The sequence below is a fragment of the Aerococcus urinaeequi genome (genome assembly GCF_001543205.1).
Taxonomy (GTDB): Bacteria; Bacillota; Bacilli; order Lactobacillales; family Aerococcaceae; genus Aerococcus; species Aerococcus urinaeequi.
On sequence record NZ_CP014162.1, the window covers coordinates 865,070 to 922,740 of the forward strand.

Annotated in this window: 53 protein-coding genes (2 of these 53 running past the window's edge); 13 read left to right on the forward strand and 40 right to left on the reverse strand. The window is 39.5% G+C overall.

Going from position 1 to position 57,671, the window contains the following annotated elements; genetic code table 11:
• From AWM74_RS03890 to AWM74_RS03950, 13 genes are all read right to left on the reverse strand, one after another.
• Window positions 1-741 carry the 5' portion of a DUF1189 family protein gene (locus AWM74_RS03890; protein ID WP_026465166.1) on the reverse strand. It extends 108 nt beyond the left edge of the window, so only the first 741 of its 849 coding nucleotides appear in the window; it begins with the start codon at window positions 739-741; its stop codon lies off the left edge, out of view.
• Between the two features lie 63 nt (window positions 742-804).
• Window positions 805-1,662, reverse strand: coding sequence for a sugar ABC transporter permease (locus AWM74_RS03895; RefSeq protein ID WP_003143205.1), 858 nt, complete (start codon window positions 1,660-1,662; stop codon window positions 805-807).
• Between the two features lie 3 nt (window positions 1,663-1,665).
• Entirely contained in the window at window positions 1,666-2,973 is a 1,308-nt protein-coding gene (locus AWM74_RS03900; protein ID WP_026465165.1) for a carbohydrate ABC transporter permease, read from the reverse strand.
• Window positions 2,974-3,171: 198 nt separating this feature from the next.
• Window positions 3,172-4,446: an extracellular solute-binding protein gene (locus AWM74_RS03905; protein ID WP_026465164.1), complete on the reverse strand. Its 1,275-nt coding sequence runs from the start codon at window positions 4,444-4,446 to the stop codon at window positions 3,172-3,174.
• 152 nt (window positions 4,447-4,598) lie between these two features.
• Entirely contained in the window at window positions 4,599-6,416 is a 1,818-nt protein-coding gene (locus tag AWM74_RS03910; protein WP_026465163.1) for a glycoside hydrolase family 13 protein, read from the reverse strand.
• A gap of 136 nt (window positions 6,417-6,552) precedes the next feature.
• Entirely contained in the window at window positions 6,553-8,781 is a 2,229-nt protein-coding gene (locus AWM74_RS03915) for a PTS transporter subunit IIBC (protein ID WP_026465162.1), read from the reverse strand.
• Window positions 8,782-9,095: 314 nt separating this feature from the next.
• Window positions 9,096-9,932, reverse strand: coding sequence for an endonuclease/exonuclease/phosphatase family protein (locus AWM74_RS03920; protein WP_026465161.1), 837 nt, complete (start codon window positions 9,930-9,932; stop codon window positions 9,096-9,098).
• Between the two features lie 131 nt (window positions 9,933-10,063).
• A complete protein-coding gene (locus AWM74_RS03925; RefSeq protein WP_026465160.1) occupies window positions 10,064-10,555 on the reverse strand; it encodes a hypothetical protein in 492 nt (163 codons plus the stop codon).
• A complete protein-coding gene (locus AWM74_RS03930) occupies window positions 10,552-11,343 on the reverse strand; it encodes a MurR/RpiR family transcriptional regulator (protein WP_026465159.1) in 792 nt (263 codons plus the stop codon). The genes AWM74_RS03925 and AWM74_RS03930 overlap by 4 nt, the downstream gene beginning before the upstream one ends.
• Window positions 11,344-11,415: 72 nt before the next feature.
• On the reverse strand, window positions 11,416-12,759 hold the full coding sequence (locus AWM74_RS03935) for a 6-phospho-alpha-glucosidase (protein ID WP_026465158.1): 1,344 nt from the start codon (window positions 12,757-12,759) through the stop codon (window positions 11,416-11,418).
• Window positions 12,760-12,904: 145 nt separating this feature from the next.
• The gene (locus AWM74_RS03940) at window positions 12,905-14,596 is read right to left on the reverse strand and encodes an alpha-glucoside-specific PTS transporter subunit IIBC (RefSeq protein WP_026465157.1); all 1,692 of its coding nucleotides are present in this window, start codon (window positions 14,594-14,596) and stop codon (window positions 12,905-12,907) included.
• A gap of 215 nt (window positions 14,597-14,811) precedes the next feature.
• Window positions 14,812-15,291, reverse strand: a complete 480-nt coding sequence (locus tag AWM74_RS03945) for a hypothetical protein (RefSeq protein WP_026465156.1) — start codon at window positions 15,289-15,291, stop codon at window positions 14,812-14,814.
• 380 nt (window positions 15,292-15,671) lie between these two features.
• Window positions 15,672-16,592: a tRNA dihydrouridine synthase gene (locus tag AWM74_RS03950; RefSeq protein WP_051218126.1), complete on the reverse strand. Its 921-nt coding sequence runs from the start codon at window positions 16,590-16,592 to the stop codon at window positions 15,672-15,674.
• Between the two features lie 357 nt (window positions 16,593-16,949).
• Between AWM74_RS03950 and AWM74_RS03955 the strand changes: the two genes are divergently transcribed.
• The gene (locus AWM74_RS03955) at window positions 16,950-18,047 is read left to right on the forward strand and encodes a glycerol dehydrogenase (RefSeq protein WP_026465154.1); all 1,098 of its coding nucleotides are present in this window, start codon (window positions 16,950-16,952) and stop codon (window positions 18,045-18,047) included.
• An 85-nt stretch (window positions 18,048-18,132) separates the two neighbouring features.
• Here AWM74_RS03955 and AWM74_RS03960 read toward each other — a convergent pair whose 3' ends face one another.
• Window positions 18,133-18,873, reverse strand: coding sequence for an alpha/beta hydrolase (locus tag AWM74_RS03960; protein WP_026465153.1), 741 nt, complete (start codon window positions 18,871-18,873; stop codon window positions 18,133-18,135).
• 606 nt (window positions 18,874-19,479) lie between these two features.
• Between AWM74_RS03960 and uvsE the strand changes: the two genes are divergently transcribed.
• The 3 genes from uvsE to AWM74_RS03970 all read left to right on the forward strand — a co-directional run bounded on the left by uvsE (window position 19,480) and on the right by AWM74_RS03970 (window position 21,784).
• Window positions 19,480-20,610, forward strand: a complete 1,131-nt coding sequence (uvsE, locus tag AWM74_RS03965) for a UV DNA damage repair endonuclease UvsE (RefSeq protein WP_248602794.1) — start codon at window positions 19,480-19,482, stop codon at window positions 20,608-20,610.
• A complete protein-coding gene (locus tag AWM74_RS09565; RefSeq protein WP_248602793.1) occupies window positions 20,558-20,755 on the forward strand; it encodes a DUF1722 domain-containing protein in 198 nt (65 codons plus the stop codon). The genes uvsE and AWM74_RS09565 overlap by 53 nt, the downstream gene beginning before the upstream one ends.
• Window positions 20,756-21,055: 300 nt before the next feature.
• Window positions 21,056-21,784: a tryptophan-rich sensory protein gene (locus AWM74_RS03970; protein ID WP_026465152.1), complete on the forward strand. Its 729-nt coding sequence runs from the start codon at window positions 21,056-21,058 to the stop codon at window positions 21,782-21,784.
• 310 nt (window positions 21,785-22,094) lie between these two features.
• On the opposite strand, the gene AWM74_RS03975 is transcribed toward AWM74_RS03970, so the two are convergent.
• From AWM74_RS03975 to AWM74_RS04000, 6 genes are all read right to left on the reverse strand, one after another.
• Window positions 22,095-22,313, reverse strand: coding sequence for a hypothetical protein (locus tag AWM74_RS03975; RefSeq protein WP_026465151.1), 219 nt, complete (start codon window positions 22,311-22,313; stop codon window positions 22,095-22,097).
• Between the two features lie 83 nt (window positions 22,314-22,396).
• Entirely contained in the window at window positions 22,397-23,407 is a 1,011-nt protein-coding gene (tsaD, locus tag AWM74_RS03980) for a tRNA (adenosine(37)-N6)-threonylcarbamoyltransferase complex transferase subunit TsaD (RefSeq protein ID WP_026465150.1), read from the reverse strand.
• 28 nt (window positions 23,408-23,435) lie between these two features.
• A complete protein-coding gene (gene rimI, locus AWM74_RS03985) occupies window positions 23,436-23,930 on the reverse strand; it encodes a ribosomal protein S18-alanine N-acetyltransferase (protein WP_026465149.1) in 495 nt (164 codons plus the stop codon).
• A gap of 3 nt (window positions 23,931-23,933) precedes the next feature.
• Entirely contained in the window at window positions 23,934-24,557 is a 624-nt protein-coding gene (rimI, locus tag AWM74_RS03990; RefSeq protein ID WP_026465148.1) for a ribosomal protein S18-alanine N-acetyltransferase, read from the reverse strand.
• The gene (tsaB, locus tag AWM74_RS03995) at window positions 24,526-25,284 is read right to left on the reverse strand and encodes a tRNA (adenosine(37)-N6)-threonylcarbamoyltransferase complex dimerization subunit type 1 TsaB (protein ID WP_026465147.1); all 759 of its coding nucleotides are present in this window, start codon (window positions 25,282-25,284) and stop codon (window positions 24,526-24,528) included. Before tsaB ends, rimI (AWM74_RS03990) begins: the two co-directional genes overlap by 32 nt.
• A 314-nt stretch (window positions 25,285-25,598) precedes the next feature.
• Window positions 25,599-27,032, reverse strand: a complete 1,434-nt coding sequence (locus AWM74_RS04000; protein WP_026465146.1) for an MFS transporter — start codon at window positions 27,030-27,032, stop codon at window positions 25,599-25,601.
• A gap of 702 nt (window positions 27,033-27,734) precedes the next feature.
• On the opposite strand from AWM74_RS04000, the gene AWM74_RS04005 reads away from it, so the two are divergent.
• From AWM74_RS04005 to AWM74_RS04015, 3 genes are read left to right on the forward strand one after another with little or no spacing between them, the layout of a single operon-like run.
• Entirely contained in the window at window positions 27,735-28,661 is a 927-nt protein-coding gene (locus tag AWM74_RS04005; protein ID WP_026465145.1) for a VOC family protein, read from the forward strand.
• Window positions 28,662-28,675: 14 nt separating this feature from the next.
• Complete coding sequence (locus tag AWM74_RS04010; protein ID WP_026465144.1) at window positions 28,676-29,293, forward strand: alpha/beta hydrolase; 618 nt, start codon at window positions 28,676-28,678, stop codon at window positions 29,291-29,293.
• A gap of 23 nt (window positions 29,294-29,316) precedes the next feature.
• Window positions 29,317-29,589: a DUF896 domain-containing protein gene (locus tag AWM74_RS04015; protein ID WP_026465143.1), complete on the forward strand. Its 273-nt coding sequence runs from the start codon at window positions 29,317-29,319 to the stop codon at window positions 29,587-29,589.
• A 63-nt stretch (window positions 29,590-29,652) separates the two neighbouring features.
• Here the strand turns inward: AWM74_RS04015 and AWM74_RS04020 are convergent, their stop codons facing one another.
• The 7 genes from AWM74_RS04020 to ilvB form a co-directional block, all read right to left on the reverse strand.
• A complete protein-coding gene (locus tag AWM74_RS04020) occupies window positions 29,653-31,119 on the reverse strand; it encodes a glycoside hydrolase family 1 protein (RefSeq protein ID WP_026465142.1) in 1,467 nt (488 codons plus the stop codon).
• A 30-nt stretch (window positions 31,120-31,149) separates the two neighbouring features.
• The gene (locus AWM74_RS04025; RefSeq protein ID WP_026465141.1) at window positions 31,150-33,051 is read right to left on the reverse strand and encodes a beta-glucoside-specific PTS transporter subunit IIABC; all 1,902 of its coding nucleotides are present in this window, start codon (window positions 33,049-33,051) and stop codon (window positions 31,150-31,152) included.
• A gap of 205 nt (window positions 33,052-33,256) precedes the next feature.
• Window positions 33,257-34,051 carry a PRD domain-containing protein gene (locus AWM74_RS04030; RefSeq protein WP_236702849.1) on the reverse strand — a complete coding sequence of 265 codons (795 nt, stop codon included), beginning with the start codon at window positions 34,049-34,051 and terminating at the stop codon, window positions 33,257-33,259.
• Between the two features lie 649 nt (window positions 34,052-34,700).
• The gene (gene ilvA, locus AWM74_RS04035; RefSeq protein WP_026465139.1) at window positions 34,701-35,960 is read right to left on the reverse strand and encodes a threonine ammonia-lyase IlvA; all 1,260 of its coding nucleotides are present in this window, start codon (window positions 35,958-35,960) and stop codon (window positions 34,701-34,703) included.
• Window positions 35,961-35,999: 39 nt separating this feature from the next.
• Window positions 36,000-37,010 carry a ketol-acid reductoisomerase gene (ilvC, locus tag AWM74_RS04040; protein WP_026465138.1) on the reverse strand — a complete coding sequence of 337 codons (1,011 nt, stop codon included), beginning with the start codon at window positions 37,008-37,010 and terminating at the stop codon, window positions 36,000-36,002.
• A 64-nt stretch (window positions 37,011-37,074) separates the two neighbouring features.
• Complete coding sequence (locus AWM74_RS04045) at window positions 37,075-37,329, reverse strand: ACT domain-containing protein (RefSeq protein ID WP_026465137.1); 255 nt, start codon at window positions 37,327-37,329, stop codon at window positions 37,075-37,077.
• Complete coding sequence (gene ilvB, locus AWM74_RS04050) at window positions 37,326-39,026, reverse strand: biosynthetic-type acetolactate synthase large subunit (protein WP_026465136.1); 1,701 nt, start codon at window positions 39,024-39,026, stop codon at window positions 37,326-37,328. Before ilvB ends, AWM74_RS04045 begins: the two co-directional genes overlap by 4 nt.
• 384 nt (window positions 39,027-39,410) lie before the next feature.
• On the opposite strand from ilvB, the gene AWM74_RS04055 reads away from it, so the two are divergent.
• The gene (locus AWM74_RS04055; RefSeq protein ID WP_034257883.1) at window positions 39,411-40,208 is read left to right on the forward strand and encodes an ABC transporter ATP-binding protein; all 798 of its coding nucleotides are present in this window, start codon (window positions 39,411-39,413) and stop codon (window positions 40,206-40,208) included.
• Window positions 40,209-40,320: 112 nt separating this feature from the next.
• Here AWM74_RS04055 and AWM74_RS04060 read toward each other — a convergent pair whose 3' ends face one another.
• The 9 genes from AWM74_RS04060 to AWM74_RS04100 all read right to left on the reverse strand — a co-directional run bounded on the left by AWM74_RS04060 (window position 40,321) and on the right by AWM74_RS04100 (window position 50,252).
• Window positions 40,321-41,355, reverse strand: a complete 1,035-nt coding sequence (locus tag AWM74_RS04060; protein WP_026465134.1) for a serine hydrolase — start codon at window positions 41,353-41,355, stop codon at window positions 40,321-40,323.
• Window positions 41,356-41,557: 202 nt separating this feature from the next.
• The gene (proS, locus tag AWM74_RS04065) at window positions 41,558-43,018 is read right to left on the reverse strand and encodes a proline--tRNA ligase (RefSeq protein WP_026465133.1); all 1,461 of its coding nucleotides are present in this window, start codon (window positions 43,016-43,018) and stop codon (window positions 41,558-41,560) included.
• 351 nt (window positions 43,019-43,369) lie between these two features.
• A complete protein-coding gene (locus tag AWM74_RS04070) occupies window positions 43,370-43,879 on the reverse strand; it encodes an acyl-CoA thioesterase (RefSeq protein WP_026465132.1) in 510 nt (169 codons plus the stop codon).
• 15 nt (window positions 43,880-43,894) lie between these two features.
• Window positions 43,895-44,491, reverse strand: a complete 597-nt coding sequence (locus AWM74_RS04075; RefSeq protein WP_026465131.1) for an ECF transporter S component — start codon at window positions 44,489-44,491, stop codon at window positions 43,895-43,897.
• Between the two features lie 83 nt (window positions 44,492-44,574).
• On the reverse strand, window positions 44,575-45,216 hold the full coding sequence (locus AWM74_RS04080) for an NUDIX hydrolase (RefSeq protein WP_026465130.1): 642 nt from the start codon (window positions 45,214-45,216) through the stop codon (window positions 44,575-44,577).
• A 45-nt stretch (window positions 45,217-45,261) separates the two neighbouring features.
• Window positions 45,262-45,915 (reverse strand): fructose-6-phosphate aldolase, encoded by a 654-nt coding sequence (gene fsa / locus AWM74_RS04085; RefSeq protein WP_026465129.1) that lies wholly within the window; start codon window positions 45,913-45,915, stop codon window positions 45,262-45,264.
• Between the two features lie 64 nt (window positions 45,916-45,979).
• Window positions 45,980-47,977: a transketolase gene (tkt, locus tag AWM74_RS04090; RefSeq protein ID WP_026465128.1), complete on the reverse strand. Its 1,998-nt coding sequence runs from the start codon at window positions 47,975-47,977 to the stop codon at window positions 45,980-45,982.
• A 127-nt stretch (window positions 47,978-48,104) separates the two neighbouring features.
• Window positions 48,105-48,911 carry a Cof-type HAD-IIB family hydrolase gene (locus tag AWM74_RS04095; RefSeq protein WP_026465127.1) on the reverse strand — a complete coding sequence of 269 codons (807 nt, stop codon included), beginning with the start codon at window positions 48,909-48,911 and terminating at the stop codon, window positions 48,105-48,107.
• Window positions 48,912-50,252 (reverse strand): alpha-amylase family glycosyl hydrolase, encoded by a 1,341-nt coding sequence (locus AWM74_RS04100; RefSeq protein WP_026465126.1) that lies wholly within the window; start codon window positions 50,250-50,252, stop codon window positions 48,912-48,914.
• Window positions 50,253-50,553: 301 nt separating this feature from the next.
• Here AWM74_RS04100 and AWM74_RS04105 point away from each other — a divergent pair, with 301 nt between their 5' ends.
• The 4 genes from AWM74_RS04105 to AWM74_RS04115 all read left to right on the forward strand — a co-directional run bounded on the left by AWM74_RS04105 (window position 50,554) and on the right by AWM74_RS04115 (window position 54,455).
• Window positions 50,554-52,017, forward strand: coding sequence for an NCS2 family permease (locus AWM74_RS04105; RefSeq protein WP_026465125.1), 1,464 nt, complete (start codon window positions 50,554-50,556; stop codon window positions 52,015-52,017).
• A 287-nt stretch (window positions 52,018-52,304) separates the two neighbouring features.
• Entirely contained in the window at window positions 52,305-53,429 is a 1,125-nt protein-coding gene (gene lctO / locus AWM74_RS04110; RefSeq protein WP_026465124.1) for an L-lactate oxidase, read from the forward strand.
• Between the two features lie 205 nt (window positions 53,430-53,634).
• Window positions 53,635-53,781 (forward strand): hypothetical protein, encoded by a 147-nt coding sequence (locus AWM74_RS09445; RefSeq protein WP_167343562.1) that lies wholly within the window; start codon window positions 53,635-53,637, stop codon window positions 53,779-53,781.
• 26 nt (window positions 53,782-53,807) lie between these two features.
• Window positions 53,808-54,455: a DsbA family oxidoreductase gene (locus AWM74_RS04115; protein WP_026465123.1), complete on the forward strand. Its 648-nt coding sequence runs from the start codon at window positions 53,808-53,810 to the stop codon at window positions 54,453-54,455.
• Window positions 54,456-54,539: 84 nt separating this feature from the next.
• On the opposite strand, the gene AWM74_RS04120 is transcribed toward AWM74_RS04115, so the two are convergent.
• Entirely contained in the window at window positions 54,540-55,193 is a 654-nt protein-coding gene (locus AWM74_RS04120; RefSeq protein ID WP_236702850.1) for a hypothetical protein, read from the reverse strand.
• Window positions 55,194-55,526: 333 nt separating this feature from the next.
• Between AWM74_RS04120 and AWM74_RS04125 the strand changes: the two genes are divergently transcribed.
• The gene (locus tag AWM74_RS04125; protein WP_026465121.1) at window positions 55,527-56,405 is read left to right on the forward strand and encodes a putative RNA methyltransferase; all 879 of its coding nucleotides are present in this window, start codon (window positions 55,527-55,529) and stop codon (window positions 56,403-56,405) included.
• Between the two features lie 173 nt (window positions 56,406-56,578).
• Here AWM74_RS04125 and AWM74_RS04130 read toward each other — a convergent pair whose 3' ends face one another.
• The 3 genes in view from AWM74_RS04130 to AWM74_RS04140 are tightly spaced (at most 47 nt apart) and all read right to left on the reverse strand, a layout consistent with a single transcriptional unit that may run on beyond the window.
• The gene (locus AWM74_RS04130; RefSeq protein WP_081665624.1) at window positions 56,579-56,914 is read right to left on the reverse strand and encodes an SDR family oxidoreductase; all 336 of its coding nucleotides are present in this window, start codon (window positions 56,912-56,914) and stop codon (window positions 56,579-56,581) included.
• A 43-nt stretch (window positions 56,915-56,957) separates the two neighbouring features.
• On the reverse strand, window positions 56,958-57,317 hold the full coding sequence (locus AWM74_RS04135) for a hypothetical protein (protein WP_236702851.1): 360 nt from the start codon (window positions 57,315-57,317) through the stop codon (window positions 56,958-56,960).
• A gap of 47 nt (window positions 57,318-57,364) precedes the next feature.
• Window positions 57,365-57,671: the 3' portion of an SDR family NAD(P)-dependent oxidoreductase gene (locus AWM74_RS04140; RefSeq protein ID WP_026465119.1), read on the reverse strand. 476 nt of this gene lie beyond the right edge of the window; only the last 307 of its 783 coding nucleotides appear in the window; its start codon lies off the right edge, out of view; its stop codon occupies window positions 57,365-57,367.

Consider the following 57,671-nt stretch of genomic DNA (forward strand, 5'->3'; position numbering starts at 1 on the left):
TAAAGATACATCAAAGTTGTATAAACCGTAAGCCATAGCCAAGAAGGTCGGCAGTGATAGGGCGTTTAGGATTAAATTGATGGACTCTTTATAAGTTTCAATGGACGTAACTGGGCTCCCCTTGGTCATATAGAACATGAGAGCCGCAATCCCAACCAAGAATAGGTTCATGGCTAGGAATATCAAGCTGATCACACTCGAGAAGATCAAGACCACTAAGACGCGGTTTTGGTCTAACCATTGCTGGCTCAAACTTTCCTGAATACCTGCTTGGTCAAGCCCTGTCAAGTCGAAGTCTTTGGTATAAAGGACCGTTGCCGTTGGCGCCCCAGCTTCCATTAAGACGAATTGATTCTCTTGGAAAATGAGTGCCGTTTTCCCGCTAGCTGCGAGTGTCTCTAGCTGATCGTCTGCTAATCCAAAGGCGACGGTTCCTTCAGCGCTTTCTGAAACCACTGGTTGGCCGATCAGCATTTCCCCATTTTCAAAGGTGACTTGCTGGATCTCGGCTACCACTTGGTCATCTACAAGGGCCATGGCATTGGGATAGTAGTCGGTTACGGGAAACTCGGTCATATTGGCATAGTTTAAGGTTACTGGAACTGTCATCAAACCGTTTAAAAAGAGGATGACCAGCAACATTTGCCACCATTTGAGGTCATGTCGGTTAAACCAAATTTTGCTTGGTGTCCAAATACTCTTAAAGTAATTGATGGGAAATATTGCTTTTAACACGTTCATCGCCTATCTTTCTATCTGCTAATTGCTTGCTTAATCCGTAAGTTACTTGTGAAAAATCATGTATTACCCTTTCGTACCACCAGCAGTTAAACCAGATACAAAGTTCTTTTGTAAGTAGAAGAACATGATTGAAATTGGTAAGGCGATTAAGAGCGCCCCTGCCGCGAATAGGGTTACCCGTTGTTCACGAGGATTGGTAATAAATTGTTGTAACCCGATGGCTACGGTGTAATTTTCTGGTGAACGCAAGATGAAACGGGCTAGCATGTACTCACCGAATGGGGTCATAAATGCCCATAAGGCTTGCACCGAAATCATTGGACGCACTAACGGTAAGACGATTTGTCCAAAGGTCCGTAAGTGGCCTGCCCCGTCTAATTTTGCGGATTCATCTAGGTCAATTGGCACGGTATCAAAATACCCTTTCATCAACCATGAGTTCATTGGGATTGACCCGCCGACATAGGCGAAAATCAAGAACCATAATTTGTCTAGCCCCCCAACTAGTAAGGCCATAACGTAAAAGGCGGTCAAGGCTGCTGTTGTTGGAACCATTTGAACGATGATGAAGAATTTTAGGGATTGTTTACGACCTGCGAACCGGTATCTTGAGTAGGCATATCCGGCTAAGGTAATAATCGTTACCTGTAAGGCCATGGTAATCACCGCAACGATTAAAGTATTAATATACCACTGACCGTATTGGGTTTCTGTAAACAAGCGTTCAAAGTTACTTAGGGTAAACTGACCTGAGAAGTTCAAGTTAAAGGCAATTAAGTTTCCACCCCTAAAGGCTGATGTAATGGTGATCAGTAAGGGATAGATGATGATGATTGCCATAAAGACTAAGAAGGCATAGGTAAAGAATTGGGTCCAAAAGCGGCCGCGTTTTTGCGTGTTTGCTAATTTTTTCTCAGCCATGGCTTAATCCTCCATTTCAAAAGCATTGGTGTATTTAAAGATGATCAATGAAATCACAATAACTATAGTTGAGATGATGATGGTAATCGCGGATGATACGTTATATTGTGGCGATTGCCCTGTTGTCAACTTGTAGACCCATGAAATCAAGATATCTGTAGTCCCGGCATTGTTCCCTACTGAACCAGGTCCACCTTCATTAAATAGGTAAATCATTGTGAAGTTGTTGAAGTTTCCTGTGTATTGCGTGATTAATACCGGTGCCGCAACTGACAAGATATGCGGGAAGGTAATGAATCGGAATTTTTGGATTGGTGAAGCCCCGTCGATTGAAGCGGCTTCGTACCACTCACCTGGAATAGATTGTAAAATTGACGTGGTTAATACGTAAATGTATGGGAAACCAAGCCAACCTTGGATAGAAATTAATGCCACTTTAGTCCAGAATGGGTCCGTTTTCCAGGCTAATGCCGGAATTTCTAAGAAAGGAATCAAATTGTTGATAAACGGAATGACCTGGGAGTTAATGGCCCCCGCTGACGGGTTAAACATATTGGAAAAAGTCAAAATTGAGATGAAGGCGGGTACTGCCCATGGTAACAATAGGATAACTCCAAAGAAGCGACGGAATTTGATGAATGGTTGGTTCATCAGAATCGCTAGGAAGATGCCTAGACCTACTTGCAAGGTTGTAGCAAATAGGGTCCAAATGACGGTCCATGAGAATACGGCACCGAATGTTTCTCGGTAAGTTGTTAAGGTAAAAATAGAATTAAAGGTCTCCAACCCTGTCCACTCAATGAGTTTAGCCGGTGGAATGTGCTGGAAGTCATAGTTGGTAAAAACGATTAAAATCGTTACGACTACAGGGAATACAATGGCAAATAACATTAAAATATAAGCGGGAATGGTTAATAAATAAGGGAAACCTGATTCGTAGAGGTTGTTTAAAATATCCTTAGCGGAACGGTTGACCTTGTCTGGGTTAATAGCATTTAATTTGGCCACATTCCGGGCATCCCACATTTGCACAGCGTAGAAAATAATAAAGATGACAGTTATTAATAATTCAAGTACCCCTTCAATTAAGAGGAAGAGGGAATGATCTTCACGAGGTGTTATCCCAAGCGTAACCAAACCGTTAAAGGCATCAAAGCCAAAACTGAATAAATGGAGAATATATAAGGCAAAAATGACTAAAAAGATGACGCCTTTTAGTACTTGCTTATTTAAAAATTGTCCCCCACCAGGAATGATTGAAGCCAGTGTTGCTTTATTAATCTGACTCTTTTGCTTGGAAGTGAAGTTCACTTTTTTTCTTTCTTTTGCAGTTTTAACCACTGCAACCAACTCCTTCACTAGAAAACCATGACAGGTATCATAGATTCTTTTTGTTTAATAGTTCATTACTTAAAAATTTATGCCACTTCTTATAATAAGAAGGATGGCTCAGCGATGATTACTAAACCATTAGCTAAACCATCCTCAATGTTTTTAAAGATGTGTCACTTAGTATTTTTGTGCAATGTTATCTACAATCACTTGAACAGCGTCGTCTGCTGATTGTTGTGCAGATTTGTTGCCTGATACTGCATCAAACATCATTGTTTCAGCACCTGTCCAAACTTCAGCCATTTCTGGAATATTTGGCATTGGTACAGCATCGTTATATTGTTCGATAACAGCAATCGCTAATTCATTTTCACCGGCATCCACAACTGCCTGACGGGCTTGTTGGTTAGCTGGTACTTCTGAGTTAAATTCATGTAGGCTATTCATATTTTCTTCAGTCGTTACATATTCTAACCATTGTTGTGCGGCTTCTTCATTTTCAGTGTAGCCTGAAACAATCCAGCCCTTACCACCACCGAATGTTTGGTAAGCTTCCCCATTTGGCAATGTTGGGATTGCAGCAACGCCGTAGTCAACGCCACCTTCTTGGTAAGAAGCTGCAGACCATGGTCCGCCGATTACTGCAGCTGTACTGCCAGAGATGAAGGTTTCATCTACGAAGCTACCAGCTGAAGTTGTATCTAACATACCTTCTGGCCATTTTTCGTACCATGTTTGTGCGTATTCAATCCCTTCAACAGCACCTTCAGTATTTAAACCGATGTCAGCTGTATCAGTACCATCTTGCCCGAAGATGTAGCCACCGTAACCAGCAATTAAACCGTAAGCAGAGTAGAAGTCTACCCAGTTTGCTAAGAAGCCAGTGTTTTTGCCTGATTCAGAAGAGTAGTCATATGCTGAATCTTCTGATAAGGTTTCCAATTCTTCAAATGTTGTTGGGGCAGTATCGATTAATTCTTTGTTGTAGTAAAGGACTAAGGCTTCAACTACATAAGGCATACCGTAAATTTCGTCATTAGCTGTTACTTGACGCTCGTCTGTTTCGTCATAACGACCATCATCTGGCAGTGTTACTGGTAATAAATGTCCTTGAATACCTAGGTTTCCGATCCGGTCGTAAGGGGCGATTGTCACGTCTGGCGCAATCCCTGCTGGACCATCTAATGAAAGTGAGTCTAAGGTTTCGAACATTTCACGTTCAACAACTTCAACGTCAATCCCTGTCTCTTCTTCAAAGGCTGGGGCAATTTCGTTTACGTAATCTACATAGTCAGCACCAACTGATACTTGTAAGGTGCTACCGCTTGCACTATCTGATCCGCCATCTGAACTAGCAGATTCTTCGCCACCATTCCCACATGCTGCAAGCACTAAAGCAGCTGACGCTGTTACCAAACCAAAGGCTGTTTTCTTCCACTGCAATTTACTCATTTACTTTTCCTCCTAAAATATAAATACCCATAGTGTAATCGCTTACACAGATTATTGCACATGATTATTTTCTTTGCAACCGTTTTCGTAACTCACTTATAATATTTTTTTACTTTTAATATATTGCAAGAACCCTATTTTCACTAATAGGCTTAATCTACACTAACTAAGTAAGTTCCTGGACTCACATATATGTAATCGCATTCAATTTCTGCAATATTGGTTAAGACAATTTTTGTATTTTTATCTACTACAATTTTTAGGTCTTGATTCCCTTGATTAAAATATGCCCGCAGGGTTTGCCCTTGATAATTCTTTTTAAAAGCTAATATTCGATCACTTGGCAAGTCGCGTGACCAATCTAGGCTGGCAGAGTGAATGAGATTACTATAGGTTTGTCGCATTTTTATGAGACCTTTAGTGAACTGTAACATCGCTTGATCTTGCTTATCCTTTTCCCAGACCATACATTTGCGGTTATCTGGGTCATTACCGCCATCTAAGCCGATTTCTGTCCCATAATAGATGCAAGGTGTACCCGTTTGTAAGAACATAAAAACGAGTGCTGATTGCACCTTATCTCTGTCATAGTTAGCCCTTGTCAGGATTCGGTCTGTATCGTGGGAATCCAGTAAGTTAAATTGAACCTGATTGGTTTGTGCCCGATAAAGCATTCGCTGGCTGGTTATCCTGTCTATAAATTGTCGATTAGTCATAATGTTTTCAATTGTATGATCCTTTACTACTGGTCCAAAGAAAAAGTCTTTGATTTGGTCTGTCAGCGGATAATTCATAATGGCATGGAATTCATCCCCTTCAAGGAATCGTTGAGCTGAATGCCAAATTTCACCTACAATATAGAAATCTGCCTTCAAGTTAACGCAAGTCCGATGGAAATCTTTCCAAAATTGATGGTCTACTTCATTGGCAACATCTAATCGCCAGCCATCGATATCAAAGGTTTGAATATAGTGACGAGCAACCTCTAGTAAGTATGCCTTAACTTGTGGATTGGCTGTATTTAATTTAGGCATATGTGGTTCAAAGGCAAAGGTTTGATAAGTTAATTGGTGACGGTCAAACTGTTCACCACCACTGTAATCAACTGCTTCAAAGGCTTTAACAGGGAATTCTTGAACATAAAACCAGTCGCTATAAACCGAATCAGCTTGATTGGTTAATACATCCTGCCATTGATTAGAGGTATAGCCAATATGGTTAAAAACAGCATCTAACATAACCCTCATACCGCGAGCATGAGCTTGATTAACCAGTTCCTTCAATATTTTAGGATGACCAAATGCTGGGTCAATTGTCATATAGTCATTAGTATCATATTTATGATTCGTGTCACCTTTAAAAATAGGCGTTAAATAGATACCCGTAATCCCCAAATTCTCCAAGTAGTCCAGATGATCGATAATACCTTGTAAGTCACCACCGTAGAAATCATCGTGACGCGGATGTTTTCTAGCTCCCCAGGGCAAAGTGTTTTCTGGATCATTGGTAGGATCTCCATTCGCAAACCGTTCAGGAAAAATCTGATACCAGACCGTATCCTTCACCCAAACTGGTGTTTTTACTCGGTCAATTTCATGGAAGTATGGCAGACGAAAATATGCATTTACTTGTTTCAAAATATCATGATCATCTATTGGATAAACCCCTCGATCACAATAAAATACTTGCTCGCCATCATTACCTTGAACACGAAAAGCATATGCCAAACGATTAGGCGCTAATTGCCATTCGCACTGCCAATAGTCATGTATATCACTAGTAGCCACCTTAGTCATAGCTTGACCTGTCTGATACCAAGCTTCTGAATAATGTAAATAAGTATCTCCCGCTAATAAATTTACTTTTACCACATCATCTTTCTTTGTACGCAAGCGGATATGAACAGTATCTTCCGTATATAAATAAGCAAATTCACTTTCTGGACGATGGTATAAAGCTGCTAAATCCAATAGTGTCCCTCTTTTCTCTACCCTACTTTGATTTTAATTATTTTCTATTTTAGAAAACGCTTACATTCGTTATTAGAAAAATAGCTAATGGCCTGTTAACCATTAACTATCTTCCTACTGTATGTTGATTTCTATCTTAAGAAAGAATCTCTCCTGCTTTCTGGCCCCCATCAATTTGTTGATCAGTTTCAGACAAGTCAATTCGATCAATAGCATCTGAGTTGGTTACCACTACGATAACTGTTTTTTCTTTACCTGCTTCTTCAACCGCTCGTAAGTTAATTTCACCAATCACTTGTCCAGCAGTTACTTCTTGATCTACCTTAATTGTTAGACCAAAAATTTCCGGGTCAAAATTATTTGTATCAATACCCATATGCACTAATACTTCTAGACCATTACTTGTTTGAATACCAATTGCATGATGACTTGGGAAAATCGATACAATTTTACCAGCAACAGGTGCGTAAACTTTCGCTGAGGTTGCGCCCTCTTTAGGCTCGACAGCGTAACCATCTCCCATCATTTTTTCTGAGAATACTGGGTCATTTACAACAGAAATATCCAATAATTGCCCAGATACTGGTGCAAAAATAGCTGTTTTTTGACCAGACGCCGTACCTTTTCCAGTATTATTAGCCGGTTTGTTGACCTTTGTTTTCCCTGTCACCTTGTCTGAAGGTTCCGGAACAGGTGCACCTGCCTCTAACAAGTCATTAATATCAGATTTTAAGATGTCAGATTTTGGTCCGTAAATTGCTTGTACACCAGTACCACGAACCATTAATCCCATAGCACCAGCTGCTTTCCAATACTCATCACTAGCTACTTTTTCAGTGTCCTTAACTGTCACGCGTAGTCGTGTCATGCAAGCATCTACAAAGTCGATATTTTCACGGCCACCTAATAAGTAGATAACATCTGCAATTTGTTGCTCGCTCGCATTTGAGGCAATGGCTGAAGTTTGGCCGTCAGCTGCTTTATCAGCTTGCTCAGCCCCCAATCCCTCTTCGTAGTTACCTAAACGACCAGGTGTTGCGTATTTAAATTTCTTAATCATGAAGTTTGCAATAAAGTATGTTAATACACCAAATACCAGTGTCACCAAGATGAAGTTGATCACGTCACCCATAATACCAGCTTGCGCTGATAATGGGATACGGGTCAAGAATTCAATAGTCCCGAACGAATGCACTCGTAGACTTAACACATCTGCCATAGCAAATGCCGCCCCTTGAATCACCGCATACACCACATATAAAGGCATAGCGATGAACATAAACATGTATTCCAATGGTTCAGTTACCCCAGTTAGGAAAACGGCAGCCGCAGCTGAAATAAACATTGGTTTATATTTATCTTTCTTATCTTGGTCGACATTGCGGTACATTGCGTAGGTTAACCCCATCAAGATACCTGAGGAACCAATCATTTGCCCAACTTTGAAACGAGCAGGCACCCAATTTTCTAGTACAAATTGATAATTTTGCGTGTCACCAGCATTGTTGAAGTTTGCTAAGTCAGTTGCCCAAGCTAACCATAATGGGTCTTGTCCAACTACTTGTGCACCCGCTTGCGCACCCGTTAAAATTTCATATGTACCTCCAAGTTCGGTGTAGTTAATCGGAATGGTTAACATGTGATGTAAACCAAACGGTAACAATAGACGTTCCAAAGTACCAAAGATAAATGGCGCTAAGATTGGCGCAGTATCTTGAGAAGTTGCAATCCATTGACCAAATGCGTTAATACCTGATTGAATCACTGGCCAAACAACTGCTAAACCTAAAGCAGTCACTAGTGACCATACAATCACGACAAATGGTACAAAGCGTTTCCCATTAAAGAAGGACAACACTTCTGGTAATTTACGATAGTTGTAGTATTTATTGTAAGCACTCGCCCCAATAAAACCCGAAATAATCCCTACGAATACCCCCATGTTTAAAGCTGGCGCTTCTAGAACACTAGTAAAGTAGCCATTTACAGGAATCGTTTGACCAAATACCGTGCTTGTCACAGCAGCAGGATCAGCTAACATTTCAGCTGTAACGCCAAACAAGGCACCTGTAATCCGGTTAATTAAGACAAAAGCAACAGCTGCAGCAAAGGCCCCACCAGCACGGTCCTTAGCCCATGAACCACCAATTGCAATGGCAAATAATAAATGCAGGTTACCAATAATGGCCCAACCAATTGACTCTAACACGCCACCCGTAGTGACTAAAAAACTAATATTTTCAGCGAACAAGGGAATGGTCTTACCAATTGAGATCATTAAACCTGCAGCCGGCATAACTGCAATAACAACCATCAAAGCCTTCCCAAATTGTTGCCAAAATTCAAACGTAAACAGTCTCTTCATTTTTTTCGCTCCTTTATTTACACCCTTTTTGATAACGGTTTCATAACTCAAAACAAATTATACACTGTAAAACGTTTTCATGCAACCGTTTGCATTATTTTTTTCATGATAACAAAAAAAGGACCGTGAGAATCTCCCACTCTCACGGTCCTTTAAATGTTTTATTTAATTAAAAAGTACTTCACTTCTTCATGCTACATCTAACATTTCTTAGCCTTAAATACTGTAGATAACTCAAAAAAGCGAGCTACTGAACATGCTAATGTTGTCATATTTACATACGTATTTTCAATATTTATCTTTATATTTAGCTTCTAGTCAATCGTTTCTACTCGTACACCTGAGTGGTCTGATACGGCTTGCTGACGGTCGCCATCAAAAACAACTTCAGAGGTCTTCACTTTTACATCTTTTGGTACAAAAATGTAGTCGATTCGAATTTGTTCTTTAAGCCCAGTCCAGCCACCGATTTCTTTCAATACTGTCGGTCCACCGACAGTTTCTTCTGCAATCGTATATGAGTCTGTAATAGGAATAGCCGTTGACACCATGTAGTCATAACCATCTGTACCGGCAGGATTATTAAAATCACCCATAAAATAAATTGGTAACTTAGTTCTAGTTAGGTATTTTTCAGTTTCTTGCCATTCATAATGAAATTCTTCATTATTTTTCCCGTGCCACCATGAGAAGTGACCAGAAACCGCCATAAAGCTTTCGCCATTTGGTTTAGTGATCTTAGCCGTAAGAATACGACGTGTTTTATAGTCATACCAATTATGACTTTTTGACACGTTATAGCTAGTGACGCTATCAATCGGGTATTTTGATAAAATCGCTACACCCTCTTGCATTGTGTCATGCGCTATATGAGTCATAGCCCACGACCAATAGTAGGTTTTACCTAATTCCGCTAATAATGCTACTAAACGCATGGCAAAATTATCTTCTTTAACGTTCACTTGCCCATCCATAGGGACAAAGTTCACAATATTTTTAACGTCTACTCGATGTCCAATAATTTTCTGATTAACTTCTTGTAAGCCCACTACATCGATATCCCACTCAGCAATCGATTGCGCAATAAAAGCTAATTTTTGATCTTGATCATCTTCACCATAAGAATGAGTATTTAATGTTAACAGTTTCAACTAAATTGACGCTCCTTTTTATTCATTTTGATATCAGTAACTTGTCTATTTAATTCGATTATAACTCAAACCATTTAATTCACAAAAACATAATGTGAAGTGAAGTCAAATCCTCTATTAACGCTCAGACATTAGCTACCCGTACTAATCCGCCAGATAGCAAAACGAATAAAGGCTGCAATCAATAGCATGGCCATTTCACCAGCAAAGTGGCTAATATTATGCTTCGGTGATTTGAAAAGGACTTGGAAGGCATCTCCTAGTCTCACTTTTAAAATCACAACACTAAAGGCAATTAAAATAAAAATCAAGATGGCCATTCCGGTGTTGCCAATCAATAAGAAACCAATCAAGATAAGTAATAAACTGATATAAAATTGCCCTAGACTATCTTGTGTTTGGTCAATTTGATCCCACTTAGATTTGATTAAAAAGCCCGCAAAAGGCAGGATACATACAGACATTAGTGAAATCACTGTAGAGACATTCGTGGTCAAGTTTTCTAGTAGACCCAGTCCTTGCGCGTTGCCTTGGAAAGTTAATAGGGCAACATATAAGATGGGTGCAATAACCAGTAATATAATCACAAAATGTACCATTCGACTTAAATTTTTTCTGGTCATAGGTCACGCTCCTCATTTTCTTTCTGTAATCGTTCTTGTTTTCGCACATATTCAAAATAGGCGATTGCTAATAAGTTGGTGGCTTGGTGGATAGGTAACATAGATGCAAAGGCTTCATCCTTATAATCAAAGCGTGTTGTTTTAAAATAGATTGTATAATCGGCTAAGCTAGCTAATAAACTGGTATGCATTTCACTCACCGCAATCAGGATGGCCCCTTTACTCTTAAAGATTTTCAATTCTCGTTCAATCAATGCCACATTGCCGCTAAAAGACGCCACAATCAGCACATCTCCAGGTTTAATAGATGCACTCGCAATTTTTAGCTCCAAAGGTGCTGAAATATCGATAGAAAATTTATTGTTCAATAAAATACTTCTTCTAAAATCGTTTAAAGCGTTCTTTTGCGCCCATCCAGTCCCGTATAAGAAGACATTATCCGCATCGAAAACACTTTCAACAATGGGTTCAACCTGCATATTACTGAACATCTTAAAGGTATCTTGGGTATCGGCTGCTAACTGCCCCATTGGATCAATTTCACTATCATGCCGTTGATTATCTGCTTCATTGTTGAGGTAAAACTTGAATTCCGCATAACCTGAAAAGCCAATTTTTTGGGTAAAACGGGAAATCGTCGATTTGGAAACGGCCAAAATCGTTGCTAATTCAGTGATAGACATCTTCCTAACTTTCTGACTATGCTTCATGATATAGTCAAAAATATAAATTTCATTTTCAGTTAACTTACTGTAAAAGTTGTTATAGATATTTTCTATTGGTCTCATAAATGCCTCCAAAATAATAAGAGTGGACCTCGGCCCACTCTTATTATATCAAAAGCGTTTACATTTAATAGATTAAGTTAACTCAGGCCAATATGATGTGTTTGCCTCAATTAAATCATCCAGAATTTGTTTGGCTACGCGTGCATTTGGCACGGTTCTTGATAAGGTAATAGCTTGCCATAATTTTTGATAAGAACCTTCGCTCCAAGCTTCAACCACTAATTTTTCAACGGCCACTTGTTGCTCCATTAAACCTTTTTGGAAGCGTGGAATTTCGCCCATTACCAATGGTTCAGGTCCGTTTGATGTAATGATACATGGGATTTCTACCATGGCTGTTGGATCAAAGTTCACGATTGATCCTTTGTTTGGCACAATCAACAACATTCTTTCACGCGTGTTATAAGCCAAGGCTCTCGCTAAATCGACAATATAAGAAGCGTGGTCATCTGCTTTCAATGTTGTTTTGGCACCTGAACCATAATTCACTACTTGGTTACATTCTGAGAATACTTGTTTCTCACGGTGGTCCATTACTTCATTGGCCCGCGTATAATCTGGATTAGCTACTGCTACTTCATCTTGAGGGTATAGGTAGTATTTTAGATAGGTATTTGGCAGGGTATCTTCATCCAGCCAAGACACTTCCTTTGCTTTTTCATAGGTATGCATCCAACTTTCTTCCACTTCCTCTTCAGAAGCATCAGCCAATTCTTCTGGCGTTACATAACCATGTTCATGAACCCACTCTTTTAATTTGGGCATTAAATCGTTACCTTCGTGGTCACGGATATCTGTCCACCAACCAAAGTGGTTTAGTCCATAATAGCGAACGACGAAGTCTTTACGAGATTTAAGTCCTAAAATATCCGCCATCCGGTATTCAATTCCTACAGGCATATCACAAATGTTGATAATACGGCTATTCGGACGTAATTTTCTAGTCGCTTCTGCTACGATTGCTGCTGGATTAGAGTAGTTTAACATCCAAGCATCTGGAGAGTATTCTTCCATATAATCAATCAATTCCAGTACGCCACCGATTGAACGCATACCGTAAGATATACCGCCTGGTCCACATGTTTCTTGGCCAATTACCCCATATTTTAATGGAATTTTTTCATCTTGTTCACGCATGGCATATTTACCGACACGAATGTGGGCCATCACGAAATCAATGTCTGTAAAGGCTGTAGCTGGATCAGTTGTCGCTACGAATTCAATTTCTGGTGCGCGTTCATTTAAGATAATTTCACAGGCATCGGCAATTTGTTTTTGTCGGTCCCCATCGTTATCGTAGAATTTAATTTGACGGATTGGGAAAGTATCTAAATTATCCAGTAACATCATGATGATACCTGGTGTGAAAGTTGAACCCCCACCTGCTACAAGAATCGATTGTTTCTTTAATGTCATTATGAATTCCTCCTAATGCAATTGTTTAACCGCTACTTTTCTATACCTCTATGCTAACAGAAAGTTAAGCGTTTTCATCACCCATTCAACCTTCTGTTCGCATTTCAGTATTTATGAACTTGTTCCAACTTACGGAAATTGTTCCTTATTTTTTCGCTTTACCTGTCCGCTTAGCAATTTCCACATCTACTTCATCACGAACTTGTGGAACATCTAGTCCAACGATAACTTGAATCGCTTGCCCCTTACGGACTACCCCGTGAGCACCATTTTCTTTAAACTGTTTGTCACTAGCTAATATATCTGGGTCTTTAACTGTTAATCTTAATCTCGAAGCACAGTTATTAACGTCAGTAATATTTTCTGGACCACCTAATAAATCTACATAGTTAGATGCTGTAACCGCAAAACGACCGCGACTTGGATCATTAGCTGCTTCTTCTGCATAACTTGACATAGCTTTATCGCTAGCTTTAGATTCTGAAGGATCATTGCTAGTATCATTTGGATCAAAACCAGCTGCTTCTTGTTTTTTCTTGTCTTTATAGTCTTGTTTAGAATACATTTTCACTTCTTCTTCATCATCTTCACGACCCGGTGTCTTCAAATCAAATTTGTTAATAATCAAGCTAAAGACTACAAAGTAGATAGCTGAGAAGATTAAACCAATCACTAGCCAAGTCACAATTGCCCCAAAATGATTAGACCACATTGGGATAATAAATTTAGAAACAACTGAGATTAAACCTGATCCTAAGTCTCCTGCCAGTCCAAATAGGTACATGGTTGTTCCTAGTGAGGCTGCAAGTAAGGAATGGATAAAGAATAGTTGTGGGGCGATAAATAGGAAGGTAAATTCAAATGGTTCTGTAATCCCTGCCATAATCGCCGTGAAAGCTGTTGGTAATAATAATGACAATACTTCTTGACGTTTTTCTTTTTTCGCAGTTGCATAGAAAGCTGCCGAAATACCAATCGGTGCGAAAATTTTTGACATATTATGCAGACCAAAAGCACCTTCTGGGAATTGTTCACGTAATGGGGCTGGATTTGAAGCAATCACATTTAATTGGTCTAACCAAGCACGTTCAATCCCGCCCTCAATTACGGCTGGCCCATAGGTAAATGGTTGATAGATAAAGTGATGTAACCCTGTAGGAATTAAAATACGTTCTAAGAATACGTATACGAATACTCCAAAGGCACCAGAACTTGCTAACCAACCTTGTAAGGTTGCAATACCACCTTGAATTGCTGGCCAACCCCAAGCTGTAATAAATGCTAGAGGTAACATAGTAAAGAATCCAAGAATATAAACAAATGTTGATCCTTGGAAAACCCCTAACCAGTCTGGTAATTTCGTATCAAAGTACCGGTTATGTAACCATACAACAACGGCAGCGACAAGAATGGCACCTATAATATTAGTGTCCAATGTTTTTACACTACCGATCAGTTTTAACCCACTGACACCACCTGGTTCTGCGGTATAATCTACCCCAAAGTTCGTCCCCCAAATTTCAAGAATTTTAGCCAGGAAACTTTGAAAAGTCATGTAAACAATAAATGACTCTAAACTTGCTCTACCAGCTGCTTTAGTAGCTAACCCAATTGGGAGACCAATCACAAATAATAGTTCAATTTGATTAAATACTGTCCACCCACCAGACTCTAATACTGACCAAACGTTACGCCATAAACTCCCTTCAGCTGCGATACCACCCATGATCAATTCATTTTGGAAAAGAATCGAAAAGGATAATACAATACCCGCGAACGAGAATAACAGCACCGGCACAAACATTGCGCCCCCAAACCGTTGCAATTTCGCCATCATAATTTCTTCACTCCTTTTTGTTGAATATTGCTTCCAATACTGTCATCTTAGCAGTGGATATCCACCTTTGCAAACGCTTCCATAACTTCTGGAACAATTTCTTTAACCAGCACACTGTTCCAAAGAAAGGAAATTGACCCAAAAAAAAGACCGTATAGCAATACGATCTTCTGAAGGTTAATAGTTATTGATATTTTTCCAAAAGTTAATACTTATCATAAACCTGTATACATACAAATTCTGACTATTACGGCAATAAATAGGATAAGCCATTCACCCGCTAGTTTACGGAAACTAGACGGTTCTCGTAACATGGCGAAAGCTTCGTTATATTTAATACCTAAAGGATAGCTCGAAGCCAGAATTAGGAAAATCATGAAGATGACCATACTATATTCACTCATTAAAATTAATGCAATTGTCGTCATCAATAGGCTTAGACAGAAATATTCTTTGGCATGGCGTTTAAACAACCTAGCTCTTCGCCATTTGATTTGCATTAAGATAGCTGCAACTGGGATACACAGTGTCCCTAGCATATAAATAAAAATCCAATTCGTTTGTGCAAAATAATCAATTAAGGTCAAACTAACAATTTTAGCTTGAACGAATATAAAAGCTAAATTCACTAAAGGCGTAATAAACAAGAGCAGTGTAACAACATTCATAATCCAACCCAGCACCCGTGTAGTCATCCCATACCTCCCTATTAAAATAGTGGCGTAACATATAGACACAACTATTATAACAAAAATAGGATGTGAACTTTGGCGTTTAGACAGGTAACTTCTAACGCATTTAAGCGAGTAAGTGCTAAAGCACCAACTCGCTCATAAACTGGAAGAAATATTTGTAGTAAGTTTACTTACTACAAATATTTCTGAAGTGGACTTGAGCTGGTCGAACGCACCCGACTATAGGGTGCGAGTCCCGACGCTAAGAAAGGGAACGTTGGAAGTTTAAAGCAGTAGATGGCGAAGTCAGCTACAATTTAAACTGAAACGCAGTCCTTTCTGGAGGGACGAACCCGACTACAGGATGCGAGACCCGACGCTAAGAAAGGAACAGCGAAAGACTATGCTTCTGCTAAGTATTTCTCTTCAAATTCATCTAGCAATGCGCGTGCTTCTTCCGTTGATTCAGTTTCCATTAGACCAATTCGCAAATCATTGGCACCACGGAATGAGCGGATGTAGATTTTAAAGAAACGACGTAATGGTTTATATGGACGACCGTCTTTGGCAGCATTCTCGTCGAATAAATCTAGGTGGTATCTGAATAGGTCTAACAATTCTTTTGGCGTGTGGTCACGTGCTTCTTCTTCAAAGGCGAACGGATTATGGAAAATCCCACGACCAATCATAACGCCGTCAACACCGTATTTATCCACTAATTCTTGACCGACTTGACGGTTTGGAATATCACCGTTAATGGTTAATAAGGTTTGTGGTGCGATTTCGTCACGTAGTTTTTTGATTTCTGGAATCAATTCCCAGTGAGCGTCTACTTTAGACATTTCAGTCTTGGTCCGTAAATGAATCGATAAATTGGCAATATCTTGCTTTAACAACAGACTAAGCCATTCTTTATATTCTTCCGTGTCTTGGTGGCCAAGTCTTGTTTTCACTGAAACGGGTAGGCCGCCCTCTTTGGCAGCTTGAATTAATTCAACCGCTACATCTGGACGGAGGATTAACCCTGATCCTCGACCGTGTTTAAAAACGTTAGGGGCTGGGCATCCCATGTTAATATCTAAACCAGCATAGCCCATTTCGTTCATCCCTTTAGCCATAGCCGCAAAGTGATCAGGATTGTCTCCCCAGATATGCGCTACGATAGGTTTTTCATCTTCTGTAAATAGTAATCGTGAATTTAATGAATCGCGACCTTTTGGATGTACATATGACTCTGAATTGGTAAATTCAGTAAAATAAACATCTGGTTTAGCTGCTTTTTGAACTACATGACGAAAAACAGTATCTGTTACATCTTCCATTGGCGCTAAAATAAAAAATGGTCGTGGCAATTCTTGCCAAAAGTTTTTCTTTTCTTCCACAATAAATTCCTTTCTCTTTTTCTTATATATTGAATACAAAATAAAAAAGCTATTCGCTTTTTTACTTACTTTAGAATTTTTGCTTACAGCGTTACATTATCTCAAATCTGAACCACAATTGGAAGCAAAATATCTTATATCATCATTACATTTTATTCTCTCAAAACTTAACCTAAAATAGTACCCTTTCCTTTTTATTTGTGATATAATTCACAAGTGAATAGGGATAACAATTTTCCTACTTTTATATATACGGTTTTAATTGTGAATTTTGTAACATAAACTAGGAGGTTTATTATGGTTAGGGTATTTGCAAGTCCGGCACATTATGTTCAAGGTAAAAATATTTTAACAAGTCAAGTAGCTGTAGACTACATTCAAAAGTTAGGTGATAAGGCCTTACTGCTAGCAGATGATGTTGTTTGGGAAATTGTTGGGGAAACCCTAACTGACTCATTGACAGCAGCTGGCATGACCATTATCCGTGAGCCCTTCCAAGGTGAAGCTTCTACTGCAGAGATTGATCGCGTGACAAAAATTGGCCAAAATAATGATGTAAATCTTGTTTTAGCACTAGGTGGCGGGAAAGCTATTGATGCAGGGAAAGCCATTGCAGATGACCTAAAGTCACCAGTAGCTATTTTACCAACAGTTGCTTCTACAGATGCACCAACTTCTGCGCTATCTGTTATTTACTCTGAGGAAGGCGCCTTTGAGAAATACCGATTCTACAAGAAGAATCCCGATCTAGTCCTATTAGATAGTCAAATTATTGCGCAAGCACCAGCTCGTTTCTTCGCTTCAGGAATCGCTGATGCACTGGCAACTGCAGTTGAAATGCGCCCAACGATGACCGGTAACCACGATACCATGGCTGGTGGGAAAACAACTTTAGCTGCTCAAGCAATTGGAGATAAGAGTAAGGAAGTCTTATTCGCTGACGGGATTAAAGCCTTTAAAGCCGTTGAAAAACAGGCAGTCACATCAGCAGTTGAGAATGTTATTGAAGCCAACACACTTCTTAGTGGACTTGGTTTTGAATCTGGTGGTCTTGCAGCTGCCCACGCTATCCATAATGGTTTCACAGCTTTAGAAGGTGACATTCATCACCTAACCCACGGTGAAAAAGTTGCTTATGGTACGCTAACACAACTCTTTATGGAAAATCGTCCAACTGAAGAGATTGATGCTTACATCGACCTGTATCAAGCTTTAAACTTACCTACTACCCTAAAAGAATTACACTTGGATCCTGAAGACCGTGACGCCTTGATTCGCGTGGGGGAACAGGCCACAATTGAAGGGGAAACAATTCACAACATGCCATATATCGTCACAGCTGAAGACGTTGCTGATGCCTTGATTGCTGTAGATGCATACGTAACTGGCCGCTAATAAGAATAAAAATGACCAATTCCAAAATTGAAAGCGACTGAGATATACTCAGTCGCTTTTTTTACATGTCACTTAAAAAGATGATTTAATGCCATAAGAAGTCCATGTATAGGTGGTTTTGTGCTGCCCATGTAGCTTCTGAGTGGTCACCACCTGCTTCTAAATGCATATAAGTTTCACCACCACGATCTAAGAATGCTTGCTCAAGATAACTAGCTTGATCTAAGCGACCTTCATTAACTTCTTGGTCACCAAAGGACAAGTATAATCGGGTATCTTGGTCGATAGATTGGCGTGCCAATTCAGCCACTAATTCATCAAAACAAAAACCAAAAGCTGGTGATAATGCGGCAGCTTTAGAAAAAGTCTCATTATGAACAACTCCACCATAATAAGCCATCAAGCCACCCATAGAAGAACCAGCAATTGCTGTGCCCTCACGCCCCGAAATGGTTGGATAGTTATCATCAATAAATGGTTTTAGGTCATTAACTAGCCAATCCATAAAATGATCGCCATAACCATCAATTTGACCAAAATGCGCTGTATCTACTGAATAGGGACAATATTCACGGAGACGCTCACCGTCTTCATGGCTGCACTCAATCCCTACAACAATCAGCTCTTTATTGTAGGTACCCAGAAAATCCAATAAATCCCAAGACCTTCCATAAGTCGCCATCTCATCAAAGAATAAGTTATGCCCATCAAACATGTAAAGAACAGGATAGCGTTCTTTACTTTCTGATAGACGATCTGGTAAATACAAGTGGATTTGTTTATCCACATCCTTAAATGGAAAATAAAAAGCAAATTGTTCAAACATAGCCGCACATCTCCTTATTGATACTTGCTTTAATACACCGTGTAGGAATAGATGAATGACTTCACTAAAATTCACTAAATGATATTTCTCCGCATCCGGGAAAATATAAGGCGCAATCGTTATAAAATAATCACTAGCAATTGAGCTAGGATCGACTTCTTCGGTAAATTGGCTACTAAATGATTGGAATTAACATAAAGTTTTCGTGTGCAATTGCTGTAATTCTTTGCCTGGTTGTCGGATTTTTTTCTGATAATGAAGCCATTCCTTTTAAATATTCCATTTCATTATAAGGCAAAAACACTTAAACAGGTATTGTTAATTACTTTTATTAGCTTTATACTAAACGAAACTTATCAAGTGATAAGTTTGTGATTTTTAAAAGCGAGCGATATGAAAAAATTCATAACCCTATCGAAGCATTTCAACCGAAAGCTCGTCTACAACTTGTGGCATCAGCTACTTTTTGACAAAGTATTGAAACGGTTATTCGAGAAAATGGCTACAATTGTTTCCCTAAGCGCCAGTACACTAGCAAATTAAAAAGATCACAATTAATTCAACAAGCTCACCAAACTATCAGGACATTATGAGAAAGAAGGTCATATGATGAATTCAACAATAAAGGTTGGTTACGCCTGCTTGAACCTAGACTTAGATAGAGGGTTTAAAACTTGTCGTTTTGCTAATTTAACTAATGAAAAGTGGATTGAGTTAATTAGCTGGAATTTAGAAACACTTAAGCAAATGTTGATTTATACTGCAGACCACAACATTCAAATGTTAAGGTTATCAAGTGATTTAATTCCTTTTGCAACTAAGGCTAAAGATGATGTTAATTTAGACTGGCAGGTATATTTCCAAGATGAATTCGATGCGCTAAAGAAGCTCATAAAGAATTTAGACATCCGCATATCCTTTCACCCTGGTCAATATACCGTGCTAAATTCACCAAAGGAGGATGTAGTAGAACGCGCAATTGCTGATTTGGATTATCATGCCGATTTGTTGGCGTTATTGGGCGGTGATCAAAGTAATAAAATGGTCATTCATATTGGTGGTGTGTATGGCGATAAAGAAGCCGCAATTCAACGGTTTATTCAAGTAGCTAATAGCCTTTCTAGTAAGATTCGTCGTCATTTAATCATCGAAAATGATGAACGCTTATTTAATATTGAAGATGTCTTATATATTAGTCAACTCACTCACTTACCTGTTGTATTTGATAACCTACATTTCAATATATTAAAACCTGAAAATAGCCGTAGTATGAAAACCTATATTGAATTAGCCGGTCAAACTTGGACTACTAATGATGGTAGACAGGCTATACATTATAGCCAACAAGCGCTAGATAAAAAACCGGGTGCACATACTAAAACGACCGCACTTAACCCTTTTATCCATTTCATTCAAAATGAATTAAGTGGCCCTATAGATATCATGTTAGAAGTAAAAGATAAAAATCGTTCTGCAGAAAAAATCCAATTATATCTTGACCAAGATATTGGGGCTGCCGAAAAGTTATGGGCACGTTATAAATATGCCGTTATGGCAAAGTCTTTAAATATTTATCAAGCAATTAGAGAACTTTTAAAAGATAAAGAGAACACAGATTTTGAAGCCTTTATCCATTATCTTGAAACTGCTGAAAACTTACCAGAAGACATTGGTAATGAAATAAATGCTGGACAACACATTTGGGGATACTTTAAAAAAACAAGCCACCGACACTGAGCGAGGTAAGTTTAAACGCATTCAAGAAAGACTACAAAATCAAGAAATATCGATTACACAATTTCGTCGATACTTGAAACAATTACTAAAAAAGTACCCAGATCCATATTTAGTTGACAGTATTTACTTCAAAATGAATTTCTGACTGAAACACGCTGCATATCGTAAGATTTCAAAAGTAAATTTAATGTAAACCATGGAGCAACTTTCGGCTTACGACCTACTTTGTGGCAAAGGAATCATTTTAGACCACAAGTAAAGCTAAAATAGGTCAACAATTTTTACTTTGCAGGGTCAAGCGTCCATCCAGGTGCTAGTGCATCGATTGTACTCTCTTCAGGAAAAATTGTTGCCGATGAAGTCATGCTGTATGATGGTATAAACTTCTCCTCATAATCAATTGTTGAAACATTACTATAGAAACTAAATTGAAAGGAAGATATTCATGAAAAAATATACCCAATGGCCCGTAATTTATCTCATCGCATTTGCTGTAATGATCTTTCTGAATTACTGGTCTGCCACTAATGTTGGGATTGTCGCAAACCAAGACCCTGCACTTATTCAACCTGCCGGCTACGCTTTCTCCATTTGGGGAATCATCTACATACTCACTTTTATTTGGATCATTCACTTATTCTTTAATCGTCAAAAAGCACAACAAGTAGTAGATAGATTAAGTTTTCTGCCTGTTATCAATTTCTTACTGAACGGTTTTTGGATTATTGCATTTACCCAAGAATGGTTGCTTATTTCTACAATCATTATTGCTTTATTACTCATCAACTTAGTCAGCATATATACAAGATTATCGGATATAAATAGCCGACACTGGCTTGATCGTTTACCATTCTCTATTTACTTTGCTTGGGTAACTGTTGCAACAATTGTCAATATCTTCACCTGGTTTATCGGTGCCGGCATTAATTCTTTCATTGGACTTTCCGAGTTATCTTGGACCAACATCATGCTAGTAGTAGCTAGTCTATTAATGGGTTACATCGCCTTTAGATATAAAGACATTGCCTTTCCATTAGTATTCATTTGGAGTTATGTAGCGATTGTAATAGAAAATCAGTTTAACGACATTTCTTTAGCGGTTATCCTTATCATCTGTATCATTGCACAGTTAGCTAGTGCCAGTTTATTGATGAGACAGCACTTAAGCAAATAATCACCTAAATAAAAAAGCTCCCTAAGTGCACGCTTAGAGAGCTGAGACAAAAAGTATTCGCGGTTAGCAGATGGACCTGGCTAACCTTTTTTTGTGCATCCCAACAACAAACGATATACCTAGTATAAACCGGATGCAAGTAAAGCTAGGCATGATTAAATTGTAATTGCTAGCTAGGTGGATTTACAAGTGAAATATTTCACATTTACAATATATGCCGTTTTTATCACTTTCTCTACAAGGTTTTAACGAAAAAAAGCACATTTCTGTGCTTTTCATTTAATCATCTTAGAAAAAATATAGTCGCTTCCTAAAGACTAAAGGCCCAGTATAGAAAGACCAATCCTGTTATTACAGCAATAATCAAAAGAAAGATAATGATGTCCACGAAAGTATCCTTAGGATTATCACGAATCCGATCAGGTTGTTCTTTAAACCGCTCTCTTTGTCGTTGCCTAGCAGAAAGTTGTTCTAGGCGATTTCGGTCTCCATGTTTATCTTGCGCATTCATTTTTCTTCTATTAAACATTACCCCACCGCCTTCTCTTTCTCACTCGATTATAAATTGTATTCTATTATAAAGAAAACTTACCTCGCTTCAAAATATTCTACCTATGATAAGCTCATACCTGGTTTAGCGTCTAAAGCTAAAGAAGCAAATTGCTGTGTTTGGTATAAAGACTCTGCTGCAGCACCTATCATCGCCGCATTGTCACCGCAAAGGCTTAATGGCGGGAACTGTAAGGTGACTGGACGATCTAATCCTTCAACTGCAGCGGTTAATTGGCTACGTAAACCCTTATTGGCTGCTACACCACCTGCAACTAGTAAGTGGTTTATTTCTGGATATTGGTCTAAGGCAGAAATTGTCCGACCCACTAATTGATCAAGTGCTGCTGCTTGGAATGAAGCTGCTACATTGTTCATATCAAGCGTTTCATTCTTTTGTTTGGCATTATGCATATGGTTGATTACAGCAGACTTTAAGCCTGAAAAAGAAAAATCTAATGTATCTTCACCCTTCATAGCTCGCGGATATTGATAAACATCTTCCCCTTCATGAGCCATCTGGTCAATGATTTTCCCACCTGGATAAGGCACTCCGATGACACGGCCGATTTTATCGTAAGCTTCTCCTACAGCATCATCACGCGTATCACCAATTGTTTCAAAATCATTTTCTCCGCGCATAATCACTAGTTCAGTATGACCACCGGATACAACTAATGCCAACAATGGATAATCCATTGGCGCGATCAGTTGGTTAGCGTATATATGACCAGCCATATGATTAACCCCAATTAAAGGTTTTTGATGAGCAAAAGCCAAAGTTTTGGCTGCCGTAACCCCGATTAATAACGAACCGACTAGTCCAGGTCCTTGGGTTACTGCGACAGCGTCCACATCTTCCCAAGTCGCGTTACCTTCAGTCATAGCTAGGTCGATGATTTGGGTAATTTGTTCTACATGATGACGGCTAGCGATTTCAGGTACTACACCGCCAAACCGCATATGACTTTTAATTTGACTTGCGACAACATTAGACCGCATATCTGTCCCGTTCTGGACGATGGCAGCGGATGTTTCATCACAAGAAGATTCGATTGCTAGTATTGTTGCCATAGCAAAATGGCTCCTTTCAATTTGTTTTTCAGATTTTATCCACTAAATTTCGTTGATAAATAATAGCGTCGTCTAAGTCTACAGGATAATAGTTGGGACGACTAGCAATTTGTTTGAAGGCTAGTTTTTCGTATAGTTGTCGCGCAGCTTGATTACGACTGCGGACTTCAAGGGTCACTAGTTTACCTTTATTTTGGGCAAAATAAAGCAATGCCTCTTCAAGCAACCGGTAGCTAAGCCCTTGTCTACGGTAATCAGGCAATATGGCAATATTGAAGAGCTCTACCTCATCAAAAATTAATTGAAAATGCGCTAGTCCAACAATTTCTAAGTTTGCTGGATCGCGCATAATAAAGAAATGATGGTATGGATTATTGAGACTGGCATCAATGGCATTTGCAGACCAAGATAAATCCGTTGAAAAGGCTTGGTGTAAGCTAGCATGGAGAACAGTAGCCATTTTGCCTACATCTTTAGGATCTTGAGTTTTAGCCCATTGATAGTCTAGATGGTCGATTTGCACGGGTTACACCCCTTCGACAATTTCGATTTGCTCGACATTAATTAGGGGCGCTAACCGCATTTCGAAAGCATCTTCGTCGTTGTCTGAGTAATAGTTCTCTTTAGTATCACTTTCGTAAAATCCAAAACGTTGATAAAAACGTTGTGCGCCATGGTTTGAGGCTCTGACTTCAAGGGACATAGCGTTGCGGTCCAGCTGTTTGGCACAGTCGATGGCCCGGTCCAGTAAGGCGGTCCCAATCCCGATTGATTGGTAATCTGGATTTACGACCAAGTTTGAAATATGGACATCCGTCCGGTCACGGCGACAGCCAATAAAGCCTACTAATTCTTCACCTAAGAAGGCTTGAATGTAATAGGTGTTAGGATTTTGGGTCATATCATATAAGAAGTCACGTGCCGTCCAAGAAACGACTTGATGATAAGCGCGATATTCAATATCAACCATTTGATGAATCACTGTCGTATCTTGCACAACAAAAAAGATAGATTGTCCATCTGGCAAGGCGATTGATTGTTTGTCTAATGTTAAATCAGCTACTAGAGATTTTTTCATGGTAAATAACACCTGTCGATTAAAATTTTTGAAAAATGCTTTAATTTGTTCTCTCCACGTACGTGCCTTCATCTGCCTTAGCCTCCTCAGGATTTTGAGCGACCCAGTTTTCTTCAGCTTCTGATAATTTTGCGTAATCCGGAATAAATGTCTCGACGTCCACTTGTTTCAGTGGTAGCGCGCCTAAATGTCCTGCATGTATTAAACCAAATTCATTTGGGAAAATGATTGCTCGGTCGCCAAATTGGGTTTCAATGTCTTGGCGGAAGGCTTCAATATCAGGGCTGACAAAATTCAGCGGTAAGCTTTGTAAGTCCGGATTGTCTTTTAAGTAGGTCTCAACTTGGTCTAAAAACTGGATAAATTGGCCGTGTGATGTTGTGAATAGTGGCGTAAAACGGTTGCCTTCTCTAAGGTAAACAGTCGCAAAAGCCGTCTTTCTCCTGGCATCGATGAATGGGACGATTAAAGCTGGGCCACTTATTGCTTGCACGTTGCCCGCTAACGCCATCAAGGTTGGTAAGGTAAACAAGGGAATGTTTAGCGTGTTGGCCATGGTTTTGGCTGCTGTTACCCCAATCCGCAATCCTGTATAAGAGCCCGGTCCCTCTGTAACAACAATGCCTTCAAGGTCACTTGGTTGCCAACCGATTAATTTGAACATACTGTCAATTAAGGGAAGCAACTGGGTTGAATGTTTAATTTTGGTATTGGTGGTCGTTTCTGTCACAACCTGGTCCCCATCACGTAGGGCGACACTAAGAGCTTGAGTTGATGTATCAATTGCTAAAGTTTTCATAAAACCACCTTATCTAGACTAAGTACGACATAGACCAATTCAATGATAGGACTCGCACCTTTTTTAACGTCGGGTCTCGCACCCTTTTTAGTTGAGCTCGCCAGGGCAGACAGGTGTCCGCTTCAGAATAGTTTGTTTCACACTTTGTGTGATACGGCACTATTCTTCCATCGTCTCCTGTCTAAACGCCCTGTCTCACATCCTTTTTCTTAGTATATCAAATTCTACCTTTTAAATGTAAAAACAATTGATGTTCTTATAGGTTTTGTCCTATTTGTTCATCAATTGTTTTCTTTGATATTCATATGTTCGACCTAGCCATTATCAATTGTATGGCCTAAATCTTTTTGCATTTTATGATAGTCTTCTTTTGAGATGTTAAATACTAATAAGTACGCAATAAATACCAATCCAAAGCCAAATAAAGGGAACAGGATTGACATGTTGTAGATTGCACTCACATTTGATGCGGTCCAAGTTGTTGCATTATTCAACTCTAATGAAGGTGCTGAGAATGCAATTAATAATGGTACGGCTGCAGATGAGAATGCTGTACCGATTTTACGACAAAAGATATATGAAGAATATAACGATCCGTCTGAACGGAAGCCTTGTTTCCATTCATTGTAGTCAATTGCATCTGAAATCATTGCCCATGATAATAATTGGAAACCGAATGTAAACATATTCGCTAAGGCCATTAAAGCAATCCAAATATATACATTTTCTACTGGGAATAATAACATTATGCCGTAAATGACCAAACTAGCAATCAATGGCACAATGATCACTTGGCGTTTACCAAATTTACGAACTAGTGGTGTAATCAATAAAACACCGATTGCCAAAGGAGCGATTTCAATTAAAGTAAACCAAGAGAATAATGCCCCATCGTTATATTTCACTTGTAAAGTCATCTGGTGTAATTGTGATGCAGAGTAGATAAATATCGTTTGAGCGGTACCAGCAATAATCTGTGCAATTAGGGCGCGGTTTGAGAATAATGTTTTGAACGTTTTGAAGATTGACGGTTGGTTTTTGATTTGTTCCATATCTGGCTGTACACGTTCTTCTACATTTGAATATAACAAGAAGAATGAGATTAAAGCGACAACCCCTAAACCTAACATTACTGGGAACATTAATTGCCCTTGGAATTGTGATACGACTTGACCGTCGACTACTTTATTTTGATATACGATTAACGGAATAATCGCTACTGGTAATTTGGCAACCCCAGCACCAATTGAACGTGCTGTAGAAAGCTTTGTACGACCTTCAGATGAGTCAGTTACTACTGAGTTTAAAGTACCATAAGGGATATTTACTAAAGTATAAGCAAAGTCCCAAGCCACATAAGAAATGGCACAGACAGCTAACTGCACACCATAGCCCATTGATGAGGTATCAAAGTATATAAAGGCTGAAATGATGGCTAGCAATGGACCCCCAACTAAAATGAATGGTTTATATCGGTTACCTTTATAAGGTTTAATCCGGTCAGAGAAATAGCCAACCAATGGATCATTCACAGCATCAAATACACGTGTCAGAATCATTAAGGCGGCAAAGTGTGTCGCTTCGATTCCAATGTAAGATACATAGAAAATTGTAAGGTAGTAAGTTACAACAGAATAACTTAGATTACAACCAAAGTCTCCAAAGAAGTAACCGATAATGTCACGGAAGCCAAATGGGCGCTTATCAGTTGCATCCATCGTCGCCGAATTTTCGTACGAGTTGCTCATTCTATTCCTCCTGTGTTTGCGAAATTTATCTTCTTCCCATTGTTACAAGGCTATTTTAACAAATAAATTTAAAGATTTTGTCGAATATTGCAACTTTACATAATCTTCACAAGAAACTAATATATATAATAAAGCATATGGTTTGAGAATTATTTTATCTGTTTGAACATACGCTTATGAAACTCAAAGAAAAGATTTATTGTTAAGCAATACAAACTTATTATTTGTCGAAGTTATAGAAGTTTCACATCACAGGAAAATAATGATTTTAAATACGTAATATGGCCTTTTATTATGTCTATTATTCCATGAATTGCCGCGGCTGAAACTACCTAGCATGCCTTCGTGGGGAAAGAGGATGGTTTGACGTATGTCATTCTGTTTGGTGATTACGCCTTACAGAGTGTATAGCCAGCCAAGCCCTTAGACCAAGGCTAAGGGCGGTCCCATAGCAAAGTCGAGGGCTGTTGAAATACTAAAATACAAGTAACAATCTAAGAATTCTGAAACAATGATAAGCAACGAAAGCCAGTCAAATGTTCTTGAAGTTATCATATAAACGACCTATTCCTTACTTGATTCGAATTCGAAAGGATGATATACTCAATTTGTAAATTAATTCGAATTAGAAATAACAACCTAAAAATGATTATTGATTTTTACATTGCTAATCCAAAACCCTACTTTCAAGGAGGATTTCCTTTGACTGAAATTATTGAGAAATTGCACCATATCACCGCTATTGTTGGTGCTCCTAACCAAGTTTTTAAATTTTACCGTGACATCCTGGGTCTTCGTTTAGTCAAGAAAACCCTAAATTACGACGACCCTTACACTTACCATTTATATTTCGGTAACAATGAAGCTGACGGCGGGACCATCATTACCTTCTTCCCTTGGGAAAATAACCACCTTGGTCAATTGGGTGACGGTCAAGTGGCGACCACTTCTTTTGCTATTCCAGCTGGCAGTTTAGATTTCTGGGCTAACCGCTTGGAAGCCAAAGGCATTCAATTTTCCCGCGGTAGCCGTTTTGACAATGAAACAATTCTCGTCAAAGATTTCCATAATTTAAATATTGAGCTGGTTGAAAAGGATTGGGGTAAGGCCAATACTTACGCAGTCGACGACATTACGCCTGAAACAGCTATTCAAGGTTTTGCTGGTGCGGTTTTATATAGTCACCGCCCTGACCATACGGTTGAATTGTTCGACCAAGTTTTCGGTTGGCATAAGGTGGGCGAGGACAGCCAATATATTCGTCTACAAGCACCTGGTGAACGGAAGGAATGGCTAGATATTCGAAAAACCGCTGATTCTTTTGGTAAAATGGCTATCGGTACAGTTCACCACATCGCCTTTGAAGTGGCGGACGAAGAGGCCTTAAACTATTGGCTAGAAGTGGCCCAACAACGTGGTTACCACACTAGCGATATCAAGAACCGTGACTATTTCAAATCCTTATACTTCCGCGAGCGCGGCGGCATTTTGATTGAATTAGCGACTGCTGGCCCAGGTTTTACTTGGAACGAGACGTTTGAAGAACTTGGTAGCCAATTATTCTACCCAGCCAAACATGAAGCGATTATCGACCAAATTAAAGCCAACTTGACACCCCTAGATTTCTAAAAAGGAGTTCATCTATGAGTTACGAATATATTTATCAAGCAGCAGAAAACCAAGCTGAAGCCAACACCCTACTACTTTTACACGGTACAGGCGGAACTGAGCACGATCTACTAGACATTGTCCAATTTATCGATCCCAATGCCAACATCCTATCATTGCGCGGTAACGAGCCTGAAGGACCCATGAATCGTTTCTTCAAACGCCACGGTGAAGGCAACTTAGACATCGAAAACTTGAAATACCATGCCAAAGACCTGTATAATTTCATAGGAGCCTTGGCAACGGAAAAAGGGTTCGATCCAGCTAAAGTAGTGCCAATTGGTTATTCAAATGGCGCAAATATTGCTGGCGGTGTTTTATACCTATTTGACAACCCTTTTAAGGGCGCGATCTTACTCCACCCTATGGTACCATTTAGAGATGGAACTATGCCCAACTTGACGCACACACCTGTCTTTATTGGTGCTGGTTTCAACGACCCAATCTGTGCGCCAAGCGAAAGTGAAGAACTTAAAACCAGCCTAGAATCGGCTGGTAGCCCAGTTACCCTTCATTGGGAAAACTACGGCCATTCCTTATCTATGCCTGAATTACAAGCAGCGAAAGGATGGTACGCTACCGCTGTTGGCTAATACAAAAAAAGGAATGATAATCAATGGATTCTGATCAATTATTAAAACGCATTAACGAGCTAGCTGCTAAGAAAAAAGCTGGCACGATCACTGAAGAAGAACTAGTTGAACAAAAAGAGTTGCGCCAAGTTTACTTGAAACAATTCCGTTCAGCCTTCAACGACATTATTTTAAACACGCGGGTAATCGACCCTGAGGGTACTGATGTGACACCGCAAGCCGTTCGCGACGCCAAGAAAAAACAAGCCGATAAACAAGAAACAAAGACTGAAGATTCAACAAATATAGATAAATAAAAGCTAAATATCAAAAAGATGGGTATCACCTAGCAAACCGGTGATACCCATCTTTCTATTAAATTAAGCTAAAATATTAGCACCATTTGATTGAATGACATCACGGTACCAGAAGAATGAATCTTTACGTGAACGGTCAAATGTTCCGTTCCCCTGGTCATCTGCGTCTACATAGACGAATCCGTAACGTTTAGACATTTCAGAGGTTGACGCAGATACTAGGTCAGTACAGCCCCAAGGTGTATAACCCATTAAGTCAATACCATCTTCAATGGCTTCGTGCATTTGTTGGATGTGTGACTTCAGGTAGTTGATCCGGTAGTCGTCATGAATTGAACCATCAGACTCGACTTTATCGAAGGCACCTAAACCATTTTCCACGATAAATAATGGTACTTGGTAACGGTCATATAATTTGTTTAAGGTAATCCGTAAACCAACTGGGTCGATTTGCCACCCCCAGTCAGAGGCTTCTAGATAAGGGTTTTCTTCTGAAATAGAGAAGTTACCTGCAGTTGCGCCTGCGCCTTCATCCGGATTGTGGCGCGCAATTGATGACATGTAGTAAGAGAATGACATGAAATCAACTGGATGAGCTGCTAAGATATCTTCGTCTCCCTCAGCCATTTCTACATGAATATTGTTTTCTTTGAAGAAACGTTTGGTGTATGCTGGGTATTTACCACGTACTTGAACGTCTGAGAAGAACAAGTTTTCATGGTCTTTGTGAATCGATTCCATAACATCTAATGGGTTTGGCGTTGCTGGATAAGCTTCCATACGTGCTAACATCATCCCTACCTTTAAATCTGCTTTTAATTCATGGGCAAATTTGGTTACTAAAGCAGAGGCTACAAATTGATGGTGAGCTGCTTGGTACATGTCTGATAAGTTTTGTTTACCATCTTCAAATAATAAAGCACCACCTACATATCCGGAAATCCCCATAATATTAATTTCGTTGAAGGTTAGCCAGTATTTCACCTTATTTTGGTAACGTTCTAGAACTGTTTCACCGTATTTAACGAATAAATCAATTACTTCACGGTTCTTCCAGCCACCATAATTTAAGGCAATGCCGATCGGTGTTTCATAGTGGGATAAAGTCACTAATGGTTCAATACCGTATTTCAAACATTCATCAAAAACGGCATCGTAGAAAGCTAATCCTTCTTCATTTGGCTCTTTATCATCACCATTCGGGAAGATACGTGACCAAGCAATGGATAAACGGAAAGTTTTATAGCCCATTTCAGCATACAAGGCAATATCTTCTTTGTAGCGGTGGTAGAAGTCAGAACCCCAACGTTTAGGGTATAAGCCTTCTTGATCTTCTAATGCAAAAAGTACGCGCTCACGATTCATCGGTGCAGCGAAATCCGAAATATTCTTCCGGTCTTCCGGTGCCACCGCTACCGCTGTATCAGAGGTCGCTGGCCCACGACCTCCTTCATTCCAAGCGCCCTCAAATTGATTGGCAGCTGTTGCCCCGCCCCATAAAAATCCTTGTGGAAATGCCTTGTCTGTCATATAATCCCTCTTTCTTTAATGCTTTAGTGTCTATGCAAATACTTCAATTAACTCATCTGTAAAGGAAACTGTACCTGCTTCAGTAGTTGCCACATTTGTATAAGCCGGTGTATTGGTAATGATGACAGGTGTAGTTACTTGGTAACCAGCCGCCTTAATCGCTTCAATATCAAAGGATACTAACGGGTCCCCCACTTTAACATGGTCACCTTGTGCCACGTGCGCTTCATAGAATTTACCTTCTAATTCAACAGTATCCATACCAATATGGATTAAAATTTCTACCCCATCATCTGTGATAAAACCAATCGCATGTTTCGTTGGAAAAAGAATTTGCACTAGTCCATCTGCCGGAGCTGTTACTAAACCTTCACTTGGTTCAATCGCAATCCCTTGTCCCATTGCCCCAGTAGCAAAAACTTGGTCATCTAGTGAACTTAAAGGCACGATATTACCTTGTAATGGACTATTTAAAATTTGATCTTTAGCATCTGACACACTAGCAGATACTAAGACAGGTTGGTCATCACTTGCAGTTACTTCAGTTGCACTAACTGTTTCGTCATCCCCATATAAAGTAGGTACTTTAACAAACATTTGTACTGCAAAGGCTAATACAATTGCGATTACGGTACCGATTGCTAGATGAATAACAGAATGGAATGAACCTGTCGCTGGGTCAATGTAAGCTGGATATAAGAAGATACCCATACCACCCATTGCATAACCAGTAACGTTAAAGATTGATAAGTAAACGCCGACAATACCTGAAACGATACATGAAATGATGAATGGTGTACGCATCGGTAAAGTGTAACCATAGATTGCTGGTTCAGTTACTCCAAAGACTGCTGAGATTAATGTAGGTAAAACACCTTTTTTGACTTTGTCTTCTCTTGTTTTAAGGTAAATAGCAGCAAGAACCCCAACTTGAGTGAAACATGGTAATACTGTGGCTGTCAGGATAACTGATGAGCCATTTTGTGCCATATCCAAAATTGCAATTGGTACAAGACCCCAGTGCAAACCAAACATTACCATTACTTGCCATGCTGCTCCTAGAATAAATCCATAGATAATTGGGCTAAAGTCATACACTGCTTGGAAAGCAATTCCAATCCAATCAGAAGCTGTATTCGCGATGGGTCCTACTAATAAGAAAGTTAATGGAATAGTAACTAATAATGTAACCATAGGTACTGCGAATAATTTCAAGACATCTGGTGTGACTTTTTTCATAAATTTCTCGATCTTAGAAGCCACAAAGATAGCTAGTAAGATTGGTAATACGGTATTATAGTAGCCACCCGCTGGTAAGGTAAAGTTCAAACCGAAAATATTGGTTGCTTCAGTTAATGATTCAGCTAAACCTGGATAAACTAACGCACCCGCAATCGCAACAGCTGTATAAGTATTCATTCTAAATTTCTTAGAAGCGGATACTGCTAACACCATTGGTAAGTATTGGAACAAGCCGTCTCCGATAGTGTTCATCAAGATATAAATACCTGATGTTGTATCTACACCAGTTGCCGCTAGTAGGGCTGTTACCCCTTTTAAGATACCGGCAGCCGCTAAAGCGCCTAGGAATGGTTGGAATAAACCGGAAACAATATCGATAAACCGGTCGAACAAGTTACCTTTATCGCCATCGTCATCAGCGTCTACTTCGCCACCATCAGCAAAGTTTCCTGCTTTTAATACTTCTTCATATACTTCGGGTACGTGGTTACCGATAACGACTTGGTATTGTCCACCAGCTTGCATGACTGTTACCACACCATCACGTTTCTTCAAATACTCTGTATTGGCTTTGCTTTCGTCTTTTAAATAGAAACGTAAACGCGTCACACAGTGTCTTACTTCCTTAACATTTTCCTTGCCTCCGACTTTGTCGACAATATCTTCTGCTAATTGAGTGTATTTCGCCATTTTCTCTACTCCTCTTCTTTTATAAAATCTAACTGACTATTGATATAAAAAAGACCCACAAATCTATTCCTGAAATACCTTAGGATGGGCGTATGTGTAGGGAGGTACACACACGCCTATCCTAAGCTACTAATAAAATAGAAAATGCAGGTCTTGCCGGCCGAACCGTAACGAATCCAGTATTTTTCCGTAACTAGATATTATTTTATTTTTTTCTATTAGCTGAATGGCTCACAAGATTACCAATATGTAGGATTAAATATAATAATTCCATGTCATTGACTTGCCAGCCCTTGGCTTCTAATAGGTATTCCTTAATTTTATCGGCTGCTTCTTTCTCTTTAGGATAGGAAATGAAGGCCAATTCAACCATTCGGTCATTTTTAACCGGTTGATCATTTTCTTGCTCTTGTCCCTGTCGTATTAAGTAGTATCGAATATGGGTAACAAATCGTTGAAAATATACAGAATTTTCATCGATATCAATATTCGTGGCAAACTGAACAATTCGAATAATATCATTGGTCAACTCCATCTGCTCATAAGCAGATTGGTTAGCCGTTCGGTCCAGTTGCGCGTTTACAAAATGTAGGGTGATTGCAGCGACTTCTGTTTGCGGAAAATTCGGTGACAATTTTTGTCGGACCAAGTCCACCGCTTCTTCAGCGATTGCATACTCTTTAGGGTAAATTCTTTTGATTTCCCATTGCATGGGGTTCATCAAGTTCGGATCTTGTTTTTGCTGATGAATCGCAAACAAGATATGATCGGTAAGTGTGAGGAAGAGATTGGGATTAAAGGCTACATCCATTTTTTCTTTAAATAAGGATACGATTTTATAAATCCAATAAATTTCTTCATCACTGGCATTTGTCATCACCATCAAAATGTGTTCGAGATCAACGTCTCCTTCTGGATAATAACGTTTTTCAATGTTGTTGCCATCGATTGGATCGCCAACCTTGGCTTGGAAGCCTAACCCTTTTCCAATTAAAATCATTTCACGTCCGTCATCATCACTTGAAAACACGACATTATTATTAATTCTTTTTACGATTTTAAAACAAGTTTCCCCACATCCTCTCTTGATGTATTGATGAGAACAAGTCCTTATATACAAAAAAGACCAGAGCATAAAAGTATAGCTATTAGTCCCAAGACTAATCTGCGATAACTTTGATGCCTGGTCTTGCCGGCCGAGCCGTAACTAATCCAGTATACAGAGTACTTGTTCTTTATCTAATTGCAATATTACCTCGAATTGAAAGCGTTGTCAACCTATTTCGAAAACGTTTTCTAAATATTTTAATAAACGATATATTCGGTTGACAAGAGCAGCATAGAACATTACTTACATTTTTATACCTAGATAACGTGCAAGTTCATTTGATATATATTTTTTTCATTGGCTACCTTTGAAACTCTGAGTCCGATTGCCTTCTGTCACATTTTAACAATAAAAAACACCCTCATCGCTTTGAGGGTGAAAAAGGAAAAAACAAAAATGAAAGGATGATGCAATCTATTAGAGGTCTAGATTGCCTCAAAAGCATTATAGCATGGTTCAAATAAAAATGAAAGCCTTTTTATGAAACGTTTTCAACGTTGCTATTATAGGATTTCTCTATCATTTGTGACCTAGTGCGTCATTAGACTAAAAATTCATATAATGTCGGATTTTCAGATACCGAAATGTAATTGGCATCAAAATTCTTCAACCGGTCTAATAAACCGGGTAGGGTTTCGTAGTCACCCAATAGGATCCCAACAAGGGCTGGTCCATTTGACCGGGAAATTTTCTTGGTATATTCAAACTTAGCGATATCATCGTCGGGGCCTAAAACGTCCGTTACAAATTCTCTTAATGCGCCTGGTCTTTGCGGGAAATTCACTACAAAGTATTGTTTGGTTCCAGAATAGATCAAAGCTTTCTCCTCAATTTCCGCCATGCGGTTGATGTCGTTATTCCCACCAGAAATGATGCAGACAACTGTTTTGCCAACAAGGTCTTCGGCCATATTATCTAGGGCAGATACGGTCAAGGCACCTGAAGGTTCGGCTACGATGGCTTGCTTGGTGTACAAGTCAATAATTGTCCCCGCAATCTTACCTTCTTCGACTGTTTCAATGCGGTCAATATTGTCTTTCGCGTATTGGAAGGTGATGTCCCCTACCTTACCAACTGCTGTACCATCCGCGAATTTGTTCACTTTCTCAAGTGCTGTCGGCTGACCTTGGTCAAGGGCCAGTTTCATGGACGCTGCACCGGCTGGTTCAACGCCAACAATTTTGGTTTCAGGCATGGCTTCACGGACATATGCAGAAACACCAGAGATCAATCCACCCCCACCGATAGGCACTAAGACATAGTCTGCAGTTTCCCCGTCGGCAGTTAGGCTGTGGTGGATTTCAACAGCTAGTGACCCCTGGCCAGCGATGACATTTTCATCATCGTAAGGTTCAATAAAAGTCATCTGGTGTTTAGCACCATATTCGTGCGCAGCTTGGCTACACTCATCGAAGGTATCCCCTTCAATCACAATATTCACATAGTCCCCACCAAAATATCTGACTTGATTGATTTTTTGTGCGGGTGTCGTATTCGGCATATAAATCGTCGCCATTACTTGCTTTTCGTTACAAGCAAAGGCTACCCCTTGGGCGTGGTTGCCGGCTGAGGCACAGATAACACCTTTAGCTAAATCATCTTCACTGAGTTCACTAATTGAATAGTAGGCACCTCTTAATTTAAATGAACGTACAACTTGTAAGTCCTCACGTTTCAAATAAATGTTGGCCTTATACTTCTCAGATAAATATTGATCGTATTGTAAAGGTGTCTGATTGACGACCGACTGTAATTTTTTGTAGGCACTCAGTACCTTCTCCTTATTGACGCGTTTGACCATGTAGTCTCCCTCTTTCGTTTTGACCCTTTTTGTATAGCTTTAGTTGTTTGTGTCTACAGCATTCTCTTTAACGAACGGCATCATTTCGCGTAAGCGACCACCAACTTCTTCAATTTGGTGCCCTTGCTCTTTTTCACGCATTGCATAGAAGTCTTTAAAGCCGTTATCGTAATCATCTGTGAAACGTTTAGCGAATGAACCATCTTGGATATCGTTTAAAACATCCTTCATACGTTCTTTCACATCCGGTGTAATTAAACGTGGTCCTGATACGTAGTCCCCATATTCAGCAGTATTTGAACATGATTTACGCATGTGGTCCATACCACCTTCATATAATAGGTCTACGATTAATTTCAATTCATGCATCACTTCAAAGTAAGCAATTTCTGGTTGGTAGCCAGCTTCAACTAAAGTTTCAAAACCTGCTTGGATTAAATGTGTGGTCCCACCCATTAATACAGTTTGTTCACCGAACAAGTCAGATTCAGTTTCTTCACGGAAGTCTGTTTCAATGATTCCAACACGAGTTGCCCCGATACCATCAGCCCAAGACATGGCTAAGTCGCGCGCATTACCTGTTGCATCTTGATATACCGCAAATAATGAAGGCACCGCTGAGCCTTTCGTAAATTCACGACGTACCAAGTGTCCAGGCCCCTTAGGCGCAACCATGAACACATCAATTGAAGGATCTGGTTGGATGTTTTTGAAGTGGATGTTGAAACCATGGGCGAAGGCTAAAGCATTTCCTGCTTCTAAGTTCGGCGCAATTTCATTGGCGTAAGTATCTTTTTGAATTTCATCTGGTAATAAAATCATGATGATATCCGCTTTTTTCGTCGCTTCGGCAACTGAATATACATCAAATCCATCGTTGCGCGCACGGTTTGCAGAGCTACCTTCACGGATACCGATAATGACATTTTGGCCATTATCTCGTAAGTTTTGCGCATGCGCATGTCCTTGTGAACCATAGCCGACTACAGCGATTTGTTTACCTGATAATGCATTACTGGTCATATCTTTTTCGTAGTATACTTTTGCCATATTTTTTGCCTCCATATATGTTCTGTCGAGTGTTCTTGTGTCAATTCTTTGAAAAATAGCTATCTTAGCCAAGCTCAGATGGGTCTAACTGTGTTGCACTCACCACATCCACTTGCTTCAATAATTGTCTAGTCAAAAGAGTCGCCGCTTCCAAATCTTGGAAATTAATTCCAATCGTAATATAGGAAATCGCCGGATCGTCCGTCCCTGCTAGGGTTAAAGTGTCAATGTTATAACGCGGTTTAAGGACGACTTGTGTCACCCGGTTTAAAACACCAGGTCTATTCACTACCTTTAATCGGATAAACTGAAAGATCATGACAAGCCCTCCATTTCATTATTTGCCTTACCAGATGGCACCATCGGAGTAACCCGTTCGTATTTATCAATCAAGACTTCTAATACATAAGCCCCATCATAAGCCAACATCTCATCTACCGCCGCCTGCATATCCGCTGGGTCTGTTACCTTAGCCGCCTTCACGCCTAAAGCTTCCGACAACTTCACGAAGTCTGGCAAGCTCGATCCAAATTCAGAATGTGAATAACGGTCTGAATAGAAAGCATGTTGCCACTGATGCACCATCCCAAGCACCGTATTATTTAAAATAATAAATTTCGGTTGAATGCCATAATGTTGGATGATATTCAATTCCTGGTTGGTCATTTGGAATCCTCCGTCACCGATGATCCCTACAACAGGATGTTTCTCATCCGCCGCAAATGCCGCCCCAATCGTTGCCGGCACCCCATATCCCATAGTACCTAGTCCACCTGACGTTAAGTTTTGGCCAGGGAATTGGTAAGGATAATACTGAGCAGCCCACATTTGGTGTTGGCCAACGTCGGTCACGATATATGCTTGACCGTCCGTCGCCTTCCCTAAGTAATCCAGTACCGCTTGTGGTCGAATCGCGTCTGTCATCTCAGGCACCCGAGTAGGATGTAAGGCTTGGTTAGCCGCTTGGTGAGCCAACCAGTCCGTCTTATCAGACCAGCCTGCGATAGCTCCTTGTAAAAGTGCCCCCAAAGCCGTTTTAGCATCTGCCAGCAAGGCAATATCTGGTTCCATAATCTTGCCAATCTCCGCTAGATCAATATCCACATGGATAATCTTGGCATCCGGCGCAAAATTGTCAGGATTAGAAGCCACCCGGTCGTCGAAACGGCTACCAATATTTAAGAGACAATCTGTCTCCATCAAGGCCATATTGGCTGCATACGTTCCGTGCATCCCTGCTAGCCCTAAGTTTAGGGGGTCATCACTAGCAAGTAAACCAATCCCTAGTAGGGTATGGGTTACCGGGATATTGTAGCGGTGAGCAAATTCGCGTAGTTCTTGGTGGGCTTCAGATTTCACCACACCGTTCCCTACTAACAACAAAGGTTTTTCAGCTTGAAGCAAAGCATCCTTAATCGCAGCTACCGCCTCCAAGTCTACCTCATGATCCATGTTGTAACCTGGTAAATCGAAGCTATCATCAATATCTTCTAAAGCTACTTCCTGCACGCCGATATCTTTCGGAATATCCACTAATACAGGTCCTTTACGGCCGGAATTCGCTAAGTAGAAAGCTTCTTTGATGATACGTGGAATATCTTTAGCATCTTCAACTTGATAGGCATATTTCGTGATTGGCGTCATTAAAGAGACAACGTCGGTTTCCTGAAAGGCGTCTTTCCCAATACCAGATGTCGTAACCTGGCCCGAAATGACGACTAGAGGCACCGAATCCATCTGCGCTGTCGCCACCGCAGTGACAATATTTGTCGCTCCCGGTCCACTAGTTGTCACCGCTACACCCACTCGGCCAGCCACGCGGGCGTAACCATCGGCCATGTGACCAGCACCTTGTTCGTGACGAGCTAAGACGTGATTGACATTCTGGCGGAAAAATTCATCGTATATATGTAAAGCTGCACCACCAGGATAGCCAAAAATAATGTCTGCACCTTGATCTCGCAATGCATTGACGAGCAATTCCGTTCCTATACTGGTCTTCTTCGTTCTCTCCACATGAGCACCCCATTTCTATAAAATTTCATTTCCTTGGTATTGAAAGCAATAAAAAAGGCATCCCACAAACAGTATGTGGGATGCCAAGTCCCACTCAACATCGAATAGGACTCAAATTAACAGTAGTTAATTCCAGTCCTACGTCACGATAATGACTACAATATTAAAATTCGCTACTTTGAACGATTTCATAATGAGTGAAACTCCTCTCGTCTTTTTTAATGATTCAATAACGAAAGTATACTGAGAACTCTTTAACTTGTCAATGGCTATTTTTAATTGTTTTCTCATTTATACATCTGTGATTCGCCATATTGACTTTCTTACTTGGTATGATAAGTTTAATTTAATAGAATATTCGACTACATTCAGAAAGGATACGCCATGACATCAACCACAGAAAAAACCATCATCGAACTCGACAATGTCTGCTTCAACCGCCAAGATAAGGCCATATTAAAAAACATCCAATGGACCATCAACCAGGGGCAACACTGGGCCCTACTTGGTTTGAATGGGTCTGGTAAGTCGTCCATCATCAACATTCTAACCGGCTATCATTTTCCCTCTAGCGGTCAGGTGAGGGTCCTTGACCAGTTATTTGGCGTATCCTCAATCCCTGACCTACAAAGAAGAATCGGTATAGTTTCTGCTTGGATCAACCAAGAAATCCCAAGCCACTTATCTGTATTAGACACCATTATTTCGGGTAAATTTGCCAGTCTAGGCCTTTATCAAAAAGTAACGGATTCTTTAATCCAGGAAGCTGAAGACCTCTTAGAAACCTTTAATTTCGCCGCATTTAGGAACCGCAGAATGGCGACCCTATCTCAAGGTGAACGACAAACCATTTTGATCTTACGGGCCTTAATGACCCAACCTGAATTATTAATCTTAGATGAACCAACTAGTGGACTAGATTTATTTGCCCGAGAAAGTCTCTTAGCCATGCTGGACAAATTGGCCAAAGAAAAACCAGAAGTCACCCAATTAATGGTGACCCACCATACTGAGGAAATTATCCCACTTTATCAAAAAATTTGTTTATTAAAAGATGGGGAAATTTTTGCCAAAGGTGATCGGCCCTTGATGTTAGACCCTGATAGACTGCATGATTTCTACGGCCAGCCAGTACTTTTACGTCCCTTTAAAAAAGGCCGCATCCTAGTCATGCCCAAATAATTGGCTAATAAAAAGATAGTTTCAATTCAGTATAGCTGAATTGAAACTATCTTTTATTTATTGTTAAGCTATCTAAGTCAACTATTCTTGGTCTACAAGATAGCCCGATAATCTATGCGTAATTTGCACGGTAGTATTGGTTAACACGCAGGTTTAAGTTTTCCAAGAAGCCTGTACCATCTGTTAGGCCATCTGTTAAGACAACTAAGCTATATTGCGCTTGATCATTTTCATAATAGATACCACCATCATTTAAAGCTGTACCGTAGTTACCATATTTATTCGCCATCAAACTGCTGTTCACGTATGTCGTAAATAAGCGGTCTGGTGAAGTATTCAATAGATAATCAACAATCGGTTGATAGGTATCGTCAGTAGCCAATAAGTTGTAGTAAGCAAACAATAATTCAGCAGATATGATGTTATCGTCATAGAAGGCGTCATCAATTGTGACGTCTACACTATTCGCGACATTTGTTTTGAAGGCACCTGATCCATAAACTTCGTTGTAGTATCTAATCAACATATTCGTTGCTGTATTATCTGAATACATCAAGGCGTTAGCGATTAAATCTTCGATAGTATAGGCTGCTTGACCTGTGCCACTACCTACTGCAGCAGTAATGGTACCGTCACCCTCTTCATAATCTGCGTATGTATAAGTAACCTCTGTATCCCAGTCAACATAGCCTTCTTCAATCGCATCTACATACATTACCGCTAGCGGTAATTTAATCGTAGAAGCGGCAGTTTGGAAGGTACTTTCGTTAATTGTGTGGCTTTCGTCAGTTTTAAAGTTGGTATATTGTAGCGAAACTTGGCTTTCATCTACCCCAAATTCTGCCATTGTTGCTTCAATCAATTCATCTATTGAGGCGTATTGACTAGTATCGATTAGTTCAATACCTGATGCTTGCATCAAATCCAGGTTGTATACTTCTTCATCACTTAAGGTTAATGGGGTGTTACCTAAGGAGTCACTTGCAGTAGATTCGTCTACTGTCGCTGTTAATGAATCGCTTGATGCATCCCCTTCACCCTCATCATTATATTTAAATATAGCAATTAATACCGCTATTAAAGCCACTCCTAGAACGAAAAAGGGCACTAGAGGTTTAATACTAGATTTTTTTCTTCTTTTCGACATGCATTACTCCTTATTCATTTTTAATATTCTATGGTCCTCATCCCATGCATATGAATTTTACCAAGAAAATATGATTATACTGTGACAATTTCCCACTTATTGTGAATGAATGATGTTTTATATTTTAAGAGTATGTTAATTCTATGCCTGGTTCTCATATAAAACGAGACAAGATGGTTATCCTGTCTCGTTATGGTAGTTATTAATAAGCACGTGCATACCACACAGTGTATTTAGCAGGTTTACCAGAATATAGGTCAACTGTTTTTTCTATTGGTGGGTTGAATGGGATATTACGTGAAGTAAATCCTGTGGCTTCTTTGATGGCTGCTTCTGATTCATCAGTACCATCCCAACCAGCTAAAATCCAACCTGGACGTTCGCCATTTTCTTCACAAGCTTCAAGGTGAGCGGTTAATTGATCCATTGTATCAATGTCAAAATGTTCATTCTCAGCACGGAAAGCTATCGCTTTATCGTAAAGACGTTGGTGCATGTCATCAAAGCGTGTGTTGATTTCAGCAACTAAGTCTCCGTCTAATGAGAAGGCTTCTTTACCATCCACATCACGCATTTTAATCATGACGTGGTTGTTTTCCATATCACGTGGACCAAATTCAATTCTTAATGGTACACCATGTACTTCAGACTCGTTGTATTTGTAACCTGGTGAGTTGTTTGAATCATCAAGATTTACACGTAATCCAGCCTCTAATAATGTTGCTTTGATTTCCTGTAATTTCTCAAGTACTTGTGGATTTTTCTTGATATTACCAACAGGGATTAGCGATACTTGTGTACCGGCAACACGAGGTGGTAAGACTAACCCTTTTTCATCACCGTGGATCATGATCATGGCACCGATTAAACGGGTTGATGAACCCCAAGATGTTGTATGAACGTAAGTATGTTGGTTGTCTTCGTTTAAGAATTTAATATCAAAGGCTTCCGCAAAGTTTTGGCCTAAGTAGTGAGAAGTCCCTGCTTGAATGGCTTTTGTATCTTTTGTCATCGCTTCGATTGAGAAGGTATCAACCGCACCCGCAAACCGTTCTGATGGTGTTTTTTGTCCCTCGTAAACTGGCATTGCAAATACTTCTTTTACTAAGTCAGTATAGTAGTGTAACATTTTCATCGTACGTTCGCGTGCTTCTTCTTCAGTTGCATGCGCTGTGTGACCTTCTTGCCATAAGAATTCTGATGTACGGATAAATGGTAATGTCCGTTTCTCCCAACGGAAGACGTTAGCCCATTGGTTTAATTCCATTGGTAAATCACGGTAAGAGTTGATCCAATCTGACATCGCATTACCAAATAAAGTTTCAGAAGTTGGACGTAATGCCAATGGCTCTTCTAATTTTTCCTCACCTGCTTCAGTTACCCATGGTAATTCAGGTGCGAAACCTTCTACGTGGTCAGCCTCTTTTTCAAAGAAGTGTTTTGGAATTAACATTGGGAAGTAGGCGTTACGAATACCTTCCTTCTTCAACATTTCATTGAAGGCATCTTTATATGATTCCCATAATAAAAAGCCATCAGGTTTAAAAATCATTGTCCCACGGGCAGGACCGTAATCCATCAAATCACCCTGTTGAATTGCTTGTAAATACCATTTTGAAAAATCTGTTTGTTGTAAATTTTCTGTTGCTTCTTGCTTTGCCATTTTCATGCTCCTTTTAAAAAATATTCCTGTAACTAAAAAGAGCATCCCATCCATAAAGGACGAAATGCTCGCGGTGCCACCTTTTTTAGTCAGAGATACAAAAGGTCTCCAACTCTCTCAAAGACGATAACGGCGCCACCGTACCTTTTTCAAGGCGATTTTTATAAGTAGTAGGTTCATGTAGTCAGTGGGGATATGCTTACACCTGATCATATCTCGCTTAATCCTTAACAACATTACTAGTCTACAAATCGTTTGTTTATTCGCTTAGCTTACAGCCTATATTTTGCTTGATTAGCTAGTAAAAGTCAATATCTCTAGTCTTTTTCCCATGAGAAAAGACTAGTTTCATTAATCAAGCAAGTCAACTGTTAAATGACTAACCAATTCTTTCGTTAAGATTCGTTTTTGGGCGTGACCTGATTTTCGGCCTTCATAACCGTTACATAAGTAGACTTCTTCATCTGTATGTGCAACAACTTCCGGTAAATGATAGTCAGGGTCTACATAGTCTTTCAAGACTACATAGGTTAGAAAGGCCGTTGCAGCTAGATAACGCTCACCGGTATGTTTCTCACCAATGACCTTCGCAAAAATTTCCATCGAACGTTTACCTGCTCCCGTTACATAGGTTTCAACATGGGCAATATCGCCTTCTGGCAAAGGCGCTATGAAATGAATATCGTCCATATTACCAGTCATTGTACCGTATGGCGTCAACCGACCTGCGGATACAGAAGCCACATTATCCATGATATATAATATTTGGCCACCATATAAATTCTTATAAAAATTGGTTTGATTAGGCATAATTCGATGTGATTGTACTGCCTTAGTTCGTTTACAAGTTACTTGTGTCATAAATCTGACCTCCATTTAATCATTCATTCCGGACCTTTTAAGTGATTTACTTAAAGGTAAGGATAGAATAGGCGTTATAATCCCTGAAGTGACAGCTTCTAATAACCCATTACCGCCAATGGTAACTAAGAATGTAGCAATTAAAGCAGATGTTGGGATATTTAGCGCATTCGCATAAGCTTCTGCTGAAAATAGGTAAATCGCACCTAAAACAGTAACTGTATTCACTATAGACCCGATAACACCTGTAATGATAAATTTTGTTCTATCTTTCACCTTACCATCAAGGTATATAGCAATCCATCCTGAAATAAAGCCAACTAGCATCCGCGGAATAACAGATACTAAGGGGTTTAAGAAAACTACTGACATGATATCGGGCACAATTGCTGCCTTGATCATCCGCAAAATACCCCAAGAAGCACCGAGGATAAGTCCAGTTTGTGGCCCAAATAAACTAGCACCGATAATAACTGTTACATGAATAATTGTTGCCTGGACTGGTCCAATCGGGATATAGCCTATTCCAGGAACAAAAGTTTGAATAATTAAAATCGCCAACATCAAACTAATCACAGTTAATCTGGCGGTCCGTTCTTTTTGATGATCCATAATAAACCTCAATATCTAAATTTATAATATATGTGGCGTTATCATACCACGAATCCGCCCAACAATAAAAGGCTAACATTGAGCTAGCCTTCCTTGTCATCCTGATTAAATGGAAGATGTTTACCCTTCAGTATATCCACGAAACGGGCAGTTAATTTAGCAGTCATTCCCCATAAATGTTCCCCTTGAATATTGTAAAAAAGAATTCCCCGTTGTTCAGATCGACTAAAATTATATTGTTTCCCACCTGGAATTAGGTTAAAGGGGAAATCATCCGCCACTTGCTGGTGGTGGGCTACATAATGGACGTCAGGCGCCATGGTCTTCAACTCACGCAGAGGGATGGTAAAAACATGGTCCACTTCATACTTGTTGAGGGTCAAATCATCCAAACTTTCAATGGCTAATTCACCCACATAACAACCGATAATTCGTTTGCCCATGACAATATAATCCATTTCACCAACCACGTCGATCTTATCAGGGCTTACCCCCAACTCCTCCGTCGTTTCACGGACCGCGGCTTGCTCAAACCCTTCGCCCGCTTCTACCCGACCACCAGGAAAAGCGGCATCCCCAGCTTGGGAAATGCCGTTTGCCCTGTGTTCGAATAAAATATGCCATTCCCCGTCCAATTTGGCTAGAGGGATTAAGACGGCATATGCTTTTTCAACGTCGAGAGGGCGTGGTTCGTAGGTTTGAAAGATACGTCTAACCTCATCCATCACAATCGCCCTTCCTTCAATTGATGTTGATCTTTTGATAATAAATTATTTGTCGCGGTTTTGGTAAGCTTCCCAGTCAGCTGTAAAGCCTTCGATACCTTTGTCAGTTAAGACGTGACCCCATAATTTAGGGAATAGGCTACCTGGAATCGTACCAATGTGTGCACCAGCTAACGCAGAGCCTTCAAAGTGAGCGATGTGACGGATAGATGCTGCAATGATTTCAGCTTCATAACCGTAAATATCTAATACTTCACGTAATTCTGCAATTAATTTCAATCCATCTTGACCTAAGTCATCGATACGACCGATAAATGGTGAAATATAAGTTGCACCTGCTTTAGCTGCCATTAATCCTTGAGAAACAGAGAAGATTAAAGTCACATTTGTTTTAATGCCTTCTTTAGAAAGTGTATTTACAGCTTTCAAACCAGCTTCAGTCATAGGGATTTTGACAACAACGTTGTCTGCCCATTTAGCAATCTCATGTGCTTCTTCAACCATTTCTTCGTAGGTTAAACCAGTAACCTCAGCAGAAACTGGACCATCAATTGTACCAGCGATGTCTTTGATTACTTCTTCAAAATCGCGTCCTTCTTTAGCTACTAGAGATGGATTCGTTGTTACACCGTCAACTAAACCCAAGTCATTAATTCGTTTAATTTCATCAATGTTTGCAGTATCTAAGAAAAATTTCATTTTTCAAAAGCCTCCTGTTAGCTAATTCATGACTGACGTAGTGACAAAGGTGGTAGCTGACAAATTAGTCAGCTAAACCTTTAAATGTATTGGCAACATTTTCAGCTGTAAAGCCATATTCTTCTTGGATTAAATCACCTTTACCTGAAGCACCAAAGCGGTCGATACCAACGATAGCACCATTTAAGCCAGTGTATTTCGCCCAACCGAATGAAGCACCCATTTCAACAGCCACACGTTTAGTGATGGCTTTTGGTAATACAGACTCTTTGTAAGCTGCATCTTGTGCATCAAAAATTTCTTGAGATGGCATAGATACGACAGATACGTGGATACCTTCTTCAGCTAATTTCGCTTGAGCTGCAATCGCTAAGCTTACTTCCGAACCAGTCGCAATTAAGATACCTGTTTGCTCACCAGCTGCTGGAGAAATAACGTATGCACCTTTACGGACACCTTCTTCAGCGTTTTCTTTTGTACCTTCTAAGACCGGTAGGTCTTGACGTGTTAAGACTAACATCGTTGGTGTTTCTTCTGATTCAAGGGCTAATTTCCAAGCTACCCCTACTTCGTTTCCGTCTGCAGGACGAACAACATTTACGTTGTGCATTGCACGGAATGAAGCCAATTGTTCAACTGGTTCATGGGTTGGACCATCTTCACCAACACCAATTGAGTCATGGGTAAAGACATAAGTTACTGGTAATTTAGAAATCGCAGCTAAACGAACCGCTGGACGTAGATAGTCAGAGAAGACGAAGAATGTACCAGCGTATGTTTTAGAACCACCATGTAAAGCAATACCATTCATCGCTGCAGCCATCGCAAATTCACGCACACCATACCAAATGTTACGTCCTTGGTAAGATCCTGCTTGGAATTCTTCATCTGCATCATTCATCGTATTGTTAGAAGAAGATAAGTCCGCTGATCCACCCCAGAATTCTGGTAATGCTTTACCAATTGCTTGAATAGCTGCTTGAGAAGTTTTACGACTTGCTGCCGCTTTATCACCTACTTCATAAACAGGGATGTTAGCTTCCCAACCTTCAGGTAATTTACCTGCATAAGCACGTTCATATTGCGCCGCTAAGTCTGGATAAGCTGCTTTATAGTCAGCAAATAGCTTGTTCCAAGCTTCTTCTTCGGACTGGCCACGAGACGCAACAACTTCATTGAAACGGTCGTAAACTTCTTGAGGAATATCGAATGCATCATAGTCCCAACCAAATTTTTTCTTAGCGAAAGTAGACCCTTCTGCACCTAATGGTGCACCGTGAACACCAGATGTACCTTGTTTTTCAGCACCGAAACCAATAATTGTTTTAATTTCAATTAATGTAGGTTGATCAGTGTTAGCTTTTGCTTGCTCAATAGCGGTATTGATTGCTTCTAAATCATTACCGTCTTTTACTAGAATGTGTTCCCAGCCGTAAGCTTTGAAACGATCACCAACATTTTCAGTAAAGGCTTTAGAAGTAGGCCCGTCTAATGAAATGTCGTTCGAATCGTATAAAGCGATTAATTTGTTCAGTTTTAAATGACCAGCTAAAGATGCCGCTTCTTGCGTCACACCTTCCATCAAGTCACCGTCACCAACTAGGGTGTAAGTAAAATGATCCACAACGTTAAAACCGTCTTTATTGTAAACAGCAGCGTCATGCGCTTCTGCCATTGCCATACCTACTGCATTAGCAAAACCTTGACCTAATGGACCTGTTGTTGCTTCTACACCGTCAGTTTCGTGTACCTCTGGATGTCCAGGGGTTTTCGAACCGAATTGACGGAAGTTTTTTGTATCTTCTAAAGATACATCGAATCCTGATAAATGAAGTAAGCTATAAAGCATTGCAGAACCATGTCCAGCGGACAATACAAAACGGTCACGGTTAGTCCATTTACTGTGTTGTGGGTTTTGACGAATGTGCTTAGACCAAAGGGCATAAGCCATTGGTGCAGCACCTAAAGGTAAACCTGGGTGGCCAGAATTTGCCTTATCCACCATATCTGTGCTTAAAGCACGAATAGCGTTTGTTGCTAAAATATCCGTGTTGTCAAACATTCATTTCACTCCTTAAAATCTGTTCAATTTCTCATTTAAAGCTGACAGCTTGTCATACTAACAGTATAACAAAGTTTATAATAAATCACTATTCATAGGGATTAGAACTTATCGTTCATCCAAAATTTTATTGAGCATCAAAAACTAATTTTTCTAATGCTTTTGCAATCCCTTCATCATCATTGGATGCTGTTACGTACTGGGCATTGTCTTTTAATTCGTCAATTGCGTTACCCATAGCAACCCCACAACCAGCCCATTTAATCATCGATAAATCATTCGCTTGGTCACCAAAGGCCATTGTTTCACTTTGATCAATACCTAAGCTTTCTGCTAATTTAGCTAAAGCTTCTCCTTTATCAACGCCTTTTGGCATGATTTCTAAGAAGAACGGCTCAGATTTCATAATCGAGTATTTTTCAAATAAACTAGCGTCTAAGGTTGCGATAAAAGCATCTAATTTTCCTGGTTCAGCAGTAATCATCACTTTTGGTGCCGTAACTTCCCCATCAAAGAAATCAACTGTTCTGATTGGCATCTCATTCAATGTAGATTCAACATCTACATATTGATCTTTAGGTGCATCTTGCACAATCACATATTGATCATCATGGGCATGAACATCTAAATCGTGTGCCTTAGCTAATTCAACCCAACTTTGTAATTCATCATTAGTTAAGGCATGTGAGAAGACGGTATCGTCTGTTGCTACTTCTTTTACCAAGCCACCATTAAAGCAAGAAACAAATGGCACAATTTCACGGCCAACTAAATCTGCATTTAGTAGTACACCTTTATAAGGTCGACCTGATGAGATAACCACATGGATACCCGCATCATGCAATTTATGAAGCGCTTCCTTAGTAGCTTGTGACACCTCTTTTTTCGAATTTACTAAAGTCCCATCAATATCAAATGCGATTAATTTATACATCTATGCATTTCCTCCATCTTTTTTAAAATATTCTGGCAGTCTCATATCACCTTCATATGAAATAACAACCGGCTTATCTCCAAACGTTACACGACCATTCACAACCTGATAATTAGCTTTAGAAATTTCATCTTTATATTCTCCATCAGGTATACCCAATTCAATTTCAGCAGCTTGTCCTTCTTCTCTCAATTTGAAAATACCAAACAAATGCTGCGTATAATAATGGTAAGAAAGTACCACTGTTGAATCTCCAGCAGGCATAATCGTATAGTAACCACTCTTACATACTTCTCGTTTCTTAATTTGTGACATACGATTGATTAACGGGGTTAAATCTTGATTAATAGCCCAATTAATCGTTTCACCGCTTCGGAAATTAAAGCGTTCTTTTAATCCATACTCCTGTCCCATAAATAAGCTAGCTATCCCTTTTTGGAAAAAGGCAAAAGCTGTCCAGTTTTCTAGTTCACTACCTGGTTTAACACATTCTGCAAAACGTGGGAATTCCTCAAATTCTAAAGAACGCATACTTACGTATGTATTTGGCATCATCAACTCCTGGAAATTTAAAGTACCAACAAAGTTTTCCAAGGACATATCTCCATGATAAAAACGATTTTTATAGAAGGAACCTGGAATTTGATCAACCACGTCAAAGTTAGGATATAATTCCCCTTCTGTCCAATAAGGCATATTCATTTGTTGTAACTTCGTTAGAATTGATAAAGGCATGGTCGCAGCCACCCAATAAAAATATGGATGAACATCTTCCACTTCAGCCCGTGCTGATGCCCAAAATTCAGGTCGAACCAGTTGGGCATGGTTTGCCGCAAATCCATCCACAAATTTAGCCCAATATTTTAGGTTTTCAATGATATAATCCCATAATTTAGGGTTGGTATAGTCTAAATCGTATGAACTATCATAAATATCTAAGCGAGAAATCATTTCACCCTGTTCATTATGTAAGAAATATTCAGGGTGTTCTTTAACTAACTCCGAATCCTTTGCTAAATGGAATAGTTGTAGGTTTAACATCACTTGCATACCCATCTCATGGATAGTATCCACTAATTCTTGAAAATCATCTAGGCTACCATACTGCGGGGAGACCTCAGAGATATTTTTCACGATCATTGGATTACCTTCCAGATTATCAGCAACCCTCAAGTCAGTAGTTGGAAAGATAGACTGCAGCAAAATAATGTCTACGCCCAAATCTTTTAACCGTTGAAGCTCTGGAATAATCGATTTGAATGTCCCTTCCTCTGTAAAATTGCGAACAAATAACTTATACAGCGTTTTGTGACGTAACGTTAAGTTCGTTACTTTAGCCATGGCTGACCTCCTATGTTAAATGCGACTCTTTTTGCTATCTTCATTCTAGCATACGTGTATCAAATTACTCACCATAATAATTCTTATAACTAGTAAAATGATTTCTACTAGTCTAAAAACCCTTGAAAAAGCTTTTTTACCTACAAATACGTAAAATTCATCCGAATAAAATGATTTTTGCGAACGTTTGAAAATTAAATTAAATAAACATTCGTGTTTGGTATTGATTTTTCTGCTCGAGTCTTTATAATGATAGAAGTAGTTAATTAAATTCATAAAAGGAGCAAGAAAAGTGAAAAAAATAGAGGAATTTTTCCAATTGAAGGAAAATGGGTCAAACTTTTCAACTGAATTGATTGCCGGTTTATCAACCTTCTTTGCAATGAGTTACATTATTTTTGTAAACCCAGCAATTTTATCTCAAACAGGTATGCCTTACCAAGGTGTGTTCTTAGCAACCATCATTTCATCAGCTTTAGCGACATTATTTATCGGATTATTTGCTAACGTGCCTTACGCATTGGCACCAGGTATGGGATTAAATGCTTTCTTTACTTATACAGTAGTTTTCTCACTAGGCTTTACTTGGCAAGAAGCATTGGCAATGGTATTTATCTGTGGTTTATTCAATATCTTCATCACAGTAACTAAATTCCGTCAATTAATTATTAAAGCAATTCCAGACTCATTACAACATGCAATTGGTGCAGGTGTCGGTCTATTTGTTGCCTATATTGGTGTTAAGAATGCTGGTTTCATCAACTTTACAACTGAAGCAGCAAACATCACAGCTGTTAACGGTCAACCATTTGATGCCACACAATCTGTTTTCGAAGGTGGTCTAGCAACCATCAACTCTACTGGGTCAACACTACCAGAGATTTCTACTTTTACAGATCAAACTTCATTATTAGCCTTATTCGGTCTAATCCTAACAATTATTTTGTTATTGAAAAATGTAAAAGGTGCGATCTTAATTGGTATCATCGCGGTTTCAACTATTTACGTTATTTTAAACCCAGCTGCTTTAGCCACTGTTAACTTCGACCAATCTGGTTTAGGCGCTGCCTTCCAAGACTTGGGTGTTACTTTCGGAGCAGCCTTCGGTAAAGAAGGATTACTATCACTTTTCGCTGATCCATCACGTTATCCATTAGTGATCATGACAATCTTTGCTTTCTCTCTATCTGATGTATTCGATACAATTGGTACATTCATTGGAACAGGTCGTGCTTCAGGTATCTTTACTAAAGAAGACATTGACAATATGGATCAATCAAGTGTCATGAACACTAAATTAGACAAAGCCCTTTTTGGTGATGTTGTTGGTACTTCATTAGGTGCGGTATTCGGTACTTCAAACACCACTGTTTATGCTGAATCTACTGTAGGTATCTCATTAGGCGGCCGTACAGGTTTAACGTCCGTATTTGTTGCTATTGCTTTCTTCTTATGTGCTTTCATCTCACCTTTCGTTGGTTTAGTACCAAGTGCTGCAACTGCACCAGCTTTAATCATCGTTGGTATTATGATGATGTCAGCTATTCGTGAGATTGATTGGTCTAGCTTAGAGGTTGCAATTCCTGCTTTCTTCGCTTCTGTATTTATGGCTTATGCTTACTCAATCTCATACGGTATTGCAGCAGGTTTCATCACTTACTGCATCGTGAAAGTAGCACTAGGTAAAACAAAAGAAATCCACCCAATCTTATGGGCTGCATCATTCTTATTCTTAGCAAACTTTATTATCTTAGCCATCATCTAAAGGCTTAGAAGACAGCATTAACTCTCACTCAAGACCAGGTTTTCCTGGTCTTTTTTTGCTCTAGCGAAACATTTTTGTATACTTTTTTAGGTTAACTTGATGCAAAATCGTATTGAATAATTTTAAAAAACGTAACAACTTAAAGGTTTTTAAAGGATTGTTTGCAAAAGTTGATTTTAAATTGATTTGCAAACCCTTTCTTTTTGACATCGTAAGCGCTAAAATAGGAATGTTGATAGATTTGTCTTGCTATATTTATTTTTTTACATTTAGGAGGAGCGAATATAATGAATAACAATGACATTGAATATAATGCACCTACTGAGGTTAAGTACATTGATGTTATCAATGCCTACGACTTAGAAGAAGAAGCAAGTAAAGTTGTCCCTCACGGTGGTTTTAACTACATGGCCGGTGCATCTGGTGATGAGTGGACTAAACGCGCTAATGATCGTGCTTGGAAACATAAATTACTATACCCTCGTCTAGCGCAAGATGTTGAAGCGCCAGATACAAGTACTGAAATTTTAGGTCATAAAATTAAAGCACCATTCATCATGGCACCAATTGCGGCACATGGTTTAGCACACGCTACTAAAGAGGCAGGTACTGCACGTGCCGTTTCAGAGTTTGGTACAATCATGTCGATTTCAGCATACTCTGGTGCAACATTTGAAGAGATTTCGGAAGGCTTAAATGGCGGACCTCGTTGGTTCCAAATTTACATGGCTAAAGATGACCAACAAAACCGTGACATCTTAGACGAAGCAAAAGCTGATGGTGCAACTGCTATCATCCTTACAGCTGACTCAACTGTTTCTGGTAACCGTGACCGTGACTTGAAAAACAAATTCGTTTACCCATTCGGTATGCCAATTGTTCAACGTTACTTACGTGGTTCAGCAGAAGGTATGTCATTGAACAATATCTATGGCGCTTCAAAACAAAAGATTTCGCCAAGAGATATTGAAGAAATCGCTGCTTACTCTGGATTACCAGTATTTGTTAAAGGGATCCAACACCCTGAAGATGCAGATATGGCAATCAAAGCTGGTGCATCAGGTATTTGGGTATCTAACCACGGTGCGCGTCAATTATACGAAGCTCCAGGTTCATTTGACACCCTTCCAGCTATTGCAAAACGTGTAAACAAACGTGTACCAATCGTCTTTGATTCAGGTGTACGTCGTGGTGAACACATTGCTAAAGCTTTAGCTTCAGGTGCAGATGTTGTTGCTTTAGGACGCCCAGTATTATTCGGTTTAGCTTTAGGTGGATGGCAAGGTGCTTACTCAGTACTTGACTACTTCCAAAAAGACTTAACACGTGTAATGCAATTAACAGGTTCACAAAACGTAAATGACTTGAAAGGTCTAGAATTATTCGATAACCCATACGGTTACGACTACTAGATTTTTGCTGTAATTTATATAAGATGAGGTCAAAGAAAATGGAGACATTTTCTTTGGCCTTTTTGTAATCGCTCATAAAAACGAACGTTTAAGCACCTATCCCACTATTAGTAAATCCCCCTCACCTTAGTTGCTAGTCTTTGCATTCCTTAACAGACACACTTATAATACTTACTATAAGTAAATTGTAGAGAGGAGCGTTACCATGGGTATCGAAAGCCGCAAATCTACTGAGTTAGAAGACTTATTTGCCTCTATCGTTAATATTGACGGTGATGGAGATGGCGATAAGGAAAAAGACGATCAAGAAAAAGAAGCTAAAAATAATCAAACAACTAAGGATCACAAATAAACAATTATAGGGAGCGATTTATCTACATGGAAATTACAATTTGGTCTGACTTCGTATGTCCATTCTGTTACATTGGACAAACACACTTGGAACGCGCTATGGATAACTTTGCCCACGCAGATGAAATTACGATTGAGCACAAATCATTCGAATTAATGCCTGGTGCAAAATATGATCCAAGCAAAAACTTCTATGAAGCTTTTGCAGATTTAAAAGGGACAACTGTTGAACAGGCAGAGCAAATGAACGAGCAAGTGACACAAATGGCTGCAGCTACTGGCTTAAACTTCAACTTTTCTGATATGAAGATGGCAGACACCATGCCTGCACATCGTGTATTCCAATATGCGAAAACACAAGGCAAAGATGACGAATATTTTAAAGCATTCTATACAGCTTATTTCGAAGATGGCGCTTTAATCAGCGATGAAGATACAATCGTTGCGCTATCTGAATCAGTCGGCTTAGATGGAAACAAGGTCCGCGAAATTTTAGCTAGTGAAGATCAATTCCAAGCTGAAGCTACTGCTGATATCTTCCGTGCTGGTGAAGTTGGTGTTCAAGGTGTACCTTTCTTCGTATTTAATAATAAATACGCAGTACAAGGTGCCCAACCTGTAGAAGTATTCCAACAAGTATTAGACCAGGTATACGCAGAAGAACAAGAAGCATAATACAAACTTATTGCCCGCTAGCTTATTAGTGGGTATTTTTTTGCAAAAAAAGGCTAGGACAGCAGAGTCCCAGCCAATAATTACTTATATTTGTGAATTTGTATCTAATGGATATACAGGTGTTCGTTCATTGATTTGCCAATGGAGAACGATAAAGGTCGCAATCCAAACAGCTGCAATATCCAAACCTAAACGAGCTAGTAAGTCAAAAATGCCGACATCATACCGTAGATACATCATGGCATAATTGGCTACTGCAATCCAAGCAAAGAACTGTAGGGCAAACTGATTGGTTTTGCCAATATGGTTTTGACGAATAATATACCGCTGTATTGCCCCAAAAGATAGACCAATGGCGAGTCCTAAGATACCTGACCACAGAACCGCTGCTGGTAATTGGCCATCATCCGGTCCATAAATATCTAGGCCTAGATAAGCCACTAGCCGCATGATCGCAAAAACTAGTATGTAGACATGCAAACCTCTCGTATAGAAAAAGGGTTTTGGTTTATACATCAACCGTTGACGAGCCATTAACCGGTAAATCAGCTGACCTTGTACCATAAAAATCAAAATAGCTTTAACCGGATTAATTACCCAGTCCATCTCCACTAAATGTGGCATGGGTTCAGCCCGGTAAACTAAGAAAATCAACAATTCGGAGATGACATAAAGCGTTACTTTCGTCCCTTTCGTTCCCGGCAAACGAAAATCAACCAGATAGTAAGCATACGTCATGAATGTATAAATCACCAAATAAATTATAAATAAAGCTGGATAATAGAACCCCTGTTGAACTGCCAAACCATCCCCGAGGATCGCTTGAAAACTAGGATTTGGGAACCACATCTCCAACATCACATGCAATAGGCTCATAACACTAGCTATAAATCCGCTGTATAGCCATCTTTTATTTCTATTTCGCATATTCCCTCACTTCTCAAACCGTTATGAATCGCTAGCATGAAAACAAAGACAGCCAGCATCAAACACATGAATCATCATTAATAAGTCTATTCTAACATGCTATAATAAAAGTGAGAACTATGACAAATTCAAAAAAGGTGACCTATGGAATCAAAACGAACACAAGCAATCCAAAAATTTAACTACTGGGCAACACGCATGATCTGCCCTATCTGCCAAAGCAATCTTTCTTTTACCAATAATCAAGTCCGTTGCGATCATAATCACAGCTTCGACATCGCTAAACAAGGTTACATTAACCTTGCACCCAATCACCAAGAAGCACATTATAATAATGAACTTTTTGCCGCACGCCAACGTATTATGGGAGACGCTAAATTATATACAGGCATCTATGATCAAATATTAGATTTATTAGTCGAGCAAGGTATCGACTTAAACTCAGTGAACAATATCATTGATTTGGGAACTGGCGAAGGCAGCCATTTTCACTATTTTATCGACCACTGGCAAAATAGAACACAGCAAACAACCATTCCCATGGCACTTGGATTAGACTTAGCCAAGGATGGAATTGTTTCTGCTGCTAAACATTATACCAATGCCCTATGGGTGGTTGCTGATTTAGGTCAATTACCATTTACACCTGCTAGTATTGATGGAGCCATAACGATTCTATCACCATCAAACTACCATCATCTTAACCAAGCCTTGTCAGAAAAAGGTTGGTTTATTAAGGTGATTCCTGGACCAAATTATTTACGAGAACTAAGAGAAATCGTACTAACACCAGAAAATCAACAACAAGATGATCGTACTTCAATCAATAAATTTAAGGCAGCCTTCAACCAATTTAGCCAATCAAGCTATAGGAAAACAATCACTTTAGACGAAAAACAAATGGCAGACTTAATCAAGATGACCCCTTTAATGTGGCATGCTAATGATAAACAACTAGAGCGTGCACATGCACTCACGCAAATTACGATAGATTTATCCATCTTATTCGGCCAAAAGGAATAGAAGATTATAACAAAGAGAAGCTCACAATAATTTCAGTATCCTTATTAGTGCCTATAATAAATCCTTATTGCCATTAGTTATCCTAGACAAGAAAAAGCCTTAGCGTATTCACTTTATAGTGTCCACGCTAAGGCTATATTTTTTATTTCGAATAAATGGTAATCAATATTTAACTAAATACCACCAGCTACTCCAATTTCTTCACCAGTAATAGCGCCCGCTTCATCAGTAGCTAAAAATACTGCTGTTGCACCAATTTCTGATGGTTCTAATAAACGCTTAATCCATTGTTTACCTAGAATATGATGATTTAATGCTTCCTCAATTGATGTACCATCTTGCTCTGCTAATTTAGGCAATTGGTTTTCAATTAAGGCCGTACGAACAGGACCAGGTTGGACAGTATTTACAGTAATACCATTTAGCGCATTTTCTAAAGCAGTTGCTTTTGTGAACCCTACTTGACCAAATTTAGCTGCGATATATGCTGATTTTAATTTATCCGGCATACGTCCGTGAGCTATTGTTAAATTTATTAACTAGCACGTCTTTTTATTCTTCAGCATCCTCAAACACATAATCTGGGAAATATTTTTCTAAAATAACCGCCAAATCATGGTCATCCGGGAAAAATCGGCTATATACTTCTTGCCCTTCATCAAATTGGCCTTCAAGTCCTAAAACTTCAAAGACATCAACAACTTTAGCAACCGCCCATTGGATTGAAGTCCCTTCAACCACTTCGTAAGGTTCTTCCAAATTATCCTCTTTAATAAAGCGAATCAACTCTTCTTTTGGCATGTCTTCATCTAAATGATAGAGTAGGATCTGGTTTTCATAAGAATGACGTGGACTCCCATCGTCCATATTATGCGCTTGTTTGATAATATTGATACTATATACGTTTTTCATACATTTCAACATCCTCTTCTACAAAGCTCGTTACCCGTAAAATATATTTACATGACTGAAGCCGCGCCACCATCGATATTAAGTGCCACACCTGAAATATAAGAGGCTGCATCAGATACTAAGAAAGTAATAGCATTGGCAGCTTCCACTGTTTCACCAATACGACCTAAAGGTGTATTCGCTGATTGGCTTTTAGAAAATTCTTCCCAAGTTTGATCAGCAGCGTTATCTTGCCAACGTTTTTCGATTTGTTCACTACGCACTAAACCAATAGAGACAGCATTCACACGAATATTATACTGACCTAATTCTTTACTTAATTCCTTTGTTAAGCCAAGACCAGCAGCACGGCTA

Bases quoted from the DNA above. Each gene is read 5' to 3' on its own strand.
- AWM74_RS04015 (WP_026465143.1), top strand. From the start codon at position 29,317: ATGGATTCTGATCAATTATTAAAACGCATTAACGAGCTAGCTGCTAAG.
- AWM74_RS03975 (WP_026465151.1), bottom strand. From the start codon at position 22,313: ATGTTTAATAGAAGAAAAATGAATGCGCAAGATAAACATGGAGACCGA.
- AWM74_RS04020 (WP_026465142.1), bottom strand. From the start codon at position 31,119: ATGACAGACAAGGCATTTCCACAAGGATTTTTATGGGGCGGGGCAACA.
- AWM74_RS04010 (WP_026465144.1), top strand. From the start codon at position 28,676: ATGAGTTACGAATATATTTATCAAGCAGCAGAAAACCAAGCTGAAGCC.
- AWM74_RS04080 (WP_026465130.1), bottom strand. From the start codon at position 45,216: ATGGATGAGGTTAGACGTATCTTTCAAACCTACGAACCACGCCCTCTC.
- AWM74_RS04075 (WP_026465131.1), bottom strand. From the start codon at position 44,491: ATGGATCATCAAAAAGAACGGACCGCCAGATTAACTGTGATTAGTTTG.
- tsaB (WP_026465147.1), bottom strand. From the start codon at position 25,284: ATGAAAACTTTAGCAATTGATACATCAACTCAAGCTCTTAGTGTCGCC.
- AWM74_RS04135 (WP_236702851.1), bottom strand. From the start codon at position 57,317: ATGAAAAACGTATATAGTATCAATATTATCAAACAAGCGCATAATATG.
- tkt (WP_026465128.1), bottom strand. From the start codon at position 47,977: ATGTTTGACAACACGGATATTTTAGCAACAAACGCTATTCGTGCTTTA.
- AWM74_RS04060 (WP_026465134.1), bottom strand. From the start codon at position 41,355: ATGTCGAAAAGAAGAAAAAAATCTAGTATTAAACCTCTAGTGCCCTTT.
- AWM74_RS04070 (WP_026465132.1), bottom strand. From the start codon at position 43,879: ATGACACAAGTAACTTGTAAACGAACTAAGGCAGTACAATCACATCGA.
- AWM74_RS03940 (WP_026465157.1), bottom strand. From the start codon at position 14,596: ATGATGGCGAAATTGCAACGGTTTGGGGGCGCAATGTTTGTGCCGGTG.
- AWM74_RS03935 (WP_026465158.1), bottom strand. From the start codon at position 12,759: ATGACATTAAAGAAACAATCGATTCTTGTAGCAGGTGGGGGTTCAACT.
- ilvA (WP_026465139.1), bottom strand. From the start codon at position 35,960: ATGGTCAAACGCGTCAATAAGGAGAAGGTACTGAGTGCCTACAAAAAA.
- lctO (WP_026465124.1), top strand. From the start codon at position 52,305: ATGAATAACAATGACATTGAATATAATGCACCTACTGAGGTTAAGTAC.
- AWM74_RS04130 (WP_081665624.1), bottom strand. From the start codon at position 56,914: ATGCCGGATAAATTAAAATCAGCATATATCGCAGCTAAATTTGGTCAA.
- AWM74_RS03970 (WP_026465152.1), top strand. From the start codon at position 21,056: ATGAAAAAATATACCCAATGGCCCGTAATTTATCTCATCGCATTTGCT.
- uvsE (WP_248602794.1), top strand. From the start codon at position 19,480: ATGATGAATTCAACAATAAAGGTTGGTTACGCCTGCTTGAACCTAGAC.
- AWM74_RS03930 (WP_026465159.1), bottom strand. From the start codon at position 11,343: ATGAGACCAATAGAAAATATCTATAACAACTTTTACAGTAAGTTAACT.
- rimI (WP_026465148.1), bottom strand. From the start codon at position 24,557: ATGAAGGCACGTACGTGGAGAGAACAAATTAAAGCATTTTTCAAAAAT.
- tsaD (WP_026465150.1), bottom strand. From the start codon at position 23,407: ATGGCAACAATACTAGCAATCGAATCTTCTTGTGATGAAACATCCGCT.
- AWM74_RS04045 (WP_026465137.1), bottom strand. From the start codon at position 37,329: ATGATCTTTCAGTTTATCCGATTAAAGGTAGTGAATAGACCTGGTGTT.
- AWM74_RS04000 (WP_026465146.1), bottom strand. From the start codon at position 27,032: ATGAGCAACTCGTACGAAAATTCGGCGACGATGGATGCAACTGATAAG.
- AWM74_RS04055 (WP_034257883.1), top strand. From the start codon at position 39,411: ATGACATCAACCACAGAAAAAACCATCATCGAACTCGACAATGTCTGC.
- AWM74_RS03955 (WP_026465154.1), top strand. From the start codon at position 16,950: ATGGTTAGGGTATTTGCAAGTCCGGCACATTATGTTCAAGGTAAAAAT.
- AWM74_RS04120 (WP_236702850.1), bottom strand. From the start codon at position 55,193: ATGACGTATGCTTACTATCTGGTTGATTTTCGTTTGCCGGGAACGAAA.
- AWM74_RS04030 (WP_236702849.1), bottom strand. From the start codon at position 34,051: ATGATTTTAATTGGAAAAGGGTTAGGCTTCCAAGCCAAGGTTGGCGAT.
- AWM74_RS03905 (WP_026465164.1), bottom strand. From the start codon at position 4,446: ATGAGTAAATTGCAGTGGAAGAAAACAGCCTTTGGTTTGGTAACAGCG.
- proS (WP_026465133.1), bottom strand. From the start codon at position 43,018: ATGGCAAAGCAAGAAGCAACAGAAAATTTACAACAAACAGATTTTTCA.
- AWM74_RS04125 (WP_026465121.1), top strand. From the start codon at position 55,527: ATGGAATCAAAACGAACACAAGCAATCCAAAAATTTAACTACTGGGCA.
- AWM74_RS04115 (WP_026465123.1), top strand. From the start codon at position 53,808: ATGGAAATTACAATTTGGTCTGACTTCGTATGTCCATTCTGTTACATT.
- AWM74_RS03945 (WP_026465156.1), bottom strand. From the start codon at position 15,291: ATGACTACACGGGTGCTGGGTTGGATTATGAATGTTGTTACACTGCTC.
- AWM74_RS04095 (WP_026465127.1), bottom strand. From the start codon at position 48,911: ATGTATAAATTAATCGCATTTGATATTGATGGGACTTTAGTAAATTCG.
- AWM74_RS04025 (WP_026465141.1), bottom strand. From the start codon at position 33,051: ATGGCGAAATACACTCAATTAGCAGAAGATATTGTCGACAAAGTCGGA.
- AWM74_RS09445 (WP_167343562.1), top strand. From the start codon at position 53,635: ATGGGTATCGAAAGCCGCAAATCTACTGAGTTAGAAGACTTATTTGCC.
- AWM74_RS03950 (WP_051218126.1), bottom strand. From the start codon at position 16,592: ATGGAAGATGTAACAGATACTGTTTTTCGTCATGTAGTTCAAAAAGCA.
- ilvC (WP_026465138.1), bottom strand. From the start codon at position 37,010: ATGGCAAAAGTATACTACGAAAAAGATATGACCAGTAATGCATTATCA.
- AWM74_RS03960 (WP_026465153.1), bottom strand. From the start codon at position 18,873: ATGTTTGAACAATTTGCTTTTTATTTTCCATTTAAGGATGTGGATAAA.
- fsa (WP_026465129.1), bottom strand. From the start codon at position 45,915: ATGAAATTTTTCTTAGATACTGCAAACATTGATGAAATTAAACGAATT.
- AWM74_RS04100 (WP_026465126.1), bottom strand. From the start codon at position 50,252: ATGGCTAAAGTAACGAACTTAACGTTACGTCACAAAACGCTGTATAAG.
- AWM74_RS09565 (WP_248602793.1), top strand. From the start codon at position 20,558: ATGCTGGACAACACATTTGGGGATACTTTAAAAAAACAAGCCACCGAC.
- AWM74_RS03895 (WP_003143205.1), bottom strand. From the start codon at position 1,662: ATGGCTGAGAAAAAATTAGCAAACACGCAAAAACGCGGCCGCTTTTGG.
- AWM74_RS03925 (WP_026465160.1), bottom strand. From the start codon at position 10,555: ATGACCAGAAAAAATTTAAGTCGAATGGTACATTTTGTGATTATATTA.
- AWM74_RS03915 (WP_026465162.1), bottom strand. From the start codon at position 8,781: ATGAAGAGACTGTTTACGTTTGAATTTTGGCAACAATTTGGGAAGGCT.